This window comes from Streptomyces sp. NPDC007991 (genome assembly GCF_042958445.1).
Classification (GTDB): domain Bacteria; phylum Actinomycetota; class Actinomycetes; order Streptomycetales; family Streptomycetaceae; genus Streptomyces.
This window is the reverse complement of record NZ_JBIBJD010000007.1, coordinates 158,021-215,691: the sequence shown is the minus strand read 5'-3', so window position 1 is coordinate 215,691 and position 57,671 is coordinate 158,021. Positions and strand designations below refer to the sequence as shown.

Here is a 57,671-nt window from a genome sequence, read left to right as displayed (position 1 = left end):
TCGAACGGCTCGACACCCAGCTCGGCGAGCTGCCGCCGGTGGTCCTCCAGGCGCAGGTCGGCGAGGATGCCGGCGTGCACGCGCGGGTGCAGCGTCTTGACGCGGCCGTCCAGGCACTCGGGGAAGCCGGTGAGCTCCTCGACCTTGGTGACGGGGACGCCGGCAGCGGCGATCTTCGCAGCGGTGGAGCCGGTGGAGACGAGCTCGACCCCGGCCTCGTGGAGCCCGCGCGCGAGCTCCTCCAGCCCGGTCTTGTCGTAGACGCTGACGAGCGCCCGGCGAAGGGGCCGCTTGTTGCTCTCGGCGGTCACTGGATAACTACCTTTCGTCCCTCAATGCGATAGCCGTTGCGGGCGAGCCGCCCCACGACCTCGACGAGCAGCCTTCGCTCGACTTCCTTGATGCGCTCGTGCAGAGCGCCCTCGTCGTCCTCGTCCCGGACCTCGACCACGCCCTGGGCGATGATCGGGCCGGTGTCGACGCCGTCGTCGACGAAGTGGACGGTGCAGCCGGTGACCTTGGCGCCGTACGCGAGCGCGTCCCGCACGCCGTGGGACCCCGGGAAACTGGGCAGCAGGGCGGGGTGCGTGTTGACGAACCGCCCGCCGAACCGGGCCAGGAACTCCTTGCCGACGATCTTCATGAACCCGGCGGAGACGACGAGGTCGGGTTCGAAGGCCGCGACGGCCTCGGCGAGGGCGGCGTCCCACTCCTCGCGGCTGCCGTGGTCCCTGACCTTGCGCACGAAGGTCGGCAGTCCGGCGCGCTCGGCGCGGGCCAGCCCCTCGATGCCCTCACGGTCGGCGCCGACGGCCACGATCTCGGCCCCGTACGCCTGCGCGCCGGCGGCGTCGATCTCGTCGAGCAGCGCCTGAAGGTTGGTACCGGATCCGGAGACCAGCACGACGAGGCGCTTGGCGCGCGGGGCCACGGGCTTGGCGGCCACGGTGGGGGCCTTTCTCGAAGGGAGCGTCTGTCCAGGCGGCCGGCCTTGGCGTTTGTACATTCATACGAATGCTTCGGGCCCCCGGATACGGGGAAGCCTACGAACCGGCCGACCGTCAGCAACGATACCGGCACACCGGGCAGCCCCCACGGGACGGGGGCATGGCCGGAAGGTAGCGTCTGGGCCGAGCCGGTTCGGGAACGCCCTCCGGACCTGACGCGTTCACCAGGTGGCGGGCCCGGGTCCGACACCGTTCAGTTCTGTCCACCCTTACCTGCTCAGCCACTCGTTCCTACTCATCAACGGGAAGACGCTCACTTGATGCCGGACCGCAGCCTGCGACTCCTCACGTTCCCCCACCTGTCGGCGCAGGGAGGGGAGCGCGGCAGCGTGCTGCTGCGGGAGCGCCCCAGCTCACCGCCCGACGCGCCGTCGGACGGCGACCGCGGCGACGAGCGAGGGCGCGGGTCCCAGGAGGACAACCCCTTCGCCCCGCCGCCCGAGGGCACCCCGGACCGGCCCTGGCAGCCGCGGCGCCCCTCGGGCGACGACTCCCAGGACGACGGCGAGGACGACCGTGCGCCCTGGGGCAGCCGGTGGAGCGACCGGCAGCCCGGCCGCTCCTCCGACGGCTTCGGCGAGCGCCCCCGCGGCGGCCCCCAGGGCCCGGGCGGCCCCCAGGGCGGCCCGACCCCGCGCTGGGACCCGACGGACCCCGCCCAGCGCCGTGCGCGCTATGCCCTGCTGTCGGGCATGTGGGCCTTCTTCTTCGCCCTCTTCAGCTGGCCGTACGTGGCGCTGCTGCTCGGCGCGCTCGCCCTCTACTGGGGCATCAGCGCCCTGCGCGCCAAGCCCCGCAGGTCCGACCCGGACTCCCCGGCCCCCGAGCAGCAGGGCCGCCCCCAGACGACGGCGGCGGTGAGCGGCCTGGTCACGGCGTCCCTGGCCCTCGCCCTGGTCGCCGCGTCGTTCACGGCCCAGCTCGTCTACAGCGACTACTACACCTGCACGAACGACGCCCTCACGAACGAGGCGAAGCAGTCCTGCACGCACCTTCTGCCGAAGGAACTGCGGGGCTTCCTCGGCACGAACGGCTGACGCGCGGCCCGCCGCTTCAGGGGTTGTCGTGATCGAGGGGTGCGAAGGGGGCGTAGGGGGCGTCCGGAGCGGGGGGTGAGGTCTTCGGCTTCGCGGTCGTGTCGGCTGGGGAGGCACCGTCCTGGGCCGGTCCCGCCGCTCCGGCCGGGCCAGCGGGCCCTGCGCTTGCGGTGAGTCCGGCGACTCCGGCGATCCCGGCGATTCCGGTGCGGGTGAACCAGGCCCGGGCCGGGCGCGAGCCCAGTCGTCGGCGCATGCCCTGGCGGGTGCCCTCGGTCGGTTCTTTCCGCTGTTCGGCGATGCTCGCGCCGTCCGCCTGGGGCGCCCGGCAGTGCCAGGCCCGTACGGTCAGGGCCGTCGGTACGGCCACCAGCGCCAGCCACGCCAGTGTCGCCGCACCCACCTGCCACCACACGGGCCCGAACCGGGCCAGGACGCTGCCCCCGAGCGGGCCGCCCGCCAGCGCGGCGAGCCCCGCGAGGACGGCCGCGCACAGCACTGCCGTGAGCGCGGCGGCCCGGGCGGTGCGACCCGGCGACCAGACGGCACCGCCCCCGCTGCCCGGCCGCGTCCCGCCGCGCTCCCCGCACACCGCCCCCCGCGCCACGACCCAGCCGGCGGCCACCCCGGCGACCACCGGCACGGCCCCGGCCGCCGCCCAGTGCACCCACCGCCCCTCCCCCGCCTCCGGCACCGCCGCCAGCAGCGGAAACGGCGGCAGGAACGGAACCGGTGCGGAGGACAGCGGGCTGACGACATGGCCCGCGCCGAGAGCGAAGCCGGGGCCGAGGGCGTAGGCGGCACCCCACACCGCCGCGTTCGGCACCAGGGCCGCACACAGCAGCAGCACCGCGAACCGCCCCGACCACCCCTCGGTCAGCCGCAGCAGCGCCGTCTGGGCCGCCGCCCCGTGCCCCACCAGTGACACCGCCACCAGCAGCGCACCGCCCCCGAGAAGTACCCCCACCCCGGCCGCCGCGGCCCGGGCGGCGACACCCGGGCGCCCGTCCGGCCGGAGGACCAGCGGCCGTACCCCCGTCGGCAGGATGCCCAGCAGCCGCCGCAGCGGCCCGCCCGGACGGCCGTACGCCGACCACACACCCGCCCCGGCCGCCACGACGGCGACCAGCGGCACGCACACCCCCGTCCACACCCACGACGGCCGCAGCGCACCGCCCGCGGCGTACAGGACCGCGGGCGCGGCGACGGCGAGGTAGCCGAGGACGACGCCCGTCCAGGCGGTCCGGGCCGAGACCAGCGGCGGCCCGGCGACCACCGCGAGGCCCTCGACAGCCGCGACGCCCCCGGCGAAGCCGTCGCCCCCGTCCTCCTCCCCGCCGTCCGTGGCGTCCCGCGCCGCCCGGTGCAGCAGCCACGCCGGCAGCGCGAGCAGCAACAGCGGCGGGAGGCCCACGGGGGCCGGGACGCCGGCGAGTGTGTCGGTGCGGACCAGTTCGGCTCCGTGGGCCAGCAGCCACAGCGCCGCCGCCACATGCAGCGCGCCGCCGGGCCCGCTGTCGGGATACGGCGAGGTGATCCACAGCAGCATCACCAGTACGGCGAACGCCGCGAGCCCGAGGCCCGCCGCGACCGCACCCCCCACGAGGGCGTCGCCCAGCCCGGGCGAACGGTCGCGCAGCCGGGTGAGCAGGGACGACGGCGGACGTCGGCGAGCGGTCATCTCGATCACGCCCGCCATGCTCCCAACGACACGCGCTTTCCCGTCGTAACAGGCGAACCATCGATGTGTCGCTCAATATACGTTTATGCTCTTTTCTGTACGGAGGGGCGCCCTGTGACACAGAGCCCTGCCCTCCCGCTCCCGCCACCCAAGGAACGCCGACACCTGCGCGAGGCCGCTTCGCTGACGCGGGCTCAGCTGGCTTCCCGGGTGGGCGTCACCAGCGAGACGGTGCGCGGGTGGGAGACCGGCCGCGCCACGCCGCGCGGCCGGAAAGGGGAGAAGTACGCGCAGCTGCTGCACTCACTGGGCACGGAGGCGGGAGCGGACCTGGCACCGCCTCATGCGGAGCGCGGCACGGCAGACGCGAGCGATCGGAGCCGCCCGTCGGCCGGGGACCGCCGCCGGGCCTCCGGCCGGAACCGGGGCCGTACCTCCGTCACGGACCAGGACGGCACCACCGCCGGCCACCACAGCCGCGCCTCGGCCGGCGAGCACAGCCGTACCGCCGGCGGCGCCCTGAGCCGCGGCCCCGCCGCCGACCACCGCCACACCACCGTTGCCGATCACCGCCACCCGACCACCGCGGCCGCCGTCGCCGATCACCGCCACACCGCCGTCACGGACCGGCGCCCAGGCCCCGCCCGTGCGACGGCGGTCCCGCGGCGCCCGGACGACGCGGCCACCCTGACGCCCGACCAGGCCTTCGACGCGCTGTACGCCTTCTGCGCGCCCGCGCTCGTCCGGCAGACCTACCTGCTGACCGGCCGCCGTGAGCTGGCCCGGGAGTCGGTCGAGCGGGCGTTTCACATCGCCTGGCAGCGCTGGCCCGAGGTGGCCCGCGACCGCGACCCGGCGGGCTGGGTGCGGGCGGTGGCCTACGACTGCGCCCTCTCTCCGTGGCACCGGCTCCGCCCCCGCTACCGGCACCCCGAGCCGCCGCCTCCCGACGCCCTCGACCGCGCGCTGCTGGACACCCTGCTGAAGCTGCCGCCCTCGTACCGCCGCACGCTGCTGCTGTACGACGGTGTCGGGCTCGGCCTGCCGGAGACGGCGGCGGAGACGGAGGCGAGCAGCCGCGCGGCCGCGAACCGCCTGATGCACGCGCGGGAGGCGGTCGCCGAGCGGCTGCCGGAGCTGGCGGATCCGGAGATGCTCCACTGGCGGCTGGTCGAGCTGGCCTCCATCGAGCGGCTGCGGGCGGCCAAACCGCTGGACGTGCGCCGGGCCGCGGAGCGGCGGGCCCGTTTGTGGACCCGGGCCGCCATCGCCTTCACCGTCGCCCTGATCGGGGCCACGGCCCTCACCGCCCGCACGGCCCCCACCCACTACGAGCCGCCGGTGCCGCAGGGCGAGACCGTCCAGGGTGTGCCGCCACCGGTCGCGCCCGGGCCGCTGTCGGAGTCGGAGCGGGAGCTGCGGGCGAAGCTGCGCAAGGAGGCGCAGCGGGGGCCGGTCCGGCTGACGCCGCAGCCACGCTGACGCCTGTTCCAGGAGGTGGACGCCTGTTTCACGCAGGACGCCTGTTCCATGAAAGGACGCTGTTTCACGAAAGGACGCCGTTTCATGAAACGACAGTGGGCCCGCCCCCGTGCGGGGAGCGGGCCCACCTGTGAACTGTCGGCGCGGCTGGTCAGCCGGCGAGGATCGCGCGCGCCAGCTTCGCCGTCTCGGTCGGCGTCTTGCCGACCTTGACGCCGGCGGCCTCGAGGGCCTCCTTCTTCGCGGCGGCCGTGCCGGAGGAGCCGGAGACGATGGCGCCGGCGTGGCCCATGGTCTTGCCCTCGGGCGCGGTGAAGCCCGCGACGTAGCCGACGACCGGCTTGGTCACGTTCTCCTTGATGAAGGCCGCGGCCCGCTCCTCGGCGTCGCCGCCGATCTCACCGATCATCACGATCAGGTCGGTGTCGGGGTCGGCCTCGAACGCGGCGAGGGCGTCGATGTGGGTCGTCCCGATGACCGGGTCGCCACCGATGCCGACGGCGGAGGAGAAGCCGATGTCCCGCAGCTCGTACATCATCTGGTACGTCAGCGTGCCGGACTTCGACACCAGGCCGATGCGGCCCGGCTTGGTGATGTCGCCCGGGATGATGCCGGCGTTCGACTGGCCCGGCGTGATGAGGCCGGGGCAGTTCGGGCCGATGATGCGGGTCTTGTTGCCCTTGGACACGGCGTAGGCGTAGAACGCGGCCGAGTCGTGGACCGCGATGCCCTCGGTGATGACGACCGCGAGCGGGATCTCGGCGTCGATGGCCTCGACGACGGCGGCCTTGGCGAAGGCCGGCGGGACGAAGAGGACGGATACGTTGGCGCCCGTCTTCTCGATCGCCTCGGCGACCGTGCCGAAGACCGGGATCTCGTTGCCGTCGATGTCGACCGACGTGCCCGCCTTACGGGGGTTCACGCCACCGACGATGTTGGTGCCGTCGGCCAGCATGAGCTTGGTGTGCTTCATGCCCGTGGCACCGGTCATGCCCTGGACGATGACCTTGCTGTCCTTGTTGAGGAAGATAGCCATGGCTGTTTAGTCCCTCGTCCCTTACTTCGCAGCCGCGAGCTCGGCGGCCTTGTCGGCCGCGCCGTCCATGGTGTCCACGCGCTGCACCAGCGGGTGGTTGGCGTCGGAGAGGATCTTGCGACCCAGCTCGGCGTTGTTGCCGTCGAGACGGACGACGAGCGGCTTGGTGACGTCCTCGCCCTTGTCCTTGAGCAGCTGCAGCGCCTGCACGATGCCGTTGGCGACCTCGTCACAGGCGGTGATGCCACCGAAGACGTTGACGAAGACGGACTTGACGTCCGGGTCGCCGAGGATGATCTCCAGGCCGTTCGCCATCACGGCGGCGGAGGCGCCACCGCCGATGTCGAGGAAGTTGGCGGGCTTGACGCCACCGTGCGCCTCACCGGCGTACGCCACGACGTCCAGGGTGCTCATGACGAGACCCGCGCCGTTGCCGATGATGCCGACCTCGCCGTCGAGCTTGACGTAGTTGAGGTTCTTCTCCTTGGCGGCGGCCTCGAGCGGGTTGGCCGCCTCCTTGTCCTGGAGGGCCTCGTGCTCCGGCTGACGGAACTCGGCGTTCTCGTCCAGGGAGACCTTGCCGTCCAGGGCGATGACGTCACCGGAGGCGACCTTGGCCAGCGGGTTGACCTCGACCAGGAGGGCGTCCTCCTTGATGAAGGTGTCCCACAGCTTGACGAGGACGTTCACGACCTTGTCGGCGACCTCGGCCGGGAACTTCGCGGCCTCGACGATCTCCCGGGCCTTCGCCTCGGTGACACCCTCGTTGGCGTCGATCGGCGTCTTGGCGACGGCCTCGGGGCGGGTGGCCGCCACCTCCTCGATCTCCATGCCGCCCTCGACGGACGCGATGGAGAGGAAGGTGCGGTTGGCACGGTCCAGGAGGAAGGAGACGTAGTACTCCTCCACGATCTCCGGGGCCGTCTCGGCGATCATCACCTTGTGGACCGTGTGGCCCTTGATGTCCATGCCGAGGATGTTGGTCGCATGCTCGACGGCCTCGTCAGGGGTGGCGGCGAGCTTCACGCCACCGGCCTTGCCACGGCCGCCGACCTTCACCTGGGCCTTGACGACGGACTTGCCACCGAGGCGCTCGGTGGCTGCGCGGGCCGCCTCAGGCGTGTCGATGACTTCACCGGCCAGCACCGGTACATCGTGCTTGGCGAAGAGGTCCCTCGCCTGGTACTCGAACAGGTCCACGCGCTTCCGTCCCTATCAGTGATCTCGCGGTTCGTTGTCTGCGTGGGCGTGCCGCGAGGGCAACGTGACGTCCGCCGTCTGTCACAAGGGAGGCGCACACGGTGTCCGAGCGCGCGGCATGTCCGTCTCGCAGGTTATCGCTGCTTGCGGGGGGCCTCTAAATCGAGGGTCACACCTGAGCGGTGATACCTGTCACATGATGCCGCGCTCTCTGGCACGGCGTGCCGGGCGTGAGAGGCCTCACCGGGTTGGGGTTGACCCGGTGAGGCCCGTCGGACACCCCCGGTTCTCCGGGGTGCGGGCCGGGTGGGGACCACCCGGGTGGGACCACCCGGCCCCATCCACGAGGTTCCGGCCTCGGACGACCGATGGTTTTCGACCGCCTGCCGCGCTGACCGGGGAAGACGGGGACGTCCCGGTGACTGCCCCGGGCACCGGCGGTGCGGAATCGGGCCGCGACTCCGGCCGCCGAGCGCGGCATGCGTACGACGGCACCGGGCAGGGCTGCTGCCCAGATCAGGTGCTGACCGGATCAAGTGGGGGAGCTTCCTCCCGCGCCACGGAACAAGCGCACCGCGACGCACCGCGACGCACCGCCGAGCAGGCGCCGATCCTCGCACGGGAGTGCGTCACGCCGCATCCGGTATCGGCAGCGGACGCTTCTCGATCGCCGCCGCCATCACCTCGGGGAACAGATCGGGCGTGCAGGCGAACGCCGGTGCCCCCAGCGCGGCGAGCGCTGCCGCGTGCTCACGGTCGTACGCCGGTGCCCCCTCGTCGGAGAGCGCCAGCAGCGTCACGAACTGCACCCCCGAGGCCTTCATCGCCGCGACCCGCTTCAGCATCTCGTCCCGTATGCCTCCCTCGTACAGGTCGCTGATCAGCACGACCACCGTCTCCGCGGGCCGGGTGATCTGCGACTGGCAGTAGGCCAGTGCCCGGTTGATGTCCGTGCCGCCGCCCAGTTGTGTCCCGAACAGGACGTCGACCGGGTCGTCGAGCTGGTCCGTCAGGTCGACGACCGCCGTGTCGAAGACGACGAGTCGCGTGGAGATCGTCCGCATCGAGGCGAGCACCGCCCCGAACACCGATGCGTACACGACCGATGACGCCATGGATCCCGACTGGTCGATACAGAGGATGACCTCCTTCTTCGTGGTCTGGGACGCCCGCCCGTACCCGATGAACCGCTCCGGCACGATCGTTCGGTACTCGGGCAGGTAGTGCTTGAGGTTGGCCGCGATCGTGCGGTTCCAGTCGATGTCGTGGTGGCGGGGCCGGTTGATGCGGGCGCTGCGGTCGAGGGCGCCGGTGAGGGTGGCCCGGGTGCGCGTGGCGAGCCGCTTCTCCAGGTCCTCGACGACCTTGCGCACGACGGCCCGTGCCGTCTCCTTCGTCGTCTCGGGCATGGCCTTGTTGAGCGACAGCAGCGTGCCGACCAGGTGCACGTCGGCCTCCACCGCCTCCAGCATCTCCGGCTCCAGCAGGAGCGTGGCGAGACCGAGCCGGTCGATGGCGTCGCGCTGCATGACCTGTACGACGGAGGACGGGAAGTACGTCCTGATGTCCCCGAGCCAGCGCGCCACGGACGGCGCCGACGCCCCGAGCCCCGCCGAGCGGTCCCGGCCCCCCTGCGGTTTGTCCCCCTTTCCGTAGAGCGCGGTCAGCGCCCCGTCCATCGCCGCGTCCCGCCCGGACAGTGCGCACCCGGTGCCGTCCGCCGCGTCGCCCCCGAGCACGAGCCGCCACCGCCGCAACCGCTCCTGCGCCGGGTCCGTCACCTCGGCCGTCATCCGTGTCCTCCCTTGCGAGGCCGTTCCCACAGCGGGATCACCGGCACGGCCGTCCTCGGCCGGCCTTCCGCCCGCGTCCCGTTCCCGGCGGTGTCTTCCCCTTCCGCGCTCGGTACCGGCCGCCTCGGTCCGTCGGTCGTCATCCCGTCACCCCCACCAGGTCGTCGCCGATGTGCTCTGTCTCTTCGTCTTCGTCCAGCCCGAGCAGCAGCCGCAGGACCGGCAGCACGGCGTCCGCGCGCACCGGTTCGAGCTCTGCCGAGAAGCCGGGTATGCCGGAGCCGGCCCCGGTCGTGCTGCTCCCGGCCCCCGGCCCGCGCCGGACCAGTTCACCGAGGGTCCGCCGCACGCCGGGCTCGTACGCCGAGAACGTCCGCCGCAGCAGGGGCAGCACGTCCGTGAACGCCTCCGCCGGCACACCTGTCAGCCACGCGTCGACCAGCCCGAGCAGCCGCTCGTCGTGCACCAGGAGCATCCCGCCCCCGGAGCCTCCTCCGACGAAGCCCTCGATCCACGCGGCCGCGTCCGCCGGTGGCGTGCCCGGGGACAGGACGAGTCCCATGAGGCGCGCCGCCTCGTCCTGCGCCAACTCCCCGTCGTCCAGCAGGAGCCGCACGGCCCGTCCTCTGATCACTCCGGGTACGGTGTCCCGCCCGCACAGCACCCGCAGCACCGACTGCCAGCGGGTTCTCAAGTGACCCTGCCCCGAGGCGGGGGTGTCCCCCAGGAGCCCCACGGCCCCGTGCACGGCGTCGACATGACGCCGCATCTCCTCGGCCCCGTCCGTGTCGAGCGCGGCGCAGGCGGGGGGCAGGCCGACGAAGACCCGCTCGGCGAGACCCGCCGCGACCTCTCCCAGGGCCCCGGTGTCCGTGCCGCGCACATCGCCGTAGCGCAGGGAGCGGACCAGGGCCGGCAGCGCCTGGGCGAGCCGGCCGACATCCGCGTCGAGAGCGGCGCGGTCGGCGAGGATCCGCATCACCGTCGGCAGGGCGTCGGTCAGTTCGGCCTGCAGGCAGCACTCTGCGAGTGCGGTGACATCGGCGAGCCCCTGCGCGGTGACGGTGTCAGACTCGGCCTTGGCGGTCGCGGCGGACAGGACGGTCGTCCCCCACACCCCGGCCTCGGCGACCCTCACCGACAGCTCGGGCTCCCAGCGCAGCCGCCACGTCTCCCGGAACGTGCCCGTGCTGCCCCGCGAGGCGGCCGGTTCGCCCCAGGCGATGCCGAGCAACCGCAGCCGGTGCAGCAGCCTGCTGCGGGCGGCGTCGGTCTCCTTGCGCAGGTCGAGCTCCAACTCCCGCTCCAGCGCCTCCGGCTTCAGCCGCAGCCGGCGCTGGAGCCGGGCGAGGTCCCGCTGCAACGGAACCGCCGGGGCCGTCGCCGGCACCTCCCCCAGCACGTCCCCCACGACCAGCCGGTCCCGCACCAGCGCCAGCGGCACGTCCGAGCCCTCGCACATCACCGCCCGCACCGCGTCGGTCGTCTCGCTCAGGCCGGGCAGCGGACGGCCGCGCATCGCGGCGAGCGTCTCGGCCAGCCGCACCGCCTCGATGACGTGCGCGGACGAGACGAGCCGGTCCTCGGCGCGCAGCAGTCCCGCCACCTTCGTCATCCACCGCTCGACCGGCCGGTCCGGGGCGCTGAAGAGGTGCCCGTACCAGCCCGGCGAGTCGATGCCGGCCCCGTAGCCGCTCACCCGGGACAGCCGACGGTGGGTCCACGGCACCCACGTCATGTCCGTCTTGACCTTGGGCAGCCCCTTCAGCAGCGCCTTGTCGGCGGCGACGGTGGTCTTCCGCCGCAGGGCGGGCACATGCCACGCCCCGCACACGACGGCCACGCCGTCCTCGAACTCCCGCTGCGCGGCGCGCACCTGGAGCCGCATATACGCCTCGCGCACCAGGTCCCGGTCGTGTCCCCCGCTGCCGTAGGTCTCCCGCAGCGCCCCCATCGCCTCCTCCAGCACGGTGAACGGCGCGAGCGCGTCTCCCTTCCCCACGCCCCGGTGCTCCACGACGTCCTCCCACCACCGCTCCGGGTCGTCGTAGCCGGCGGTCTCGGCGAGCACGCCGAGCGGATCGATCCGCACGTCGGCGGGTCCGGGGACGGGTTCAGGCGCGGGTCCTGGGTCGGGTTCGGGTCGGGATTCTGATGCGGGGCCGGGTCCGGGTGCGGGCTCGGGTTCGGGTCCGAGCTCGGGTACGGAGCCGGGCTCGGGTACGGAGCCGGCTCCGGCGTCACCCTCGCTGTCCGCCGTATCGGCATCCAGGGGTGATTCCCCCTTCCCTTCGGCCTCGTCCTCCTGCGTCCCCCACGCCAGCGTGTGCGTGGCCGGCAGGTCGATGAAGCGGGCCGGGACGCCGTGTTCCAGGGCCCAGCGGATGGCGACCCACTCCGGGGAGAACTCGGCCAGCGGCCAGAACGCCGAGCGCCCGGGCTCGTCCACGGCATGGGCGAGCAGGGCGACCGGCGGCCGCATCTCCTCGTCTGCGGCGAGCGGAATCAGCGCATCGGCCTCGGGCGGTCCCTCGATCAGCACGACCCGCGGCCGGGCCTCCTCCAACGCCGCCCGCACGGCCCGCGCCGACCCCGGCCCGTGATGCCGCACCCCGAGCAGCAACGGTCCCGCCCCGGCCGCCCGGCCCACACCTTCCTTCCAGCCCGTCACTTGATCCCCTCCCATCGCATGCCCGGCCCCGGCCCCCGCCCCGCGTCGCTCACACGCTCACCTCCCGGCAGGCCCGGTAGAAGTCCTTCCAGCCGTCCCGCTCGCGGACCACCGTCTCCAGGTACTCCTGCCAGATGACCCGGTCGGCCGCCGGGTCTCGCACCACCGCGCCGAGGATGCCCGCGGCCACGTCGCCCGGGCGCAGCACGCCGTCGCCGAAGTGGGCCGCCAGTGCGAGCCCGTTGGTGACGACGGAGATCGCCTCGGCTGTGGACAGCGTGCCGCTCGGCGACTTCAGCTTCGTGCGGCCGTCGGTCGTGACCCCGTCGCGCAGCTCGCGGAAGACCGTGACCACCCGGCGGATCTCGTCGAGGCCGTCGGGCGCGGCCGGCAGGTCGAGGGAGCGGCCGATCTGGTCGACACGGCGCGAGACGATGTCGACCTCGGCCTCGGGGCTCTCCGGCAACGGCAGCACCACCGTGTTGAACCGGCGGCGCAGGGCGCTGGACAGGTCGTTGACCCCGCGGTCGCGGTCGTTGGCCGTGGCGATCAGGTTGAAGCCGCGGACCGCCTGCACCTCCTCGCCCAGCTCCGGTATGGGCAGCGTCTTCTCCGACAGGATCGTGATGAGCGTGTCCTGCACGTCGGCCGGGATACGCGTCAGTTCCTCGACGCGGGCGGTCATGCCCTCGGCCATGGCCCGCATGACCGGGCTGGGCACGAGGGCGTCGCGGCTCGGGCCGTGGGCGAGCAGCTGCGCGTAGTTCCAGCCGTACCGGATGGCCTCCTCAGGTGTGCCGGCCGTGCCCTGCACCAGCAGCGTGGAGTCGCCGCTGACCGCTGCGGCCAGGTGCTCGGAGACCCAGGTCTTCGCCGTGCCGGGCACACCGAGCAGGAGCAGGGCGCGGTCGGTGGCGAGCGTGGTGACGGCGACCTCGACGATGCGGCGCGGGCCGACGTACTTGGGTGTGATCACCGTGCCGTCCGGCAGCGTGCCGCCGAGCAGGTACGTCGCGACCGCCCACGGCGACAGCTTCCAGCGTGCCGGACGCGGACGGTCGTCCTGCGCGGCCAGCGCGGCGAGTTCACCGGCGAAGGCGTCCTCGGCGTGCGGTCGCAGTGCTTGTGCCTCAGGTACGTCCGCGGGTGCGCCCGTGCCCGCGTTCGCGGGCGCGGACCCGTTCTGGCTCGGGTCGACGGACGTCGGTTCTACGGACACAGGCATGGCTGAGTCCCCCTCCAGCTCGGCCGGTTCGGATCTGGCATCCACGTTGCACCACACCACTGACAATGCGTTCTGACCTGCGCAAACGCTTCGCCGGAGCCGCTCGCGGACCCGATTGTCAGTGGTGGGATCTACCTTCGATGGCATGACTCAGCAGGGGGTGCGCTGGACCGCGGACCAGGTGCTGGCACTGGCGCCTGACGCCGCATCACGCAAAGCGGGAAGCAAACTCGGCGCGGCGGGGCCGTGGTCCGAGGCGGGGAGTTCCGACGAGGGGACGGTGTGGGGGCTGTGCAAGGGCAGCGGAAGCAAGCCGTATCAGACGGTCGTGGACATCGCGGACGCCTCCGGGCCCGCGTACAAGTGCAGTTGTCCGAGCCGGAAGTTCCCGTGCAAGCACGCGCTCGGGCTGCTGCTGCTCTGGGCGGGCGGCGAGACAGCGGTGCCGGCCGGGGAAGCGCCGGAGTGGGCCGGGCAGTGGATAGCGGGGCGGCGCAAGCGCGCGGAGGAGAAGAAGGCCGGGGACGGCTCCGTCGCGTCGTCCGGGTCCGCTGATCCGGAGGCGGCGAGGCGCCGGGCGGAGCGCCGGGCCGAGCGGGTCACGGCGGGCGCGGTGGAGCTGGAGCAGCGCCTGACCGACCTGTTGCGCGGGGGCCTGGCCTCGGCGGAGCAGTCGGGCTACGGCCTGTGGGAGGAGACGGCGGCCCGCATGGTCGACGCCCAGGCCCAGGGCCTGGCCTCGCGCGTCAGGGAGTTGGGGGCCATACCGTCCACCGGCCCGGGCTGGCCGGTGCGTCTGCTGGAGGAGTGCGCGTTGCTGCATCTCCTCGGCCAGGGCTGGCTGCGCCGGGAGCGGCTGCCCGATGCCCTCGCCGCCACGGTCCGCTCCCGCATCGGTCTGCCGGGCTCCGCGGACGGACCGCCGGTGCGGGACCGCTGGCTGGTGCTCGCCCAGTACGACACGGCGGACACCCGCCTGACGACCCGCCGGATCTGGCTGTACGGCACCGACTCGGACCGCACCGTGCTGCTCCTCTCCTACGGCGCCGCCGGCCGCGCCCCGGAGCTGGCACTGCCGGTCGGGCTGGCCCTGGAGGCCGAGGTGTCCGCCTACCCGGGCGCCGGGCAGTCGCGGGTGGCCCTGGGCGAACAGTTCGCCCCGCCCGCGCCGACGGCGATACGCCCGCCGGGGATGACGACGTCCCAGGCTGCCGCCCGTTACGGCGACGCCCTGCGCGACGATCCCTGGCTGGAGTCCGTCCCGGTGACGCTGGACCGGGTCGTCCCCACCCCGGACGGCGGCTCCTGGCAGTTGGCGGACGCGGACGAGGACGCGGCGTTGCCGCTCACTCCGGCCGCGCGCTCCCGGCCGGGTCTGTGGCGGCTGGTCGCGCTGTCGGGCGGCGCCCCGGTCCGGGTCTTCGGCGAATGCGGTCACCAGGGTTTCACTCCGCTGACGGCCTGGCCGGAAGGCCCGGGCGAGGCGATAGCTCTGTGCTGAGCCGACACTGCCGGTGCCGGCGGCCCGGCCTTTCCGGCCCGATCCGCCGCCTTCCCCTCAACTCCACGAATCTTTCAGGCATCCCGGGACAACCGGTAAGGGTGAGCCTTCAACCACCCCTGGGCGCCCCACGGAAAGGAAGCTCATGACCAGGACCTCCGCTCCTGTGGTCGCGCCCCCGACGGGCGCCTGGGAGGGGCTCGTCACCACGGCACTGCTGGGCACGGACCGGCGCACGCCGCCGGGCACCGTTCCGGGCCCGGACGCGCCGGTGGCCCTGCTGGACGCGGCGGCCGTGGAGACGGTACGGCGACGGGCCGGTCTGCGTCCGGCGCGGGCGGCGGAGCGTCCGCGACCGGCTCCGCAGGACCCGCGTCCGCCGCTGCCGCAGGCCGCCGCCCGCAGACTCGCGATCCTGCTGGCCGACCGCCCCGGCGCGTCCGGCGGCGGCCGTCGGGGCACCGCGCCCGACCTGACGGAGCTGCTGCCCCAGTGGCTCGCGGCGGCCAACACCCTTGGTTTTGCTCCGCCTCCGCACCTGCTGCCGGCGTTGCTGGACGCGGCGCGAGGGCGTACCGACCTGCGTCCGGCGGCGCTGGAGTTCGCGGGGCCGCGGGCCCTGTGGCTGGCCCGGCTGAACCCGGACTGGCGGTTCGCCCTGCGTTCGACACCGGGCGGTGGAGCGGCCCTGCCGCATCTCGATGACGACGGCAGCGTCCGGCAGCTGTGGGAAGAGGGCCTGTTCGCCGAACGGGTCGCTCTCCTGTCCGCCCTGCGCTCCCGCGAACCGGCTGCCGCACGCGACCTGCTCGCAGCGACCTGGGCGACGGAACGGGCCGAGGACCGGCTGATGTTCCTCGACTCGCTGCGCACGGGCCTGGGGCCGGACGACGAGCCCTTCCTGGAACAGGCCCTGGCCGACCGCAGCCGCAACGTCCGGGCGACGGCGGCGGAACTGCTGTCGGCGCTGCCCGGTTCGGCGCTCGCGGCACGGATGGCGCTCAGGGCGGAGGCGTGCGTCGCGATCGACCACATGCAGCCCGCCCAGCCGGCGCAGGAGGCCACCTCAGCCACCGGGTCCCCGGTGGCCACGCCGACGATCACCGTCGAAGCGCCGCACGAGTGCGATCCGGGCATGGAGCGCGACGGCGTCGTGGCGAAGGCGCCGACCGGGCGGGGTGAACGGTCGTGGTGGTTCGGCCAGTTGGTGGAGGCGGCTCCGCTCGGGACCTGGTCGCGGCGGCTGGGCGGGCGGACACCCCGGGAGATCGTGGCACTGCCGGTCACGGACGACTGGCAGGGCGAACTGCACGCGGCGTGGTGCCGGGCCGCCGTGCGCCAGCGGGACGCCGAGTGGTCGCGCGCGCTGCTCGGAGAACCCTCGGCACCGGAAGCGGGCGGGCCGGGCGCGGTGTCCCTGGCCGAACGCGCCAAGCTGCTCGGCACGCTGGACGCCGGCGAGCGGGCCGAGTGGGTGGCCGGCTTCATCGCGACGCACGGCCTGTCCGAAGCGTTTCAGCTGCTCGGGGTGTGCGCGGTGCCTTGGGCGCCGCCGCTCGGCCGGGCGGTGGTGGACGCGCTCAACATCGCGCGGGACGCGGGGAGTTATCCATGGAGTTTCAGCGGAGTCATGGGCCTGGCCGAGCGCTGCCTGGACCCGTCCGAGGCCGGCCGCCTCGACGCCTTGCTGGCCGTGCCGGACGAGCCGGAGAACGCGTCTCCCGGCGCCGGCGGCTACTGGGCGGAGGCCTTCCAGCGCCTGGTCACGACCTTGCGCCTGCGCGCGGCGATGACGCAGGAGCTGAACATTTCCTGACGCCGCCCCGGGGCACGGAGCCCGGCTGCCTCCCACCGGCGCCGGTCCCGGTCTCGGTCCCGGCAGGCCATGACGACCCGCACACAACACCCCGGGCAGACCGTCACCACCGGCAGACAACACCCAGGGCCACCGGCACACACCCCGGCAGCCCCGGAGGAGGCCTACGCCCCGGCCGGCTGGCGTACGTTCGCCCGGACCCAGTCCACGATCGACGCCGTCGTCGCGCCGGGCGTGAAGATCTCCGCGACGCCCTTCTCCTTCAGCAGGGGAATGTCCGCCTCGGGGATGATCCCGCCGCCGAAGACCAGGATGTCCTCCGCGTCCCGCTCCTTGAGCAGGTCGATCACCGCCGCGAAGAGCGTGTTGTGCGCGCCGGAGAGGATGGACAGCCCGATCGCGTCGGCGTCCTCCTGGAGCGCGGTGTCGACGATCTGCTCGGGGGTCTGGTGGAGCCCGGTGTAGATGACCTCCATACCGGCGTCGCGCAGGGCCCGCGCGATGACCTTGGCCCCGCGATCGTGGCCGTCGAGTCCCGGCTTGGCCACCACCACGCGGATCGGACCGGCTGCCACACCCATCACTGCCTCCATGAAGCGACTACATCCATCCGTACCGACAAGTACCGCACATATCGCCCTAGCTGTATACGCCGCACCGCACGGACACCCTGCCCCGATTCGTCCGGGCAAGTGAACGAACGTTATCTCCAGGATCCCGCGACCGGCAGTTTCGGGGTGCGGACCGAGGGGGAAATCACACGATGGGACAAGCGCAAGGGGAGCCGCGACGAGGTCGCCGTACCGCCGCCCCACCCACCACGCACAGCGGCGGTACGGCACCTCGGCGAAGGCACGCGGGACACGCAGGGCACGCACAGCACGCAGGGCAGACACGGCGCAACAGCGGGGAGCCTCGTCGCCGCACCGGCAGGGGACCTCGTCGCATCACTGGCGTCACACGCGCCACAAGCCGCGCTCCTTCCCCGCGGCTCACGCCGCTCACGCAGTCATCAGCCGTCTTCGCCGCTGCTTTCCACGAGGGCATACGGGGGGCGGCCGGCCTCCCGCGTGCCGACAGGAGGTCGGCCATGAAGGTCACCAGGGCTGCTCTGCCCTTTCTTCCGTTCTGCCAGCGTCTGCTGCCGAGCCGGCTGGCGGGACTCTCGCTGGCGCTCCTGAAGGCCACTGCCCTGGAGATCGCGATTCTGGCCGGGCATCTCCTCCTCTATCCCTCCGGCATCACCCAGGAGCGCCGGGCTCCCGCCCCACTGCCCTCGGGTGGCGCCGCCCAACTGCCCACGGAGGCCAAGCCCCCGGTCGTCCTGCTGCACGGCTTCATCGACAACCGCTCGGTCTTCGTCCTGCTGCGCCGCAGCCTCGCCCAGCACGGCAGGCAGCAGATCGAGTCCCTCAACTACTCGCCGCTCACCTGCGACATACGAGCCGCGGCCGAGCTGCTCGGCCGTCACATAGAGGAGGTCTGCGAGCGCACCGGAGCCCGGCAGGTCGACGTCGTCGGACACAGCCTCGGGGGCCTGATAGCGCGTTACTACGTGCAGCGGCTCGGCGGCGACACGCGCGTGCGGACCCTCGTGACACTCGGCACCCCGCACTCGGGCACCCGGGTGGTGCCCCTGGCCAACGCGCACCCCATCGTGCGCCAGATGCGCCCCGGCTCACCGGTGCTCGAGGAGCTCACACGGCCGGCCCCGGGCTGCCGTACGCACTTCGTCAGCTTCTGGAGCGACCTGGACCACGTGATGGACCCGCTGGAGACGGCCTGCATCGACCATCCCGATCTGACGGCGCAGAACGTGCGGGTGACCGGCATCGGTCATCTCGCCCTGCCCGTGCACCCCGCCGTCGCCGACGGAATACGGCAGGTTCTCGACACGGCCCACGAGGGTGAACCGTCCGTCGGCCGGACCGGCGGTCTGACGGTGGCCTGAGACTCGTCATACCACCGGCACCCGGCGCCGAAGCACCGACCAACCTCGAACAAACTTCGAACACAGGGCCAAACCCGTGCCCGCCGTCCGCCAAAACACGGCCGAATGCCCGTTTCCTGCGCGCGCGAAACCTGCCGAAGATTGTCGTGCCCGCGTACCGCCGGGTACAGTCGCCGCACTGCTCTGGCAGCCCCTGTTGTCGAGGCGAAAGAGAAGTTGGTGAACGACCGTCACCCGTCGGGGACCATGCCCCCGGCTCCGGCTTCCGACGCCGACTCGGCGCACTACGCGTCGTACGGCACCCAGGAAGCCCAGTACGGCGACTTCACCACGTACGGCGACTACGCCGCCACCGGATTTGACACCACGGGTACGGACGGCACCGGTTTTGCGGCCACCGGCCACACCACCGCGACGTTCGCGACCGACCCCCTCTTCGGCGACATGCCGGGCAGCGGTCACGACACGGGCGCGTACGACACCGGCCACTGGCCCACCGGCACGCACGACAACCCGCACTACGACGCGTACGCGGCCCAGCACCACGCCGCCTACGACACCGGCGTCTACGACACGACGGCCTGGACGGCCGGGCAGCAGCCGCTCCCGGTCATCCCGCCGCAGGCCACCTCCCCGGACAGCACCGGGCAGTGGGACACCGGTGCCTGGATCCAGCCCGACCAGTCCGGCAATGCGGCCGACCAGACCCAGCAGTGGGAATGGGGCACGCAGGCCTTCGACACCGGCGCCTACGACGCCACGCAGTGGAACACCGACGGCGCCGGCGCCCCGGCCCCCGACGCGTACGAGCAGCACGGCGAAACCTTCGAGCAGCACGAGACCGCGACGTTCGATCAGGTCGCCTACGACGAATTCGACGGGGCCGCCTACCACGACCCCGCCCAGGACGGCGGCGAGCCGGCCGCCACCGGCGAACTGCCCACCGTCGCCCCGCTCCTGGACGGCCAGGAGGAGACCGGCCCGCGCGCCGGCTCACGGGCGGCCGCGCGCGCCGGGTCCCGTTCCCGTCGCCGTACGCCGCCCAGGCGCTCGGCGCTGCTGACCATCGCGGTGCCCTCGGCGTGCGTGATGGGCGTCGCGGGCATCGCCGCCGCCTCCGTCGGCACGTTCTCCGACGACGGCGCCGCCGAGGCGCACACGACCGCGGCGGACGCGCAGCCGGTGAAACCGGCCGCCGCCAACAACAAGCTGGACACGCAGCTCCAGAGCCTCGCCGCCGGCGCCGACGACTTCGCCGACCGGGCCAGCCGTACGCAGGAGCGCATCGACCTCAAGGCCCAGCAGGCGGCCGAGCGCAAGCGCGCCGCGCAGGAGGCGGCCCGCAAGGAGCGGCTGCGCCCCAAGTTCGCCCTGCCGGTCGCCCGGCACGGACTCAGCGCCTACTACGGCCAGTCGGGCATCAACTGGATGTCCCTGCACACCGGCATCGACTTTCCCGTCTCGTACGGCACGACCGTGATGGCCGCGACCGACGGCACCGTCCGCACGCAGTGGAACAGCGCGTACGGCAACATGATGATCGTGACCGCGAAGGACGGCACGGAGACGTGGTACTGCCACCTCTCCACCTACACGGTCCCCTCCGGTACGACCGTGAAGGCCGGCGATCCGATCGCGCGCTCCGGCAACTCCGGCAACTCGACCGGCCCTCATCTGCACTTCGAGGTGCGCCCGGCCGGCGGCTCGGCGATCGACCCGCTCCCGTGGCTGCGCAGCCACGGCATCGACCCGACGTAACGTCCCGGCAGCCCCCGCCCGTCGGGCGAACGGGGGCTGGTCTCATACGGCTACAGCTTCTCCACCGGCGCGTACCGCAGCAGCAGGCGCTTGGGCTTGGTGTCCCCGAAGTCGATGGTCGCCTCGGCGTTCCCGCCCGTGCCCTTCACCGCCACGACGGTGCCGAGTCCGAACTGGTCGTGCGTGACCCGGTCCCCGACCGCCAGGGACACGACCGGCTTCTCGGAGGTCCGGCGCGTGGCGAAACCGGACGCGCCCGACGCCGACGAGCGGGAGCGGGACGACGACAGCGAGGCCGCCACTCCGGAGACCGGGCCGGAGGACGCGGGCGCGGTGGCTCCCGTCCGCTTCCACTCCACGTAGGCCGGCGGGATCTCCTCCAGGAAGCGGGAGGGCGGGTTGTACGACGGCTGGCCCCAGGCGCTGCGCAGGGTGGACCGCGTCAGATACAGCCGCTCCCGCGCGCGTGTGATCCCGACGTACGCCAGGCGCCGCTCCTCCTCCAGCTCCTTGGTCTGGCCGAGGGCGCGCATGTGCGGGAAGACGCCGTCCTCCATGCCGGTCAGGAAGACGACCGGGAACTCCAGGCCCTTGGCGGTGTGCAGGGTCATCAACGTGATGACGCCGTCGCCGTCCTCCTCGTCGGGGATCTGGTCGGAGTCGGCGACCAGCGCGACCTGTTCGAGGAAGTCGGCCAGCGTACCCCCCGGGGCGGCAGCCCCTGGCGTCTCCGCCTCCTCGCCGCGCTCCTGCTCGAACTCCATGGCGACGGCGGCGAGTTCCTGGAGGTTCTCGATCCGCGTCTCGTCCTGCGGGTCGGTGGAGGCCTGCAACTCGGCGAGGTACCCGGTGCGCTCCAGGACGGCTTCCAGCACGGTGGCCGGTCCGGCGCCGGACTCGACGATCGTACGGAGGTCCTCCATCAGCGTGTTGAACCGCTTGACGGCGTTGGTGGAGCGCGCGGCCATGCCGTACGCCTCGTCCACGCGCTTCAGCGCCTGCGGGAAGCTGATCTTCTCCCGCTGGGCGAGGGCGTCGATCATCGCCTCGGCGCGGTCTCCGATGCCCCGCTTGGGGACGTTGAGGATCCGGCGCAGCGGCACCGAGTCCTCCGGGTTGGCCAGCACGCGCAGGTAGGCGAGGACGTCCCGGACCTCCTTGCGCTCGTAGAAGCGGACGCCGCCGACGACCTTGTAGGGCAGGCCGACGCGGATGAAGACCTCTTCGAAGACACGGGACTGGGCGTTGGTCCGGTAGAAGACGGCGACGTCGCCGGCCTTCGCCTCGCCGGCGTCCGTGAGGCGGTCTATCTCGTCGGCGACGAACTGCGCCTCGTCGTGCTCGGTGTCGGCGACATAGCCGGTGATCGTGGCTCCCGCGCCCGCGTTGGTCCACAGGTTCTTGGGGCGGCGGGACTCGTTGCGCTCGATGACCGCGTTGGCCGCGCTGAGGATCGTCTGGGTGGAGCGGTAGTTCTGCTCCAGCAGGATCGTCGTCGCGTCCGGGTAGTCCTCCTCGAACTGGAGGATGTTGCGGATCGTCGCGCCACGGAAGGCGTAGATCGACTGGTCGGCGTCACCCACGACGCACAGCTCGGCGGGCGGGACGTCCTCCGGGCCCGGCGGTACGTCGACGGGGTGTTCGCGGGTGCCGACGAGTTCCCGGACGAGGGCGTACTGGGCGTGGTTGGTGTCCTGGTACTCGTCCACCAGCACGTGGCGGAAGCGGCGGCGGTAGTGCTCGGCGACGTCCGGGAAGGCGCGCAGCAGGTTGACCGTCGTCATGATCAGGTCGTCGAAGTCGAGGGCGTTCGCCTCGCGCAGCCGCGACTGGTACATCGCGTAGGCCTGGGCGAGGGTCTTCTCGAAGCCGTCCGTGGCCTGGGCGGCGAAGTCCTCCTCGTCGATCAGCTCGTTCTTCAGGTTGCTGATCTTGGCGCTGAAGGACTTGGGCGGGAAGCGCTTGGGGTCGAGGTCCAGGTCGCGGCAGACCAGCGCCATCAGACGCTTGGAGTCGGCGGCGTCGTAGATCGAGAACGAGGAGGTGAAGCCGAGCTTCTTGCTCTCGCGCCGCAGGATGCGCACGCAGGCGCTGTGGAAGGTCATCACCCACATCGCGTTCGCCCGCGGGCCGACGAGCTGCTCGACGCGCTCCTTCATCTCGCCGGCGGCCTTGTTGGTGAAGGTGATCGCGAGGATCTGGCCCGGGTGCACGCCCCGCTCGGCGAGCAGGTGGGCGATGCGGTGCGTGAGCACGCGGGTCTTGCCGGAGCCGGCGCCGGCCACGATGAGCAGCGGGGAGCCGGAGTGGACGACGGCGGCGCGCTGGTTGTCGTTCAGCCCCTCCAGGAGGGCGGCGGTGTCCACCGGCGGGCGCGGGGCGCCGTCGCGGTAGTAGGTGTCCCGGTCCGGGGGCGCGTCGAACTTCCCGCCGAACAGATCGTCCGGAACCGGCTCCGGTACATGATCGTCCTCGGGTGGCGGCGGGGGCTCGTCCGCGGGGCCCCGCTGGGCCTGGAGGTCCGCCAGGAAGCTGTCGTCAAAGAGGCTGCTCATCGCTCTCCGAGTCTAGGGCGCCCCACTGACAGCCCGCTGCCGCCCTGAGAACATCGCCGAAAGCACCCCCTCGTCACCCTTCATCCCCGCATGGTCACGGAGCGCTACGGCCGTCACAATTATGACGAACCCGTGACCAACCCCCCTGCACCGATGACTCTCGGCGACGCTCTCAGGTAAGGTCACGAAAATGTATCGGGCATATCGCCCATCAACCTTCACAAGGGCCACACGAGTTGGCTACCGTGCGGGCAGGCCGCACGACCCCCACCGGCGAACGTCGCCGGGCCGCGCGGCCTCCGCCGAGTCCGGTGTGCCGCAGCGGCAGCCGGAGCCGGGGACCCAACCGAGAACTCTGGGGTGAATCGGCCGGACTCCCTTCGCGGAGGCGGCCGTAGGGCAACCCTTCCGATGTACCCGCCCGAACCCGACAGCTAACCCGGTAGGCGGAGCATGGAAGGAGTCGCCTCCCTTGGCGTCGCACCGCAAGTCGCGTCCCGCTGGTACGCGCGTCGCAGGCATACGGACCCCCGCCCTGGCAACGGCGGCCCTGACATCCGTCGCCCTGCTGTCCCAGTCGGCCAACGCCGCCCCCGAGGCCGACGACAAGCCGAGTCTCGAGGAAGTCGAGAAGAAGGTCGACGACCTGTACCGCCAGGCCGAGTCGGCAACCGACAAGTACAACTCGGCCAAGGAGAAGACCACCAAGCAGCGCAAGCGCGTCGACACCCTCCTCGACGACGTCGCCCAGCGCACCCAGAAGCTCAACGAGGCACGGGAGGAACTCGGTTCCTTCGCCGCCGCCCAGTACCGCACCGGCGCCTCCGCCCCGGACACGGCGACGTTCCTGCTCGCGGACACCCCGCAGGACTACTTCGACCAGACCCAGCTGATGGACCGGATGACCGGCCGTCAGAAGGTCGCGGTCGACGACTACGTCACCCAGCAGTCCGAGACGATGAAGAAGCGTCAGGAGGCCACCGAGAGCCTCGAGACGCTCACCGACACGCAGGGCGACCTGAAGACGGCCAAGGCCACCGTCCAGCGCAAACTCGCCGACGCGCGCGAACTGCTGTCGAAGCTGACCGCCGAGGAGAAGGCGCGGCTCGCGGCGATCGAGCGGGAGAAGCAGCAGGAGGCCGCCCGCAAGGCCGCCGAGCTGGCCCGGCAGCAGGCCGCGCAGCAGAAGGCGCAGGAGCAGGCCGCCCAGCAACAGGACAGCGGCTCCTCCTCGGCGGGCTCCGGCACGTCCTCCTCGACGGCCCCGGCCGACTCCTCGTACGCCACCAAGGCCGAGAAGGCGCTCGCCTTCGCCCGCGCGCAGATCGGTAAGCCGTACGTCTGGGGCGCCGTCGGCCCCGGCTCCTACGACTGCTCCGGCCTCACCCAGGCCGCCTGGAAGGCCGCGGGCGTCACCCTGCCGCGCACGACCTACGACCAGGTCAACGCCGGCACCACGGTCTCGCTGGCCGACGCCCAGCCCGGTGACCTGGTCTTCTTCTACGACGACATCAGCCACGTCGGCATCTACATCGGCAACGGCATGATGATCCACGCCCCGAAGCCCGGCGCCTATGTGCGCGAGGAGTCGATCTACTACGACGGCCAGTCGGCGATCCACAGCGTGGTGCGGCCGGCCTGAGGTCCCGCAGGCCGTTGAAGGCACGCGCGCGTGCGGGTGCTCTCGCGTTTTTGAGGCGCCCGCGCGCGTGCCCCGCTCACAACGCGCGCGGCGCCTCCTAGCATCGGGCCATGCCCGGCCCCTCCCCCTCCACCGCCTGGTGGGCGCAGCGCGCACCGTCCGCCAGCGCAGCCGTGCTGACGACCGGCACCCTGTCCGTCGGTCTGGATCTGGCGGGGTACGGCGTCCTCTCCCGTATCGCCCTCGGTGTGACCTGCGCGGCCTGGCTGATGCTCGCCGTGGACTTCACCCTGCGGCTGCCGCTGGCCGGCACGACGTTGCGGTCGTACGCGGGGGTGCCGGGCCTGGTGGACACCGTGGCGACGGCCACCCTCACCACCGTGGCGGCGACGGCGGTACTCGGCACCGGCTTCTCGGCGGTCGGCGCGCAGGGTCTGGCCGCGGCCCTGCTGGTGCTGGCCCTGCTGCCCTGGCCCGTCGCGCTGGCCCGACCTGTGCAGGACGGGGGGCGGCGCAGGCCCGGGACGGTGTTCGCGCGCTGCCTGGCCACGCAGGGGCTCGCCGTGCTCGGCGCCACGCTCGCCGCCGCCGAGTCGGTGGCCTGGCTCGCCCACGCGGCGCTCGTGCTGTTCTGGCTGGGGCTCGTGCTGTACCTCCTCGCCCTGGCCCGCTTCGATGTGCGGCAGGTGGCCGAGGGGCGCGGCGACCACTGGCTCGTGGGCGGGGCGCTCGCCCTGTCGGCGCTGGCCGGGGCGCGGCTGATCAGCTCCGACAGCGCGCGCCTGTACCTGTGGAACGTCGACGACCGCGGCATCCTGCGCCATGTGACCGTCGCGCTGCTCGTGCTCACCCTGGCCTGCTGCGCCGTCCTGCTCGCCGCCGAGTTCCTGCGGCCCCGGCCCCGCACCGACATCCGCCGCTGGGCGACCGTGTTCACCTGGGCCAAGACGGCCACGGCGAGCCTGGCCGTCGCCGCCGCCCTCGACGTCTCCTGGCTCGACGGCCTGGGGGAGGTACTGCTGTGGGTCTCGGTCGCCGGATGGCTCGGGATCGCCGCCTGGGCGGTCGCGTCGGCCCGGGCCTACGTCGTGCCGGGCCGGGTCAGGTCCAGAGCACGGCGATGAAGACGTTCGCCGTGGTCAGCGCACCGACCAGGCCGAACAGGCCCTTGTCCACCTTCTCGTCGTCCCGCTTCACGTAGACCAGGCCGAGGATCACGATCAGCAGGGCCAGCTTGACGCCGATCTTGATGTTGTTCACGGACTGGTCGTCGGCCTGGTTGAGGCCGACCAGGATCACACCGGTGACCAGCATGGTCAGCGCGCCGTGCAGCATCGCGGGGGTGTAGCGGGCGGTGCCCTCGCCCATCGCCTTCATCTGGGTGAGGAAACCGCCCAGGAGCGAGGCGATGCCGATGATGTGGAGGCCGACGAAGAGGTGGATGAGTACGTCCATGAGGCCGGAGCCTAATCAGGGGCTCCACAGCCGCCCGACACCGGCCCTTCGGATGCATATATGCGCCCTATAGCACCCGTCCGCGCCTCACACCCATGATTCGGCGTATTGATCATCACGCTGAGTTAAGTTGACGGCGGCGAGACAAGATCACGGTCGCATACGGTCACCACCGGTCCTCTCGGGACACTTCCGCGCACCCGCCACCGGGCCGCCGCGGCGCGGTTTAGCGTCCTGCCCCAGGTGCCCGGCTCCCCACCGCCGCCCGGGCCAGGGGCGGCAGTCGGACACCACCGCCGAGAAATCCGGTGCCGGTCCGCTTCCCCTGTGCGGGCCGCCGCCGGACGCGCAGGCCGCCCGTCCGCTCCCCCTGGCGGCCGTACGCACCCGTCGGCGGTCGCAGGAAAGGACGTGGCCCCAGGTGGCAGCGCACCGCAAGCCCCGCCGGCGCTCCGCGAGCGGCAACACGGCCCGTACGGCCGCCACGATCGCCCTCGCGGGCGCGGCGACCGCGACGGGCTTCGACGGCACCGGACATGCCGAACCCGAGCTCACCCCGAGCCAGGTCAAGGCCAAGGTGGACGAGCTGTACCAGGAAGCGGAGGTCGCCGCCGAGAAGTACAACGGCGCGAAGGAGAAGGCCCAGGCGGCAGGAGAGCGGCTGAAGGACCTCCAGGACCAGGCGGCACGCAAGGAGGAGCGCCTCAACTCCGCACGCGAGGCGCTGGGTTCGGTCGCCGCCGCCCAGTACCGCGGGGGCGGTCTCGACCCCGCGCTCCAGCTCGTCCTGTCCGACGACCCCGACCGGTACCTCGACAACGCCGAGTTCGCCGAACGGGCCGGAAACCGGCAGCAGGCCGACGTCGCGCGCGTCCGGCGGCAGCTCCGGGAGATCGAGCAGTTGCGCGGGGCCGCCCGCATCGAACTGACCTCCCTGAAATCCCGGCAGACGGAACTGAGACGGCACAAGAAGACGATCAGCGGCAAGCTGGGCTCCGCACGTCAGCTGCTGTCCCGGCTCACCGTGCAGGAACGTGCCCGCATCGGCGACACGAGGGGTACGGCCCGTGCCTCACGCTCCTCGACGGCTGCGCGTGACCACCTGACCGGCCCCGGGGCCGGCAGCGCGCAGGCGCCCAACTCCCGTGCGGCCGCCGCCGTGTCCTACGCCTACCAGAAGCTCGGAAGCCCCTACGTCTGGGGCGCGACCGGACCGAACGCCTTCGACTGCTCGGGCCTCGTCCAGGCCGCGTACCGCTCCGCGGGCATCTCCCTGCCCCGCACGACGTACTCCCAGATCGACGCGGGCCGCCGTGTCTCCCGCTCCGAACTGCTCCCCGGGGACCTGGTCTTCTTCTACGCCGGCATCAGTCACGTCGGCATCTATGTGGGCAACGGCCGGATGATCCACGCCCCGAACCCCTCCGCGCCGGTCCGGGTCGCGCCGCTCGACGAAATGCCGTTCACGGGCGCCACCCGAGTGGTGTGACCAGGGCGGCGCCCGGGGTCACACCAGCCGGCGGGCCGTCGCCCAGCGCGTCAGCTCGTGCCGGTTGGAGAGCTGGAGCTTGCGCAGGACCGCCGAGACATGCGACTCGACCGTCTTCACGGAGATGAACAGCTGCTTGGCGATCTCCTTGTACGCGTACCCCCGGGCGATGAGCCGCAGCACCTCGCGCTCGCGCTGGGTGAGGCGGTCCAGGTCCTCGTCGACGGGCGGCGCGTCCGTGGAGGCGAAGGCGTCGAGGACGAACCCGGCCAGCCGCGGCGAGAAGACCGCGTCGCCCTCCTGGACACGGAAGATGGAGTCCACCAGGTCCGTGCCGGTGATCGTCTTGGTGACGTACCCGCGGGCTCCGCCGCGGATCACGCCGATCACGTCCTCGGCGGCGTCCGACACGGACAGCGCGAGGAAACGGACGGGCTGCTCGGCGTCGGCCATCAACGGAGCGCAGCGGCGCAGCACTTCGACACCGCCGCCACCGGGCAGATGCACGTCGAGGAGGACCACCTCGGGCCGGGTCGCGGTGATGACCGTGACCGCCTGGTCGACGTCCGCGGCCTCGCCGACGACCTCGACACCGGTCTGCTCGGTCTGGCCGATCTCGGCCTGGACCCCCGTCCGGAACATGCGGTGGTCGTCGACGAGGACCACGCGCACGCGACGCCCTCCGGTGCCGCCGTCCGACTCCGCGGGCCCGGCCGCCTCCGCCGATCCCGCCGTTCCGTTCGCCTCGGTCGGGTCGCTCATGACGTCTTCTCCGCCCTCTCCATCTCCAGCTCGACCTCCGTGCCGCCGTCCGGCACCGCGCGCAGCCGCGCCGTACCGCCGTTGCGCTCCATGCGGCCGATGATCGATTCCCTGACACCCATCCGGTCGGCGGGTATCGAGTCGAGGTCGAAGCCGGGGCCGCGGTCCCGGACGGACACGAAGACCGTCCTCCCCTCGACCTCGGCGAAGACCTGGACGGCTCCGCCCTCGCCACCGTACTTGGCGGCGTTCACCATTGCTTCGCGCGCGGCCTGCATCTGCGCGCTGATGCTCTCGTCGAGCGGGCAGTCGCCCACGACCACGACCTCGATGGGCACGCCGTGCTGGTCCTCCACCTCGGCCGCGTTGCGCCGCACGGCGTCGGCGAGGGTGGTGGGTTCGTCGGCCTCGTCCTTGCCGGTGCCCTCCGGCCTGTACAGCCATGTGCGCAGGTCGCGCTCCTGGGCGCGGGCGAGGCGGCGCACCTCGCCGGCGTTCTCCGCGTTGCGCTGGATCAGGGTGAGGGTGTGCAGCACCGAGTCGTGCACATGGGCGGCGACCTCCGCGCGCTCCTGGGCGCGGATACGCATCAGGCGCTCCTCGGAGAGGTCCTGCGTCATGCGCACCAGATACGGCCCGGCCAGCAGCGTTATCCCGACGAGGACCGCGAGGGCAGCCTGGAGGACGGAGCCGAGGTGGGCGGCCGAGCCCTGCATGACGAAGATGCCGGAAACGCCGGCCGTCACCAGCAGCACACCGCCCACCGAGCGCAGCAGCGTGAGAGTGCGCCGGCGGCGGCCGACCTCGACCCAGCGGGCCCGACGGGCGTTGTCGGCCTGCCGCCAGACCAGGGCGACGCCCGCGCCGACGAGCACCGTCGGCCAGAGATACGCCCTGGCCCCGCCGCTGAGGTTCACATTGCCCACGAACACCATGGCCACGACGACCATGAGGAGCAGGGCGACCATCTGGCCCTTGTCGGGCCTGCGGGCGACGAGTCTGCGGCGGCCGTCGGGCGAGGTCTCCGAGGCGACCGGCGTCGGCGGCTTCTGCGCCTCGACGCCGCCGACGCCGAGCGGGACGAAGAACCAGAACGCGGCGTACAGCAGCGCACCGAGGCCGTCGGCCATGAACAGGCCGATGAAGACGAGCCGAACCCAGATAACGGGCAGCCCGAGGTGCCCGGCGAGCCCTCGCGCCACACCACCGAGCCAGCGTCCGTCACTGCTGCGGTAGAGCTTGCGCGGCGGCCGCGGTTCTGCGAGTGGCGCTGCTGCGGCTTCCGACATGCCATTGATGGTCACACGGCCGGAAGTCCGGAGCATCAGGGTCGGTCCCTAAGACTCCCCTGATCTCCGGACCCGGGCCTTCGAACGCTTCCCGGGCCGTCCCTCGGGGCCGATATCAGGGTCGGGCCAGGGTCATTCCGGCTGCCGCAGCGCCGTCGCGCCCGTCACCATGGACCCATGACCGATCACGAGCACGCCGCGACGGGTCCGGGACCCGGCTCCGGCCCGCGCCCCGCACCGGGCGCCGGGCCGCAGGATGCCGCGCCCGCCGCGGGCGCCGGCTCTCCCGCGCCCGCGGGCCCGCAGGGGCCCGCGGGCGCGGGAGATCAGAAGGGAGCCCCGCCCGACGCCGCCGGCTCCACGGGGGAAGCCGCCCCGCCCGGCCCCCCGCACCGGTTCCGGCGCGACCGCCGCCACAAGGCCCTGGCCGGGGTCTGCGCCGGGCTCGGGCGGCAGTGCGACATGGACCCGGTGATCTTCCGGATCACCCTCGCGGTGCTCTCCGCCACCGGCGGCATCGGCCTCCTCTTCTACGGCTTCGCCTGGCTCGCCGTCCCGTACGACGACGAGGACGAGAACGAGGTGCGCAAGCTGCTGACCGGCCGCGTCGACGGCCAGGCCCTGACAGCGGTGCTGTTCGCGCTGGTCGGCTGCGGTGTGTTCCTGACGATGCTGAACAACGGCGGGGTGCTGACCTTCGCCGTCGTCCTCTCCCTCCTCCTCGCGGGCGCCGGATACTGGTCGCGCCAGCGCGGCACTCCCAGCCCCGACCCGCTGGCCGCCCAGGCCGTCGCCGACGCCCCGCCCGAACCCCAGGCGCCGCCGGTGTACATCACCTACCCGTCCTGGTGGCGCGACCCCATCGTCAAGGACGGCACCCACATCGGCGGCACGGGCTATCTCTGGGGCCCGCGCGACACCCGCGACCGGGACGTCGATGCGGCCATCAACATCAGCCTCGGTCCCCTGGCCGGCGCCCGGGAGGACATACCAGTCCCGCGTACCCGGCCGCCCGAGCCGCGCGGCCCCCGCTGGATCGGCGGCTGGGTCTTCCTGCTGGCCCTGCTCGCGGGCGCCCTGGGCACGAGCCTGACCTGGGACCAGCACCCGCTCGGCACGAGTGTGCAGACGGGCCTGTCCTGCGCGCTCGCCGTTCTGGGCCTGGGCATAGCGGTCAGCGCCTTCCTGGGGCGGACCGGCGCCGGCTCGGTCCTCCTGGCGGTCATCACGGCCGGTTTGCTCGCCGGCTCGGCGGCCCTGCCCAAGGACATCGGCACGCAGTGGACCCGCACGACCTGGCAGCCCGCGGCAGTGGCGGACGTAGACCGGCAGTACCACCTGGGCACAGGCGTCGGCACCCTGGACCTGTCGAGGGTGGACCTGGACCGGAACCAGACGGTCACGACCCGCGCCGACGTCGGCGTGGGCCGGTTGAAGGTGGTGGTGCCCGAGGACGTGACCGTGCGGCTGAGCGTCGATGTGGGGATCGGAGACCTTCAACTGCCGGGCGACGACTCGAAGGACGTGGATGTGAAACCGGGCCGGCACAAGGAGATGACCCTCTCCCCCGCCCAGGGCGTCAAGAAGTCGGGCACCGTCGACCTGGATCTCCAGGTCGGCATGGGACAGGCGGAGGTGGCCCGTGCTGCGTCATGAGCTCCAGCCCGGAAAGCTGGTCGCCGGCGCCGTCCTCACCCTGGCGGGCGTCCTCTACGCCGGTGACGCGGGCGGTGCCTGGGAGACGCCGTGGTTCGTGGCGATACCCGTCGTCATGGGCGGGCTGTGCCTGGCCGGCGCGGTGGGGTTCGTGACGGGCCGGATACGCCGACGCCGGGCGTCGGGCCGTACGACCGACGAGCCCGGCCCGGACATGGCCGCCTGACGACAGGCCACGCCCGCCGCGCGGTCCCTGGCGCTACCGGTATCCCCCTGTCCTCTGCCGTCGCCGCGACCGCAAGGCGGCGTCCACGGAGAGCAGGGGAGCGCCCGCGAGCACGAGAGGGATCCAGGCCATCAGGTAGGCGAGGTCGTTGCCGTAGTAGTACGGGTCGGAGGTCCAGCTCACGGTCAGCCACAGGCTGAGGGAGATCAGCATGCCGCCGAGTGCGGCCAGCCGGGCGAGCAGGCCGAGCAGGGTGCCGATGCCGACGGCCAGTTCTCCGAGGGCGATGGCGTAGCCGAAGCCGACGGGGCTCTTCAGAGAGAGGTCCACCAGGGCGGGGATGGCGGAGGAGTCGCGAACGGCGCGCATCATGTCGCCGATCGAGCCGGAACCGGAGTCCTTCATGAAGGCGCTGTCGGTGAGTTTGTCCAGGCCGGCGTAGATGAAGGTGATGCCGAGGAAGATCCGTAGGGGAAGGAGGGCGTAGCGGACGGCGGTGTCCCGCCAGTCTCCTCCGCTGCCCAAGTGGGGGGTGTGCGTGTCCGTTCTCATGCTGTGAGTCATCGCTGCTAGCCGCCTCTCGCCCGCCGGTCCCGAGACCCCTCACCGACCATACGTACAACAAACCGGCCCCGCTCAATCCTGTGCGACGGCTTTTGTTACTGGCACCAGGCAACCAGCGCCTCCAGGTGCTCGGCGTTGCGGCCCGGGCCGGGTGGGTCCGCAGCCCGGCGGCGCGGGGTACCGCTGCGCCCACCCGTGCCGCCCTGGGGGCACCTCCCAGGCCTTTGAGGCACTGGGGGGAGGCACGACTGGCGCACGCGCAACCGTCATTCCGTCACGTCGACCGCATACCGGTTCGTCTCCACCCCCGCCGCCGTGACCACCTGGACCTCCACCCGCCCCGGCTCCACATCCGCCGGTACCGGCACGGTCAGCAGCGTGTCCGTCGGGTTGTCGAAACCCCCGGGCACCGGCACCAACGGGACGTGGACATGCACGGCACCGACGCGCACGACCATCCGGGCCAGCCGGTCCGCCCCCTGCGCACCCGGCGGCACGAAGCCGGCGCCCCGGATCTCGATGTCGTCGCCCGTGCGGATCGGCCCGTCCAGGTCACCCGCCTCCCGCGACCGCACGACAGAGAGGATGACCGGGCGGCCCCCCTCGGCGTACTTGCCGGCCAGGTACGTCGCCGCCGACACCAGGACGACCAGCGCCAGCCCCCACGGCAGATCCGGCAACTGGTCCGGCCGCCGGGCCAGCCGTACCGCCGCGAAGACCAGGGCGACGGCGCTGATCACGACGTACTGGATGTCGGCGAAGGCGCCCCGGCCCGCGTCGTCGGTCAGCAGGTCGGCGGCTCGCGGCCGGTCGGCGGGTACCTTCTGGAGCCGCTGCCCCAGCACCCTCAGCCCGACCACCCGCCGCACGAGCACGGCGATCCCGCACACCACGGCGAGCACGGTCACGACCCCCGCCCCTCGGGCGAGTTCCAGCCCGGAGAGCAGCGCGTCCCGGTCCGCGTGCCGGGAGGCGCCCGCCAGCCGCCCGGCCAGCACGAGCACCGAGTAGGCCACGAAGAGCACCCACGCCCCGGCGACCGTACGGGAGGTGGAGAGCCGGTTGTCCTCACCGATGACCGGCGCAAGCGCACCGCCCTTCGCCCGGTGGAACCACGACGCCGCGGTCAGCGCCCCGGCGACCACCAGCGCGGCGGCCAGCCCGGCCGTACGGGCCGCCGTCCAGCCCGAGCCGACCGCGGTGAGGGACTGCCCGAGCAGCAACAGCACGACCGCCGCCCACACGGCACCCGCCGTGCGGCGCCAGAGCCCGGCCAGCCAGGCCTGGCCCTCGGCCCGGCCGCGCTCGGCGACGAGTTCCGCGGACTGCGCCAGTTCCTCCGAGACCCACTGCCGGGAAGCCGAGGCGGAGTGGGCCACCGCGGCCGGCAGCCCCTGCCCGGCCGCGAACTCGTCGCGCCTGCGCAGAAACGCGGCGACGGCCCTGCGGTGCCCCTCACGGGCCCCGTGCGGACAGTCCCCACAGGCGCACCCCCCTTCGTGCACACCACCCTCGGGCACACCGCCGTACCCACCACCATGCGCACCTCCCGGCACGCCACCGTGGCCGCCCGCATGCCCAGCGGCATACGCACCGGCATACGCACCCCCGGCCCCACCGGCATACCGGCCCGCATACGCACCCGCGTCCGCACCGCCCTGTCCCGCCTCGCGCACCGTCACGCCCGACGCCCGCCTTCCCGCGACCCAACCACCGTCGGTCTTCCGGACCCCGGAAACACCGCTGCACAACTCCCGTGCGACGACAGCGGATTATCCCTTCACCACCCGGTCCGCGTCCGCCCGGCCTGGTCACCACGGGTGAAGTTCGGCGCGCCGTGTTGACCCGGCTGCGAGAATTCCCTTATGGCCGAGATCATCCAGCGTGACGGGACCTGGGCCTTCGACGGCAGTACGGTCCGGATCACGCCCGGTCTGCACCGCTCGGTGCCGCTGTTCCGGCAGACGTACGGAGAGATCGCCGTGCCGCTCGAGGCGGTCTCGGGTGTCGTCCTCGAACCGGATCGCAGACGCGGACGGCTCCGGTTGCGGCTGCGGGAGGGCGCCGACCCGCTGCTCCAGGCGACCGGCGGGCGGCTGCCGGACGCGGCCGATCCGTACCGGCTGGCGGTGGACGTCGACCGGACGGGGATCGCCGAGTACGTCGCCGAGGAGATCCGCCGCGCGCTGCTTCTCGACCAGGTCCCGAAGGAACCGGCGAAGGCCTATCTGCTGCCCGGCCCGCCGGTTCCGGTGTCGGTGCGCTCCTCCGACGGGACGGTCTCCTTCGACGGGACCCGGGTACGGATCGACTGGGCCGACACCTCCGAGCGGGTCAAACGCGCCACCGGCCCGCGCATCATCGACCTGCGCGACCTGGTGCGGGTCGAGTGGCTGCCGAACTTGGGCCACGAGGACGGCTCTGTGCGCTTCGTGACCCGCGAGACGGTGTTCTCGAAACTGCCGCCGGAGAAGGACCCGTACGCCCTGGACCTGTGGGGCAGCGTCCGCCGCGACCTGCTGACCGCGCTCGTCGCGACGGCGGTCACCGCCCGGCTGCCGCACCCGTCCGCCCGCACCGCGGCCGACCACCACGAGGACGGCGCGCCCGGCCCGCGCCCGGCCCCCGCCGTCCCGCCCGCGGCCGACCACCATGACGTCCTGCTGCGCCGCCTGCGCGAGTTGGGAGAGCTGTACCGGGACGGTGTGCTCACCGACGAGGAGTTCGCCAGGACGAAGGCAGTGGTGCTCCGCGGTTTCTGAAGCCGGTCGCTCAGTCCAGCAGATCCGGCTCGCTCCGGCTGACCTCCCGCCACATCGGCTGGTAGTTGATCCACGCCACCAGGTCGCCCCCCAACTGCTCCCGCGTCGCCACCGCCATCCGGTGGTCGATGCGGACCGGCCGCCCGGCGGCCTGGGCCGTCAGCTGCACCTGGCAGCAGCGTTCCATCGACACGAACCACCAGGCGGCGGCGTCCACCGAGTCGCCGACGGTCAGCAGCCCGTGGTTGCGCAGCACGAGCGCCTTGCGGGAGCCGAGCGCGGCCGCGATGCGCCGCCCCTCCACGGCGTCGACGGCGACGCCGGTGTAGGCGTCGTAGAGGGCGTGGTCCTCGTAGAAGGCGCAGCTCTCCTGGGTGATCGGCTCCAGGAGTTCACCGAGGGCGGCGAGTGCCCGGCCGTGCACCGAGTGGCAGTGGGCGACGGCGACCACGTCGGGGCGGGCGGCGTGGACCTGGGCGTGCACGGTGAAGGCGGCCTGGTTGACGTGGTAGCCGCCCTCGACGACCTGGCCGTCCTGGTTGGCGAGCACCAGGTCGCTCACGGTGACGTGCCGGAAGGGCATCCCGAACGGGTTGACCCAGAAGCAGTCGGTGTACTCGGGGTCGCGGGCGGTGATGTGCCCGGACACACCGTCCTCGTAGCCGAGCCGTCCGAAGATCCGCAGGGCGCCCGCGAGCCGTTCCTTGCGGTGCCGGCGTTCGTCCTCCACCGACTCGTGCATGGGCGGCATCGCGAACCGCAGCCGGTCGGTGGGCAGCGGCAGGGGCGGGGTGGGCCCGTGCATAGGTCCTCCAGCGCTGGTGCTACGTACGGGGCGGAAGCTACCGCCGGTCGGGCCGGGAAGAACAGAACCGTTTCGTGAAGATGAGGCGAGCGCCCCGGCGAACGCCTCGTGAGTACCCGTACGTACCCATGCGCACCCGCGAGCACCCCTGAGCACCGGTGCGCACCGGTGACCACCCGTGCGCACCCCCTTCGCCTCCGGTCTCCCCGACCCCACGAATAGCCGACAGAGGATGTCGGATTTCGGCGCCAGACTCTCCGTATGACAGTGAACTGGGCGGCTTTCGCCACCACCGAACCGGACATGGCCGGCACCGTCGAGAAGCGCTTCGGCGCCTACACCCACCACGTCCTCGCCACCCTCCGGAAGGACGGCTCGCCGCGCACCAGCGGCCTGGAGGTGCGGTTCCTGAACGGCGAGCTGTGGCTCGGCATGATGCCGGACTCGCTCAAGGCGCTCGATCTGCGCCGCGACCCGCGCTTCGCGCTCCAGGCGAACCCCGGGGAGGGCACGGGCATGGGCGGCGGTGACGTCCGGATCAGCGGGCGGGCGATCGAGATCGACGACGTGGAGACCAAGGCGCGCTACGTCGAAGAGGTGGAACCGCCGGAGCCGTTCCACCTCTTCCGTACCGAGCTCACGGAGGTCGTACGGACCTGCGTCGAGGACGACAAGTACCTCGTCGTCCAGATCTGGACGCCCGGCGAGCCCCTGCGCACGATCAAGCGCACGTAGGGGTCACCAGGGTCACTCCCACTCGATCGTCCCCGGCGGCTTCGAGGTGACGTCGAGGACGACGCGGTTGATGTCGCGCACCTCGTTGGTGATCCGGGTCGAGATCCTCGCGAGGACGTCGTACGGCAGCCGCGACCAGTCGGCGGTCATCGCGTCCTCGGAGGAGACGGGCCGCAGGACGATCGGGTGGCCGTACGTACGGCCGTCGCCCTGGACGCCGACGCTGCGGACGTCCGCCAGGAGGACCACCGGGCACTGCCAGATGTCCCGGTCGAGGCCGGCCGCCGTCAGCTCCTCGCGGGCGATGGCGTCGGCCTCGCGCAGCAGGTCCAGGCGCTCCTTGGTGACCTCGCCGACGATCCGGATACCGAGGCCGGGGCCGGGGAAGGGCTGGCGCTGGACGATCTCGTCCGGCAGGCCGAGCTCCTGGCCGACCATGCGGACCTCGTCCTTGAAGAGCTTGCGCAGCGGCTCGATCAGCTGGAACTCGAGGTCCTCGGGGAGGCCGCCGACGTTGTGGTGGGACTTGATGTTGGCGGTGCCGGTGCCGCCGCCGGACTCGACCACGTCGGGGTAGAGGGTGCCCTGGACGAGGAACTCCACCGCCGGGCCCTCGTCCGCGATGATCTCGGCCTGGGCCTGCTCGAAGACCCGGATGAACTCCCGGCCGATGATCTTCCGCTTCTCCTCGGGGTCGGAGACCCCGGAGAGCGCCTTGAGGAACCGCTCCTCGGCGTCCACGACCTTCAGTTGCACGCCGGTCGCGGCCACGAAGTCCTTCTCGACCTGCTCGGTCTCGCCCTTGCGCATCAGGCCGTGATCGACGTACACGCAGGTCAGCTGGGAGCCGATGGCCTTCTGGACGAGGGCCGCGGCGACCGCGGAGTCCACGCCGCCGGAAAGCCCGCAGATGGCGCGCTTGTCGCCGACCTGCTCACGGATGGCGGCGACCTGCTCCTCGATCACGCTGCCCGTGGTCCAGGACGGGGTCAGGCCCGCGCCCCGGTACAGGAAGTGCTCCAGCACCTGCTGCCCGTGCGTGGAGTGCATCACCTCGGGGTGGTACTGGACGCCGTACAGCTTCTTCTCGTCGTTCTCGAACGCGGCGACCGGCACGACGTCCGTGGAGGCCGTCACGGAGAAGCCCTCGGGGGCTGCGGAGCAGGCGTCGCCGTGCGACATCCAGACGGCCTGCTCGGCGGGGGTGCCCTCGAAGAGGGTGGAGGACGGCTTGGAGACGTGCAGGTCGGTGCGGCCGTACTCGCGGGCTCCGGTGTTGTCGACGGTGCCGCCGAGGCTCCGTGCCATGAGCTGGAAGCCGTAGCACATGCCGAAGACGGGGACGCCGGCCTCGAAGATCTCGCGGTCCAGGCTGGGCGCGCCCTCCTCGTACACCGACGAGGGGCCGCCGGAGAGGATGATCGCCGCGGGGTTCTTGGCGAGCATCTCGGCGACCGGCATGGTGCTCGGCACGATCTCGCTGTAGACCCGCGCCTCGCGGACACGACGGGCGATGAGCTGGGCGTACTGCGCGCCGAAGTCGACGACCAGGACGGTGTCGGCGGCGCTGGCAGCGGGAGTCGCTGATGACACAGGGTGCCTTCCGGCGGTGGGGCGGGGGTCTTGTGCGACCCGATTCTACCGGGGTGCAGGGGGGCGTCGTCCGGGCGCCGGGGGGTGGGGCCGTCTCAGGATGCGAACCGTGTTGGACGCCTCCGGGGAGCGGGGCATACTTGGCGCATGCTCCAGCACCAGACGTTCCTCTTTACCTATGGCATCCGGCCCGCCGGCTGCCATGGTCGTGCTGCTTGAGCAACTGACAAGCGACTTCCCAGGCGCCCCGGGCCGACAAGGTCCGGGGCGTCTGCCGTCGTCCGGGCCTTGCCGCTCCGGGGCATCCCTCGACGACAAGGAGCCCCCATGAACGCCACCGACGTGACCGGCGCCCGTACGCCCGAGGCCGCCGGCGTGATCACCGGCGCGCGTGAGCGCATCGACACGCTGGACGACCGCATCATCGGCCTGATCCAGGAACGGGCGGCCGTCTCCGCCGTCATCCAGGAGGCACGGATCTCCTCCGGGGGCCGGCGCGTGAACCTCTCCCGCGAGATGGAGGTCCTCGGCCGCTACCGAGAGGCGCTGGGCAAGCCGGGCACGGCCCTCGCGATGACCCTCCTGGAGTTGTGCCGGGGCCGGATCTGAATGCCCCTTCCCAGGACGGGGCCGCATCGGCATCCCCCTTCCCGAGACGGGAACCGGACCTGAATCCCCGTTCCCAGGACAGACGTGCGTCCCCTTCTCACCCGTACGGCGCGTGACCGGCCCGAGGGCCGCTTCGTTGGTCCCGGTGTCCGTGCCGGCCAGGCGCGGGCCCGAGAGAACCACGCGTGGCTCGCTGGAGCGATGAGACGTACGGATCGTGCCGTGCGTCGTGGGACCTCGCTCCAGGAAAGTGACCGGACGGCAGGGGACAGCAGCCCGGTCACCCAAGGGAACGGCCGGCCCCGGGGACGCCCGGGGCCGGCCGGCGGACCTTGCAAAAATGCACAGAACCGGGTCGAACGGTTGCGGGCGCCGCGTTCATCCAGCACGATGCGTAGACAGCCCAAGTCCCTTCCCCGGCATTCGCATTGCCCCATTGCCAGAGGTACAGACCAGCGGCGCACCCCCCGGCGCCGCTTCCAGGCACCGGCGCTGCCCTGACGTCGGTGCTGACGAGAAGAAGGGCCCCGCGGCTCCACCCCGCGGGGCCCTTCGCTCTGTGCCGCCAGTCGTCCCGTGCCGGCCGTCCCTCAGGGCCGTCAGGTGCGCGACACCGTCCCGCACGCGTCCGCGTCGCGGTCGATGTCCTTGCTCCGGTCGTACGGATCCGTCGTCGGGCCGCTCGGCGCCGCGCCTGAGGGATCGCTCGACGGGAACCCCGGGTGCAGATAGCCGTCGTAGACGTCGCAGGAGGAGTTGCCGATCTCCTGGTCGTACGCCATGAGCAGCAGCCGGCCCTCGGTCACCCGGTACCGCGCGGGGTCGGCGAGTTCGACGTCGAGCACCCGGCGCACGATGGTGCGGGTGACCTCGGTGGGGCCGTCGGCCCGTACGACCGGGTAGACGAAGGTGTAGTCGGCGTGCACGGCCACGCCCCCTTGCGATCCCTTCTCGAACGTCATGCGGCCGCGGGTCTTGATGACGTCGCCGACCGGGCGCACCTCGTCGGGGTCGAAGCGGCTGAACAGCGTCACCGGGTCGTGCTTCCGGCTCGGGGAGCGCAGGGCGGTGCCGAGGTTGTCCAGGACGTCCGGCTGCTTGGGATCGAGCACGGAGAGCGCGGCCCCGGGGTGTGCGCCGCGCACTGTCTTCGGGTCGAGGTTGGCGCCCACCAGCAGCTTCTTCGTCAGCTTCAGGGCCTGCTCCACGCGGTCCTTGGGGACCGGTCCGACGGCTTCGGCCTCGGGCAGCACGATGCCGGCCTCGCCGTCGGCCCAGCGCAGCGCCGGGGAACCGGCGAACGGCTTGTCCAGGGTGGGGGTTTCGGGGTCCGACGCCTCGGGCGCGGTACTGGGGGCCGCGGTCTCGTCGGGCAGCGGTGAGGCGGCGGGCGACTCGTCCGCGCCGAAGGGGTCGCCGGGCAGCAGCGACGGTTTCAGCGCCACCAACGCCACGGCGACGGCGAGGGGCACGCCGAGCACGGCCCACAGCTTGCGGCGCCGTGCGCCTGTGCCGTTCATCTCCTGCCAGGCCGGGCCCGTCCGCCACCCGGGCGGCAACTCGCCCCGGGCTTCCTGTTGCCGCAGCCGCTCGGTCACCATGCGCGCGCGTGCGGACGGCTCCTTCGGGGCGGAGGCACGGCTGTCCCGCTCGGCGTCGCGGATGAACTGTTCCCAGACGTCGTCGGGGATCTCCGAGGCCGACGGCTCGTCGTCGGACGGCTTTTCAGACACGAAGCCAAGATCTAAGCGTGTGGGAGGCGCCTTCACAAGAAGGTCTTGGCTGTGACTCAGCCCACATAAGAATTCTGTGAATGCCAGCACAACCATTCACAGGTCTCGCGGATCAAACCTGCCGAACCAAGGGCCACGCCCGCGCCCCACACGCGGAGGCCTCCCTCAACGTTCGTACCGCACCCGCGGTACGCCCGGACTCTCCGAGGTCTTCATGAAGCTTCGCCGCGCCATGGCAGCAGCGGCCGCCACGGCGGCCATAGCCCCGGTCGCACTGCTCGCGGCACCGGCCGCGTACGCGACCGGCGAAACGACACCCACGCCGAGCACGTCCGTGAGCGAGTCGGCTCCCGAGACGTCGTCCTCGCCGAGCACGTCCGCGAGCCCGTCGGCTCCCGAGACGTCGTCCTCGCCGAGCACGTCCGCGAGCCCGTCCGCTCCCGAGACGTCGTCATCGCCGAGCACGTCCGCGAGCCCGTCCTCGCCGACCCCGTCCGCCTCCGAGCCCGAGGAGTCGGAGTCCCCCGACCCCGAGCCCTCGGTCTGCGAGGACACCAAGGTCGACGTCAGCATCTCCGGCCTGCCCGGCAAGATCGCGGCGGGCAGCGGCTGGCACAAGTTCTCGCTGAACGTGCTCAACAACTCCGACTCCACGCTCAACGACCTCGACTTCTTCGCCGGGGCCTCCCCCGACAAGAACGGCGAGGAGCTGTTCTCCAGCAAGCAGGTCCAGCTCCAGGCCTGGGACCCCCAGGACAAGGTCTGGGTCGACCTCAACGAGGGCGGCTACGCGGTCGGTTACGTCGGCTACACCGACGAGCTGAAGCCCGACTACGAGGTCAACATCCCGCTGCGCCTCAACGTCAAGCCGTCCGCCCCGGTCGGCGCCGGCTTCTCGCTCGGCGCGACGATCTACGGCGACAACGACGCCGAGTGCACCGGCTTCGGCGACGTCTCGTACAAGTTCCAGATCGTCTCGGCCGGTACGGACACCGGCGGCACCAAGCCGCAGGAAGGCGGCAAGGCGCCCGTCACCGACGACAAGCCGAGCGGCGACACGCCGGAGGTCACCGGCAGCCTCGCCGAGACCGGCTCCAGCTCCGCGCTGCCGATGATCAGCCTCGTCGGCGGTGCCGCGGTCGTCGCCGGTGCCGGCGCGATCTTCGTCGTGCGTCGCCGCAAGGCCGGCGTCCAGGCGTAAGCCACAGCGGCCGCCCGGCCGTCGCACCACATGAAGAGGGACCTGCGCTCGGAGGGGGGCGCAGGTCCCTCTTCTGCTGTCCGCTGTCCGCTCAGCTCTTCGGCGGTACCGCCGGCAGGCCCAGGAACGGCAGCCGCAGCGCGCCGAACGCGTCCGCCGGGACCGCCGGGAACTTCGGCTCGACCGGCTGGAGACGCTCGTAGGCCGCGCCCTGCCGCGGTCGCGGGTCGGGTTCGCCCTTGTTGGGCCAGAACGACATGGCCCGTTCGGCCTGGGCGGTGATGGTGAGGGACGGGTTGACGCCCAGGTTGGCGGAGACCGCGGCGCCGTCGACGACCGAGATGCCGGGGTGGCCGTAGAGGCGGTGGTACGGGTCGATCACGCCGGTCTCGCGGGAGTCGCCGATCGGGCAGCCGCCCAGGAAGTGGGCCGTGAGCGGGGTGCCCATCAGTTCGCCGACGTTGGAGCCCGCGAAGCCGTTGATCTCGGCGGCGAGTGCCGACGCGCCCTCCGTGGCCGCCTTGATCTGCTTGGGGTTGGGGGCTCCGTGGCCCTGGCGGGCGGTGAGCAGGCCGCGGCCGACGCCCGACGGTTTCAGGTACGTCGTCAGGGAGTTGTCCAGCGACTGCATCACCAGGCCGATGATGGTCCGCTCCGACCAGCGGCGGTTCGACAGGGAGCGCAGGACCAGCAAGGGGTGTTTCGCCGCGTGCGCGAGGAAGCCCAGGACCCGTGAGGTACCCGAGCCGCTCCCGGCGTACGGGACCTGAAGGATCGACAGGCTGCCCATCGAGTTGGAGCCCTTGCCGTAGCGGACCGGCTCGATGTGGGTGTTCTCGTCCGGGTGGATCGAGGACGTGATGGCCACGCCCCGTGTGAAGTCGGCCTTCGGCGCGCCGTGCGCCTTGCGGTAGCGCCGGTCGTCGGTCTGGGCGCCGACCAGGGCCTCGGAGTTGGTGCGGGTCAGCCCGCCCAGCTTGTCCGAGAGGTACGGCAGCCGGCCGCCGGCCTTCATACGGTGCAGCAGCGTCTGGGTGCCGTACGTGCCGGCGGCGAGGACGACCTGGCGGGCCCGGTAGGTCCGGCCCTCGGCCTTGCGGCGGTCGTCGGTGGGCAGGGTGGCAACGGCGTAGCCGCCGCGCGAGTCGTCGGTGACCGAGACGACCGTCGTCAGGGGGTGGACGACCGCTCCGGCCTTCTCGGCGAGGTACAGGTAGTTCTCGTTGAGGGTGTTCTTCGCGCCGTGGCGGCAGCCGGTCATGCACTCGCCGCACTCCACGCAGGCCCTGCGGGCCGGGCCCGCCCCGCCGAAGTACGGGTCGGGCATCTCCTGGCCCGGTTTCGCCTTCGCCGTGCCGTCCGCGTCCTCGCCGTCGCCGAAGAAGACGCCGACCGGGGCGAGGTGGAAGGTGTCGCCGCAGCCCATGCGCTCGGCGGCGGCCCTCAGGTGCACGTCGGACGGGGTCATGGTCGGGTTGAGCCGTACGCCGAGCATGCGGCGGGCCTGGTCGTAGTACGGCTTGAGCTCCTCCTGCCAGTTGGTGATGTCCCGCCACTGGGGGTCCTCGAAGAACGGCTTGGGCGGGACGTAGAGGGTGTTGGCGTAGTTGAGGGAGCCGCCGCCGACGCCCGCTCCCGCCAGGACCATGACATTGCCCAGGAGGTGGATGCGCTGGATGCCGTACATGCCGAGCTTCGGCGCCCAGAGATAGTTCTTGAGGTCCCAGGAGTTCTTGGGGAGGGTCTCGCGGGTGAAGCGGCGGCCGGCTTCCAGGACTCCGACCTTGTAGCCCTTCTCGGTGAGGCGGAGGGCGGTCACCGAGCCGCCGAATCCGGAGCCGACGACGATGACGTCGTAGTCGTAAGCGTCCTGAGGCACGTGCTCTCCTCGCTGCGTCACCGGAACCGGAATGCCTTCATCAGGCGCAGGCTCCTGCTCATGAACTGGGCGTACTTCTCGTCGTCCATGCCCAGCGAGGGGGCCATCGGCAGGACTCGCTGGTGGGCGACCGTCTGGGCCTCGGTGTACTTGAGGATGCCCTCGGCGCCGTGGCGGCGGCCGAGGCCGGAGTCCTTCATGCCTCCCATGGGCGACTGGACGCTGCCGTAGGCGGGGGCGTAGCCCTCGTTGATGTTGACGGTGCCGGTGCGCAGCCGGGCGGCGACCTCCCGGCCGCGGCGGGCGTTCTTCGTCCAGACCGAGGAGTTGAGGCCGTACGCCGTGGCGTTGGCGCGCTCGATCGCCTCGTCCTCGTCCGTGAAGCGGTAGACCGAGACGACCGGGCCGAAGGTCTCCTCCGTGCAGACGGACATGTCGGGGGCGACCCCGTCGAGGATCGTGGGCTCGAAGAAGTACGGGCCGATGTCCGGACGGGCCACGCCGCCCGCGACCACCTTCGCGCCCTTGGCGACCGCCTCCTCCACATGCCGGGTGACGGTCTGAAGCTGGCGTTCGCCGACCAGGGAGCCCATGTCGGCGCCGTACGCCAGGGACGTGCCGAGGCGGATGGCCTTCGTGCGGGCGGCGAAGCGCTCCAGGAAGGCGTCCGCGACCGACTCGTGGACGTACAGCCGCTCGATGGAGATGCACAGCTGGCCCGCCGAGGAGAAGCAGGCGCGGACGGCGCCGGCCGCCGCCTTCTCGATGTCGGCGTCCTCCAGCACCAGCATGGCGTTCTTGCCGCCGAGTTCGAGGGAGACGCCGACCAGCCGGGCGGCGGCGCCCCGGGCGACCTCGCGGCCGGTGCGGGTGGAGCCGGTGAAGGAGACGTAGTCGGCGTGCCGTACGACCTCCGGGCCGACGACCGGGCCGTCGCCGAGGACGACCTGGAAGACATCGGCGGGCAGACCGGCCTCGATGAGCAGGTCACGCGCCCACAGGGCGGTCAGGCAGGTCTCCGTGTCGGGCTTCATGACGACCGCGTTGCCCGCGGCGAAGGCGGGGAGCGCGTCGCCGACCGACAGTTCCAGGGGGTAGTTCCAGGGGGCTATCTGACCGATGACACCGCGCGGGTGGCGCAGTTCGGTGACCTTGGTGAGGGTCGGCATGGCGCCGGCGTGCCGCTTCGGGCGGAGGTAGGCGGGGGCCCTGCGGCCGTAGTGCCGGGCGGCGACCGCGACGGCCTGGACCTCCTCGTGGGCGTGCAGCCGGGCCTTGCCCGTCTCCAGCTGGATCAGGTCGAGCACCTCGGCCTGGCGCTCCAGCACCAGGTCGTGGAAGCGCAGCAGGACGGCGGCACGCTGCCGTACCGGGGTCTGCTCCCACACGGCCTGGGCGGCGCGGGCCAGTTCGAAGGCCCGCGCCACGTCCTCGGGCGTCGACTCGGGAAGGTCGGCCAGCTTCTCGCCGGTGAACGGCGTGTGGTTGGCGGTCCGGCCGGAGCCGGCCACACCCTTGGTGAGCTGGGCGACCAGCTCGGGGGTGACCACGTCCGCGGCGGTGCGGGCGCCCTCCGGGGCGGGGGCGAGGGGGTTGGTGCCGGCCTGTGCCGTGCCGGTCTTCTCCGGGGCGTGCGCGTCCGTCATGAGGCGCAGGGTATGCCCCGGGGGAGCCTTTGGGTACCCGTCGGTAATACGGCTTCACCGAGTGCACACACCTCGCCAGTGGCTGCTGGCAATGAACGCCCTGATCAGGCCGTTGGGCAGTGATCAGTAGGTGTGATTCAGCCTTTTACGATCCCGAGCCGGTCCCGGGCGCCCTCGAACACCGAGGTGCCCTCCTGCTCCTCGGGCGTGCCCCTGGGCATGTCGACGCGCAGTTCGTACATGCGGTCGTCGTCGGTGTGGATCACCACCCGCATGATCCGCCTGGGGTGGTCGTCCAGGCGGTAGGTGGTGTCGGCGAGGGCGGCCTCGTAACCCTGGACGCTGGTGCGGGTGTACCGCGTGTCCCCCCGAACGACGGGTGCGTTGTGGAGCTGGTCCATCGGGGAGCCCGGTGCCCGGTCCCAGAGGAGGAGGCGGACCTGGACGGTGCCGCCCTGTTCGTCGCCGTAGAGCACCGTGCGGGGCTGGTCGGTCACGCTGCCGGTCCGGTCGAGTTCGCGGTAGCGGCTCGGGAGATGGAGTACGGCCGCCAGGTCCGGATCGCGGTGCGGGGTCAAGGTCTCCATCGCATCGGCGGTCTCCGCGCCGCTGGTGTCGCCGAGGTGGGCGGCGGCGCCCATGCCGCCGGCGAGCAGTGCGCTCATCAGGGCGAAGGGGCCGGGGCGGAGGAGGTTCTGGCGCTTCGGGGGTGCGGGGTGGTTCCGCGTCGCGTGGTCGTCAGCACCTGGAGAATCCCGTGCATCCGAGTATTCCCGCATGCCCGAGGGCCCCCGCATGCCCGAGGGCCCCCGTACGCCTGGGGACTCCCGTACGCCTGGGGACTCCCGTGTGTCCGCTCCACCCGAGAACTCCCGTATGTCCGCGGCCTGCTGTGTCTTCCTCGGTATCTCCTCCGCCGCCGGCCACGGCCCGGCCACCGCCTCCAGCGCCTTCGCGACCTCCTCGGCGTCCGGCCGCTCTTCGGGGTCCCGCACCAGCAGCCGTGTGATCAGCGGCCCGAGCGGTCCTGCCCGCGGCGGCGCGGGCGGCTCGGGGGCGAGGATCGCGGCGAGTGTGGCCTGCGGCGTGTCCCGGCGGAACGGGGACGTCCCCTCGACGGCCGCGTACAGCAGTACGCCCAGGGACCACAGGTCGGACGCGGGCCCGGCGATGCGGCCGGACATCCGCTCGGGCGCGACGAACTCCAGCGAGCCGACGAACTCCCCGCCGGCCGTGAGCGCTTCCTCGCCCTGCACATGGGCGGTGCCGAAATCGGTGAGGACCACCCGCTGGTCCGGGCCCAGCAGCACATTGGCCGGTTTCACGTCCCGGTGCACGATGCCGACGGAGTGCGCGGCACGCAGTGCGCCGAGGACGGCGAGGCCGATCCGGGCGGCTTCGCCCACCTCGACCGGGCCGCGCCGGAGCACCTCCTGCAGGGACTCGCCCGGCACCAACTCCATGACGATCCACGGCAGTCCGTCGAGCACCGCGTCGAGCGCGTCCAGTCCGTCGCGTCCGAGCCGGACGGGGCGAGCGGTCCGCCCGGCGCGGAGGTCCGGCCGGCGCTCCGGCTCGACGACCACGTCGTGGATGGTGACGGCGGCGGGATGGTCGACGCGGGCGGCGGCGCGGGCCTCGCGGTAGAGCCGGTGGGCGGCACGCCGGCGGCTGTCGTCCTCCGGATCGCCCGGGTCGCCCGGCAACCGGGGCTGCTTGACGGCGACTTCCCGCTGCACGAGCTCGTCGTAGGCCCGCCAGACGGTGCCCGTCCCGCCGGAGCCGATACGCTCGATCAGCCGGTACCGCCCACCGACCGGCCGGCCCTGGGCGCCCGTCCCGCCCCCGTCGTTGCTCATGCCCCATCAGTACCCCGCAGGGCGGCTCCTTGTCGACGCGAGGCAGTGCCGGGACGCCCGTTCAGGTCCCGTCGATGTCCAGGTTCGCGATCGCCGTGTCCGCCACCTCGTGCCCGCGCTTCGTGAAGTCGCCCTTGCCCGGGTAGCTGACGGTGAGCTTGTACATGTCGCCGCCGGCGGTCCGGTAGTAGAAGATCCTGAGCTCGCGGGGGCGGGGGTTCTCGGTGTCGTCGGTGTCGTACCTGACGGTGGTCTCGGCGGCCTTCTTCCCCCGGTACGTGGCCTCCTCGGGGTCCGTCTTCGGGTGCGCGGGCATGTCCAGGCTGTACTTGCCGCTGTCCTTGAACCCACCGTCGTCGTCGTACATCTCGGCCGCCGCGGAGCCGGCGATGGTGCGGCCGGTGTCCTCGGACTTCCTGTCGAGCGTCAGGCCGATCCAGATGCTGCCGCTCCAGTCGGTGTACGTGACCGAGTGCCCCTGGTCGGACTGCCGGTCGGGCACGCTCCGCTGGTAGCCGCCGGGGACGGCCAGCGACGCGGCGAGGTCCTTCTCCTGGCGTGTCGTCCAGCCCTCGGGCAGCGGCCCGGCGAACGGGTTCGCGAGCACCAGGTACGCCGTCACCGCCGCCGCGACGACCGCCGCGCCCAGTCCGGCCCACCCCTTTCGGCCGAGCCGGAGTCTTCGCCCCTCACCGCCCGTCATGGGAACGACCTGCGTGGCCTGGACGGCGGGCGGGTTCGCGGCGGCCTCCAGCAGGGCACGCACCCGGGCGGCGTCCGGGCGGCGGGCCGGGTCCTTGTCCAGCAGGCTCGTGATGGCCTCGGCGAGCGGGCCATGGGCGGAGGCGGGCGGCGCGGGGGTGGCGTTGAGGACGGACTGGAGCGTGGCGGGGGTGTTGCTGCGGCGGAACGGCGAGACGCCCTCCGTCGCCGCGTACAGCACCACGCCGAGGGACCACAGGTCGCTGGCCGGGCCCGGGCGCTGGCCCAGCACCCGCTCTGGCGCGATGTACTCGGGCGAGCCGACGAAGCCGCCGGTGTCGGTCAGGCTGGTCTCGCCCTCGATCTGCGCGATGCCGAAGTCGGTGAGGACGACCCGGTCGTAGCGGCCGAGCAGCACATTGTCCGGTTTCACATCGCGGTGCAGGATGCCCGCCGCGTGCGCGGCCTCCAACGCGCCGAGCACCTCCAGTCCGATCCGGGCCGCCTCGCGCGCCGACAGGGTGCCCTCCTGCAGCGCGTCGCCCAGCGAACGGCCCGGCACGAGCTCCATCACGATCCACGGCTGTCCCTCCACGACCGCGACGTCGTGGACGCCGACCACCGCCGGGTGGTCGAGCCGGGCCGCCGCACGTGCCTCGCGGCGCATCCGCTCGAAGGCATTGGCGCGTTCGCGTTCGGGAAGATGCTCCGGGACACGGGGCTCCTTGACGGCGACCTCCCGGTCCACCGTCTCGTCCTTGGCGCGCCACACCGTGCCCATGCCGCCGTGCCCGAGCTTGGCGATCAGCCGGTAACGCCCGGCGATGAGCCGCCCGGCTCCGGGATCCTGGCCCGCTGCCGCAGACCGGTGCGGCACGACCTGGGTGGGCGTCGCGTACGGGTTTCCCGGTACCGGTGCCGGCGGATTCGGCGGTTGCAGAGCGAAACTCGTTGGTTCGTCGGCCCCGGATCGGGCTCCCCCGTCGCTGCTCATGGGATCATGAATATCGCGCCAAGCTCTTGCGCCGCCAGCACGGACGCGTCCCGGTCACAGACCCGTGACGCACCCTGGGGCATATCTCCCCTTTATGCCGGTACGGGGCTCATCGGCCGCACGCCGTGTCAGGGCGAGGGTGTGACGGCAGCGGTGGTGGCGGTGCCGGCCGCGGGAGGGCTCGGCGTGCGCGTGCCGTGGGAGGACGGACCGGCCGAAGGCGTCCTCGGCGCCGAGCTCTTCGGAGTGCGGCCGCCGTCCCCGCCGCCCTCGTCCGTGAGCAGCGCCGCCGCCGACACACCCGCCCCGGCCATCGCGGCGACCAGCAGCGCGGCCACGAGCACCCGGCGCGTGGGCTGCCGGAGCAACTGCTCGTACCGGTGGTCCGGACCGGGCAGATCCATCGGCGGCGGTTGCTGACCGGCGCTGTCCTGCGGCCGTCCGTAGGGGACGTCCCGCACCGTCGGCTCGAACCCGGGCGGCGGAGCCTGCGGGGTACTGCCCGTCTCGCGGAACGCCCGTAGCATCCGCTGCGCCCGGTCCGCGTCCAGCCGCCGGTCCGGATCGCGCTCCAGCAGGCCCTGTACGACGGGCAGGAGCGGCCCGGCCTGTGCGGGCGGGCGGATGTCGCCGACGACGACCGCGTGCAGGACGCCGCCCAGCGAGTCGCGGTGGAACGGCGACTCGCCGCTGAGGGCCGCGCACAGCAGCGCGCCCAGCGACCACAGGTCCGACTCGGGCCCGGTCCTGACTCCGGACATCCGCTCGGGCGCGGTGTACTCGGGCGAGCCGACGAAGGACCCGTTCTCGGTGAGCGTGGGGGCGCCCGCGACCTGGGCGATGCCGAAGTCGGTGAGGACGACCCGGTCGGTACCGGCCTCCAGCAGCACGTTGTCGGGCTTGAGGTCGCGGTGCAGCACCCCGGCGGCGTGCGCGGCGCGCAGCGCGCCGAGCAGGGCGATGCCGATCCGTGCGGCCTCGGCGGCGTCGACCGGGCCTTCGGTGGCGAGCCGGTCGGCGAGCGTGCCGCCCTCGATCAACTCCATGACGATGTACGGTCGTTCGTCGTCCTCGACGACATCGTGGACGACGATGATGTGCGGATGGCTCAGCTGGGCGACGGCCCGCGCCTCGCGCAGCGTGCGGTCCCGCTGCCGGCGCGCTTCCGCCGCGGAGAGCGTCTCGTCGAAGGGGAGCTCCTTGACGGCCACGCCCCGGCCGAGCAGTTGGTCGGTCGCCCGCCAGACCACGCCCATGCCACCGCGCCCGAGCCTCGCCTCGAGCCGGTAACGGCCCGCGATGACACGCATGCTGTGTCCCTCGGTCCCCATGCGGCCATCATGCCCCAACGGAGCGACGGGCTCCGGGGCGGCGGCCCACGGGTGGCCGAAACACATGGCCCGGTGTCAGGGGGTCTTCTCGTGCCAGCCCTGCAGCAGCGCCGTGAACTGCTTGCGCGCCTTCGGCCAGTCCCGCGCGGGCGCCGATACGTAGAGCGCGTACTCGGTGCCGTCGCGGGCGACGTACGTCTCCTCGATGGCCCTGCGCGGACCGGGGAACTTGGTGTCCTTCGCCTGCGCGGTCCAGGTGTACTCCCAGAGCGCGCCGTCCCGGTCCCGGTAGACGTTGCGCTCCAGTTTCACGCGCTTGTAGTCGACCAGCCGCTGCAACTGCTGTTCCAGGTCGAGCTGATGGGCGTACGGGTCGGCGAAGTCCGGGGAGGTGTCGACGGCGATCCGGACGAAGTGCCGGCCGCCGTCGGGCGTGTAGTCGATCTGCTTGAGCTCGCCCTGCGGGCCGAAGGTCTGGCGCTTCCAGCCCTTGGGCAGGTAGAGGCTGAAACCCACGGGGTCGTCGCGGCGGGTCCAGTCGGCGGGCACCGAGCCCCCGGGCCGCTCCGCATTGGTCGTACCGGGCGAGTCCGATACGGCACCCGGCGTCTGCCGGCTCTCGTTCCACTGCTGGAGCACGACCGCGGTACCTCCGCCGATGATGGCCGCGAGAGCGACGACGAGGGCGAGGGTGCGCAACCGGCGGCGCCGGCCTGAACCGGGCGACTGCTGACCCGCCGCCGTCGGGCCGACCATGGTGGAACCGGACGTCCCGTGCCCGGTGGCAAAGGCCCCGGCCGTGGCGGTGCCGGCCGTCGGCCTCCCGTCGGCGGGCGTCCCGGCCAGCGGCGGGAGCGGCGTCCCGGTGTGCGACCCCGAGCCGGTACCGGCCTCGTGCGTGCGGGCCGTGCCCCTGCCGGGCGTGCCGGTGCCGGCCGTACCCGGACCGGACTGGTACGTACCCTGAGGATTCGCGCCGGACGCATACGTACCGGACGGGTACGTACCGGAGCGGTTCGTACCGGAGCGGTTCGTACCGGACGGGCTCGTCCCGCTGTGCGCGTCCCGGTACTGCGACGACCCTCCGTACTGCGTCGGCACATACGCCTGCGCCCCGCTCGGCCGCCGCCCCTCCGCCGCCTCGGCGAGCATCTGCTCGGCTTCGGACGCGTCGGGCCGGGTGGCCGGGTCCTTGCGCAGCAGGGCGGTGATGACCGGCGTGAGCGCGTCCGCGTGCTGAAGCTCGGCGGCTTCCTCCTCGACCACGGCCTGCATGGTGGTCAGCGGGGTGGTGCGGCGGAACGGCGAGCGGCCCTCGACCGCCGTGTAGAGCGTCGCGCCGAGTGCCCACAGGTCGGAGGACGGGCCCGGGTCGTGGCCGCGCACGCGCTCGGGCGCCAGGTAGTCGACCGAGCCGACGACCTCTCCGGTCCGGGTGATGGTGGTGTCGCCCTCGATCTGGGCGATGCCGAAGTCGGTGAGCAGGACACGCCCGTCCCGGGCGAGGAGGACGTTGCCCGGCTTGACGTCGCGGTGCAGGACGCCGGCGGTGTGCGCCGCGCGCAGGGCCCGCAGCACCCACATGCCGATACGCGCCGCCTCGCGCGGCTCGACGCGCCCCTCCTCCTTGACCGCGTCGGCCAGGGAGCGGCCCTCGACCAGCTCCATCACGATCCACGGACGGCCGTCGTGCTCCAGCACGTCGTGCACCGTGACGACCGCGGAGTGGTTGATCCGCGCGGCGGCCCTGGCCTCGGCCCGGGTGCGCGCCAGCAGGATGGCCTGCTCGCTCTCGGAGACGTAGAGGGCGGCCGTCAGCTCCTTGATGGCGACGGACCGGTGCAGCACCTCGTCATGTGCTCGCCATACCCGTCCCATGCCGCCACTGCCGATGGAGTCGGCGAGCCGGTAGCGGCCCGCGACGAGCAGGCCCTGCATCTGATTCACGTTGCCCCGCAATGGTCTTGACAGGGTCAGCGTAAGGACCCGCCCTTCCTCAGGGAACAAGCGGGGTACCACGGTGACCGCACTGTGACGGTTGTCGCCTCCTGGGACGGGAGTCAACGGTGAGGTGAACCGCAGCGCACGGCCGCCGGGTCAGAAGATCATTTCGTGGCCCGGTACGTCGCCGCCGCCTGCTCGTACAGTCGCGTCACCTCGTCCCGTTCGGATTCCGGGCCGCGCACCTGGACCACGTGGTACCGCCCGCCGACCAGCATCGCGAGATTGCGCACATACAGCTCGCCCCCGTCGTCGCCGCTCCACGTGAACTGCCCCTCGGCCATCGTCCGCCCGCCCACCTCGATCGTCTTCAGCCCTGTGGAGGTGGCCCAGCTGGAGTCGCGGTACGGCTGCAACTCGCGCTCCTTCTCCCGCTGGTAGACCATCGGATCGCTGCCGTACTCCGACGCGCTGTCCCGGCCCGGTACGACGATGAGCTGGAAGTCGCCCTTCGCGTAGACGACCTGGCCGCCGCCCCGCGTGGTGCGGTCCCAGCCCTTGGCGACGGCGACCTGGAAGCCCGCCGCGTCCTTGCGCAGGGTGAAGCCGTCGGCGACCTCGGGGCCGGTGGTCTGCGTCTGCGTGGAACCCGCCGATGTCGACGGGCTCTTCTCCGGCTCGGGCGACGTCCGCTCGGTCCGGGGCTCGCCGCTGGCCTCCGGCTCGGGTGCCGGGCCGGCCTCTCCGGCGGCACCGGTGCGGTCCGTGCCCTGCGCGCCGCCGGTCTGCGACTTGGGCATGAAGACCATGGCGTAGGCGATCGCCGCGGCCATCACGAGCAGGACGAGCAGGAGCAGGGTGCGGCCGAGGCGGTGCGGCGAGCGGGACTCCTCCTTGGCCCGCTTGTGCCGACCGTGGTGCGCGGGCAGTCCGGCCCGCCGCCTGCGCACGAGCTCCCCCCGGCGCCGTACGACGGGCAGCCGGCTCGCGTCGGCGGGCGGCGCCGCGATGACGTGCACACCGGCCTCCGGCTCGGGCGCCGAGCGCACCAGCGAGCGCAGCCAGCCGCGCAGTTCCTCGAAGTCGAGGCGCTCGGTCGGGTCCTGACGCAGCAGCGACTCCACGACCGGCCTGAGCGGCCCGCACTCCTCGGCGTAGGCGGGCGGTTCCGCGCACACCATCTGCACCAGCTCTGCCGTCGACTCCTCCGGGTAGGGCGCATGCCCCTGCACGGCCCGGAAGAGCAGCGCGCCGAGCGCCCACAGGTCGGTGGCGGGACCGATCGGCGCGGCCAACTGCCAGTTCTCGTGCACGGGTCCGGCCTGCTCCGGCGCCCAGCGCTCCGTCACGGGTCCCACCACGGCCATCCGCGCCTGCCGCGCCCGCTCGGCGGCCAGCGCCGTGGCCGGACCGCGCCGGGGCGCGGGGGTGTGGGCGACCAGGTCGTCCCACCGGGTGGGCTCGCCGGGGGCGGCGGGGTCCGGGGCCGGGGGGAGCGCCGTCTGCTCCTGCCCCTGCGGCGAGGGCGCGCCGCCCGTACCGCCGCGGGGCGTGGCGCCGTGCCAGGCGGTCGGCCGGGGGGCGCCATCCACGCCGTAGGGGTCGGCTATCTGCCCCGGCGCCGTCCCGCCGGGCCCCGTGCTCTGGCCTGGGACATACGGCGACTGCGCCGAGCCGTTGCCGTGGGGCCCGGGGCCGCCGTCCGGGGCGGGGCGGGCGCCGGGCAGCGCCGCCCGGCCGTTCTGCGTCTCCTGGACCCGGGCCGCGGCCCGGGCACCCGCCCGGTAGGCCGCGATCGCCCCGGCTCGCGCGGCTCGCGGGTCCTCACTGTCCTCCGCGCTCCTGCGGGCGGGCACGGGCGAGCTCCCACTGCCCGCGTCGGCTCCGGCCGCGGGCAGTCCCCGGGCCTCCCGAGCCTCTATGGCGGCCCGCCGCGCGGCCTCGGGATCACCCGCGCCACCGCCGCCCGGACCACCGGCAACACCCGGGCCGCCACCGCCGCCCGGGCCGCCGACAACGCCCGGGCCGCCGGTGGCTCCTGAGCCTCCGGCACCGCCCGGGCCGCCGGTGGCTTCGACCGTCCCGGCGCCACCGGTCTCCCGGCCGGGCTCACCGAAGGCCGGAACCGGAACCGGGTCGTACCCGCACAGCGCCTCTTCCGCCGCGCCCACCGCCAGTCCGGTCAGCATCACGCGGCCGTCGTCGCAGACGAGGACCGTCCGCGCGGTGATGTTCCGGTGCACCCAGCCGTGCCCGTGCAGCACCCGCAGCGCCATGAGGACGTCGGAGGCCACCTCGGCCGCCCGGTACGGCGTCAGCGGTTTCTCGGCGAGCAGCGCCGCCAGCGGACGCGCGGCCACCAGCTCACTGACGATCCACAGCGAACCGCCCTCGGCGAACACGTCGAAGACCTGGTCGAGCCGGGGATGGTCGGGGATGGCCGCCGCGGCCTGCGCGGCCTCGACCGCACGCCGTACCACCGGGTCCGTGGGCCGCCGGGTCCCCGCACGGGCGCCGGGCCTGCGCGCGCCACCGTCACGTGCCGTGAAGCCGTCGGGCAGCCCCTCCGCGTCGAGGACCTCCGCCTCGACCACTTCCGGCAACGGCACTGCCCTGACCAGGACTTCCTGGCCGCTGTAGGTGTCGAAGGCCCGGGACTCGGTGAGTTCGTACTCGTCGGACGGCGGCAGCGGCAGGCGGTAGCGGTCGGCGAGCACCCGTCCCGCATAGTCGTCCACGATGCCTCCCCCGGCAGCCTGGTCGGTCACATCCGTTCGCCTCACGGTCCGTTCCGGCTGCGCACGGTCCGCAAACATTTACGATACGTGCCGCAGGCAGCCCGCATGGGGGGATGCCAGATCTCACTCCCCAAACCCGGGGCCGCTCATGCTCAGGACTTGGGTTCGAAGGTCCTGGTCAGCGTCCGCCAGGCCTGCCTGCGCAGGTCACCGCCCCAGTCGGCCGCTTTCGCCGTGTACATCAGCGCGTAGCCCTGCCGGTCGTCGACGACGAAACCCCGGTCGATGGTCCGGTACCTGGTGCCGTTCTCCACGTAGGTGAACTCCCAGTCGGCCGTGTTCCAGTCGCGGTAGTCCACCTGCTCTATGCGGATCTTCTTGTACTGCGCGCGCACCATGTAGCGCTCCTGGTTCTTCCAGTCCGCCACCGGGTCGCCCTTGGGCGTGGACGTCCAGGCGATGAGCAGCTTCTGCCCGTCGGGCCCGGTGAACCGGTCGCCCGCGGCACCCGTGGACCGGTACTTCCACCCCTTCGGCAGCCCGATCGAGTACCCCTGACCGCCCTGGTGCGTCGACACCGCGGCGGTGCCCTTGCCACCGCCGGAGGACTCGCTCGCCTTGCCGCTGGGCGTGCCGTTCGCGGCCGGCGCCGACGAGGCGGGCTGCGACGCCGCGCTGTCGGTGCGCGTGCCGTCGCTCTTGTCGCCCTTGGTGTCGGTGCTGGTGGACGCGGTGGCGACGGCCTTGCCGCCGTTCCCGCCGGCGGCCCCCTTCGAGCCCTTGCCGTCTCCGCTGAGCGCGATGGCGAGCACCGTGCCGATCACGGCCAGCACCACGACCGCAGCGATGATCATCATGGTCCGCCGCGGCACCACATCGGTGAGCGGCGCCCGGGGAGCGGGACGCGGCGGCAGGTCCGGCCGCGGCATGACGGGCCACCCCGAGCTCTGGCCCCCGGCGGTCGCCTTCGCCCCCTGTGCACCGGCCCCGGCAGCCGCCCCCGAGGCCGGCGCCGAACCCGAGGCCGGGCCCGGCGCCGCCACGGACGCACCGGCGTCCCCGGCCCCGGCCTTCGCGCCCTCCGGTCCGGAAGAGGCCGTGCCGTCCTCGGACCCGGTCCGGGACGCGGCCGACGCCCCGGCCGTCCCCGCGGCGGCCTTGCGCACGGATCGCAGCGCCCCGCGCAGCCGCTCCCCCGGCTCCTCGCTCCGCTTGCTCCCGGAACCCGCCGAACTGCCCTTGCGCGAGGACTTGTCCGGCTGCGCCGGCAGCGGCACCACCTTCGTCGCGTCCATCGGCTCCGGCTCGGCCGGCGCGGGGGCGTGGATGACCGCGTTCAGCATCGCCCGGGCGCCCGCGTCGTCGAGCCGCTGGGCGGGGTCCTTGTTGAGCAGCCCGTGGATGACGTCCTTCAGCGGGCCGGCGTTCTTCGGCTCCTCCAACGGCTCGGTCATCACCGCCGTGAGCGTCGCTATGGCCGACCCCTTGTCGTACGGCGGTGTGCCCTCCACCGCCGCGTACAGCAGCCCGCCGAGCGACCACAGGTCGGCCGCCCGGCCCGGCTTGTGCCCGCGCGCCCGCTCCGGGGAGATGTAGGAGGGCGCGCCGACGAGCATGCCGGTCGAGGTGATGGACGGGTCGCCCTCGACCTGGGCGATGCCGAAGTCCGTGAGCACGACCCGGCCGTCCTCGGCGATCAGCACGTTCGACGGCTTCACGTCGCGGTGCAGGATGCCCTCGCGGTGCGCGGACCGCAGCACGTCCAGCACGGCGAGCCCGACCTCGGCGGCCCGCTTCGGTTCGAGGAGGCCGTCCTCCCGGATGACCTCGGCGAGCGACTTGCCCTCGACGAGCTCCATCACGATCCAGGGCCGGTCGTCCTCCTGGACCACGTCGAAGACCGTCACGGCGCTGTTGTTGCGGATCCGCGCGATCGCCTTGGCCTCGCGCAGCGTCCGCGTGATCAGCCGCCGCTTCTCCTCCTCGTCGATGTTCGACGGGAACCGCAGCTCCTTGACGGCGACCGTCCGTCCCAGGGTCTCGTCCTGGGCCCGCCACACCGTGCCCATGCCCCCGCGGCCGAGCACCTCGCCCAGCCGGTAACGCCCCGCGAGGAGACGCTCCCTGTTGTCCTGACGAGTGTCCTGACGAGATGTGCCCGCCCGCTCCGCCTCCGACATGCGTCCCCTCATACAACCCGCCCTGACAGAGCCTCCATTGTCTCTCACCCGACAAGTGCCCAGCGCCCCAGGGGCCCCCTGGTGAAACGCCCCCTCAGGCGCGCCCACCCGGGACCCGGGCGCGGCGCCCGGCGCGCCGCCTTGCATGATGGGCCCCCGACGCCCCGACCAGGGAGGAGCCCGCGTGCCGCCCTTTCGGACCTTGCTGGCCCTGCCTGTGTCCGTGGCCCTCCTCGGCCTGCTTCCGGCCGACTCGTCGGCTCTCTCGGCTCCGCCGGCGGACGCGGTGCTCCCACTGCTGGTGACCCAGGGCAGGGCACCGGCCGCGGCCCTGCTCGCCCAGGAGGGGACAACCACCCGCTATGCCCACGCCGGGCAGGGAATCGCCCGGTCGGACCACTTCCGCGCCGGCAGCGTCACGAAGACGTTCATCGCGACGGTCGTGCTGCAACTGGCCGCCGAGCACCGGCTGTCGCTGTCCGACACCGTGGAGCAGCACCTGCCGGGCCTGGTGCGGGGAGCGGGCAACGACGGCCGCGCGCTGACCCTGCGCTCCCTGCTCACCCACACCAGCGGCCTGTACGACTACACCGCGCAGACCCGCGGAACCGCACCCGTCACACCCCGTCAGGCCGTACGCATCGCACTCACCCACCCCCCGGCCGCCCGCGGCCGCTTCTCCTACTCGAACACCAACTACGTCCTGCTCGGCCTGGTCGTCCAGCAGGCCACCGGCCACTCGTACGCCACCGAGACCGAGCGCCGCATCATCACTCCCCTGCGTCTGACGGGCACCTCCTTCCCCGGATCACGCTCCTCGCTCCCCTCTCCGCACGGCCGCGCCTACGCCGCCGACGGAACCGACGTCACCGATCTCGACCCGCGGGTGGCCGGCGCCGCGGGCGAGTTGGTGACCACGCTCGACGATCTGGACCGCTTCTACTCGGCCCTGCTCGGCGGGCGGCTGCTGCCCTCGCGCTGGCTGCGCGAGATGCTCGACACCCGGGCCGCACATGGCGTGTACGGCATGGGCCTGTTTCCCGAGAAACTGCCGTGCGGCACGACGGTGTGGGGGCACAACGGGCACATATCCGGCAGCTATGTGCGCACCGCAGCCACCGTCGACGGCCGGCGTGTCCTCACCTTCCGCGTGAACACGGACGCGAT

42 protein-coding genes and 1 riboswitch (1 of these 43 cut by a window edge) are annotated in these 57,671 nt (G+C 72.6%); of the genes, 16 read left to right on the top strand and 26 right to left on the bottom strand.

What is annotated here, in order from left to right; all coding sequences use genetic code 11:
- Both purH and purN read right to left on the bottom strand, forming a co-directional pair.
- Positions 1-311: the 5' portion of a bifunctional phosphoribosylaminoimidazolecarboxamide formyltransferase/IMP cyclohydrolase gene (purH, locus tag ACFZDA_RS21615; RefSeq protein ID WP_391083760.1), read on the bottom strand. 1,252 nt of this gene lie to the left of the window's left edge; only the first 311 of its 1,563 coding nucleotides appear in the window; the start codon lies at positions 309-311; its stop codon lies off the left edge, out of view.
- Positions 308-946 carry a phosphoribosylglycinamide formyltransferase gene (purN, locus tag ACFZDA_RS21610; protein ID WP_391083757.1) on the bottom strand — a complete coding sequence of 213 codons (639 nt, stop codon included), beginning with the start codon at positions 944-946 and terminating at the stop codon, positions 308-310. Before purN ends, purH begins: the two co-directional genes overlap by 4 nt.
- Before the next feature lie 321 nt (positions 947-1,267).
- Between purN and ACFZDA_RS21605 the strand changes: the two genes are divergently transcribed.
- Positions 1,268-2,044 carry a hypothetical protein gene (locus ACFZDA_RS21605; protein WP_391083754.1) on the top strand — a complete coding sequence of 259 codons (777 nt, stop codon included), beginning with the start codon at positions 1,268-1,270 and terminating at the stop codon, positions 2,042-2,044.
- Between the two features lie 16 nt (positions 2,045-2,060).
- On the opposite strand, the gene ACFZDA_RS21600 is transcribed toward ACFZDA_RS21605, so the two are convergent.
- Positions 2,061-3,743: a DUF6350 family protein gene (locus tag ACFZDA_RS21600; RefSeq protein ID WP_391083751.1), complete on the bottom strand. Its 1,683-nt coding sequence runs from the start codon at positions 3,741-3,743 to the stop codon at positions 2,061-2,063.
- Between the two features lie 96 nt (positions 3,744-3,839).
- On the opposite strand from ACFZDA_RS21600, the gene ACFZDA_RS21595 reads away from it, so the two are divergent.
- Positions 3,840-5,207 carry a sigma factor-like helix-turn-helix DNA-binding protein gene (locus tag ACFZDA_RS21595; RefSeq protein WP_391083747.1) on the top strand — a complete coding sequence of 456 codons (1,368 nt, stop codon included), beginning with the start codon at positions 3,840-3,842 and terminating at the stop codon, positions 5,205-5,207.
- Positions 5,208-5,358: 151 nt separating this feature from the next.
- On the opposite strand, the gene sucD is transcribed toward ACFZDA_RS21595, so the two are convergent.
- From sucD to ACFZDA_RS21570, 5 genes are all read right to left on the bottom strand, one after another.
- Positions 5,359-6,243, bottom strand: a complete 885-nt coding sequence (gene sucD / locus ACFZDA_RS21590; RefSeq protein ID WP_391083744.1) for a succinate--CoA ligase subunit alpha — start codon at positions 6,241-6,243, stop codon at positions 5,359-5,361.
- 21 nt (positions 6,244-6,264) lie between these two features.
- On the bottom strand, positions 6,265-7,443 hold the full coding sequence (gene sucC, locus ACFZDA_RS21585) for an ADP-forming succinate--CoA ligase subunit beta (RefSeq protein ID WP_391083741.1): 1,179 nt from the start codon (positions 7,441-7,443) through the stop codon (positions 6,265-6,267).
- A 629-nt stretch (positions 7,444-8,072) separates the two neighbouring features.
- A complete protein-coding gene (locus ACFZDA_RS21580) occupies positions 8,073-9,236 on the bottom strand; it encodes a VWA domain-containing protein (RefSeq protein WP_391083738.1) in 1,164 nt (387 codons plus the stop codon).
- A gap of 139 nt (positions 9,237-9,375) precedes the next feature.
- Positions 9,376-11,922 carry a DUF5682 family protein gene (locus tag ACFZDA_RS21575; protein WP_391083735.1) on the bottom strand — a complete coding sequence of 849 codons (2,547 nt, stop codon included), beginning with the start codon at positions 11,920-11,922 and terminating at the stop codon, positions 9,376-9,378.
- Between the two features lie 34 nt (positions 11,923-11,956).
- Entirely contained in the window at positions 11,957-13,132 is a 1,176-nt protein-coding gene (locus ACFZDA_RS21570; protein WP_391083732.1) for an AAA family ATPase, read from the bottom strand.
- 145 nt (positions 13,133-13,277) lie between these two features.
- Here ACFZDA_RS21570 and ACFZDA_RS21565 point away from each other — a divergent pair, with 145 nt between their 5' ends.
- The gene (locus ACFZDA_RS21565; protein ID WP_391083730.1) at positions 13,278-14,633 is read left to right on the top strand and encodes an SWIM zinc finger family protein; all 1,356 of its coding nucleotides are present in this window, start codon (positions 13,278-13,280) and stop codon (positions 14,631-14,633) included.
- Between the two features lie 145 nt (positions 14,634-14,778).
- Positions 14,779-16,449, top strand: coding sequence for a DUF5691 domain-containing protein (locus ACFZDA_RS21560; RefSeq protein ID WP_391083726.1), 1,671 nt, complete (start codon positions 14,779-14,781; stop codon positions 16,447-16,449).
- A gap of 164 nt (positions 16,450-16,613) precedes the next feature.
- Here ACFZDA_RS21560 and ACFZDA_RS21555 read toward each other — a convergent pair whose 3' ends face one another.
- A complete protein-coding gene (locus tag ACFZDA_RS21555; protein ID WP_059424972.1) occupies positions 16,614-17,030 on the bottom strand; it encodes a cobalamin B12-binding domain-containing protein in 417 nt (138 codons plus the stop codon).
- Positions 17,031-17,539: 509 nt separating this feature from the next.
- Between ACFZDA_RS21555 and ACFZDA_RS21550 the strand changes: the two genes are divergently transcribed.
- Both ACFZDA_RS21550 and ACFZDA_RS21545 read left to right on the top strand, forming a co-directional pair.
- Positions 17,540-18,400, top strand: coding sequence for an alpha/beta fold hydrolase (locus tag ACFZDA_RS21550; protein ID WP_391083722.1), 861 nt, complete (start codon positions 17,540-17,542; stop codon positions 18,398-18,400).
- A gap of 105 nt (positions 18,401-18,505) precedes the next feature.
- Positions 18,506-20,158: a peptidoglycan DD-metalloendopeptidase family protein gene (locus tag ACFZDA_RS21545; protein ID WP_391083719.1), complete on the top strand. Its 1,653-nt coding sequence runs from the start codon at positions 18,506-18,508 to the stop codon at positions 20,156-20,158.
- A 50-nt stretch (positions 20,159-20,208) separates the two neighbouring features.
- Here the strand turns inward: ACFZDA_RS21545 and pcrA are convergent, their stop codons facing one another.
- Positions 20,209-22,713, bottom strand: coding sequence for a DNA helicase PcrA (gene pcrA / locus ACFZDA_RS21540; protein WP_391083717.1), 2,505 nt, complete (start codon positions 22,711-22,713; stop codon positions 20,209-20,211).
- Between the two features lie 290 nt (positions 22,714-23,003).
- Positions 23,004-23,177: riboswitch (cyclic di-AMP (ydaO/yuaA leader) on the top strand.
- Between the two features lie 8 nt (positions 23,178-23,185).
- Here pcrA and ACFZDA_RS21535 point away from each other — a divergent pair.
- Both ACFZDA_RS21535 and ACFZDA_RS21530 read left to right on the top strand, forming a co-directional pair.
- A complete protein-coding gene (locus tag ACFZDA_RS21535; RefSeq protein WP_391083714.1) occupies positions 23,186-24,355 on the top strand; it encodes an NlpC/P60 family protein in 1,170 nt (389 codons plus the stop codon).
- Positions 24,356-24,465: 110 nt separating this feature from the next.
- Complete coding sequence (locus ACFZDA_RS21530; protein WP_391083711.1) at positions 24,466-25,479, top strand: hypothetical protein; 1,014 nt, start codon at positions 24,466-24,468, stop codon at positions 25,477-25,479.
- On the opposite strand, the gene ACFZDA_RS21525 is transcribed toward ACFZDA_RS21530, so the two are convergent.
- Positions 25,457-25,810, bottom strand: coding sequence for a hypothetical protein (locus ACFZDA_RS21525; protein WP_010036449.1), 354 nt, complete (start codon positions 25,808-25,810; stop codon positions 25,457-25,459). The genes ACFZDA_RS21530 and ACFZDA_RS21525 overlap by 23 nt on opposite strands.
- A 421-nt stretch (positions 25,811-26,231) precedes the next feature.
- Between ACFZDA_RS21525 and ACFZDA_RS21520 the strand changes: the two genes are divergently transcribed.
- Positions 26,232-27,299, top strand: coding sequence for an NlpC/P60 family protein (locus tag ACFZDA_RS21520; RefSeq protein ID WP_391083707.1), 1,068 nt, complete (start codon positions 26,232-26,234; stop codon positions 27,297-27,299).
- A gap of 18 nt (positions 27,300-27,317) precedes the next feature.
- Here the strand turns inward: ACFZDA_RS21520 and ACFZDA_RS21515 are convergent, their stop codons facing one another.
- On the bottom strand, positions 27,318-28,061 hold the full coding sequence (locus ACFZDA_RS21515) for a LuxR C-terminal-related transcriptional regulator (RefSeq protein WP_391083704.1): 744 nt from the start codon (positions 28,059-28,061) through the stop codon (positions 27,318-27,320).
- On the bottom strand, positions 28,058-29,350 hold the full coding sequence (locus tag ACFZDA_RS21510; RefSeq protein ID WP_391083701.1) for a PspC domain-containing protein: 1,293 nt from the start codon (positions 29,348-29,350) through the stop codon (positions 28,058-28,060). Before ACFZDA_RS21510 ends, ACFZDA_RS21515 begins: the two co-directional genes overlap by 4 nt.
- 177 nt (positions 29,351-29,527) lie before the next feature.
- On the opposite strand from ACFZDA_RS21510, the gene ACFZDA_RS21505 reads away from it, so the two are divergent.
- Both ACFZDA_RS21505 and ACFZDA_RS21500 read left to right on the top strand, forming a co-directional pair.
- Positions 29,528-31,006, top strand: a complete 1,479-nt coding sequence (locus ACFZDA_RS21505; RefSeq protein ID WP_391083698.1) for a PspC domain-containing protein — start codon at positions 29,528-29,530, stop codon at positions 31,004-31,006.
- Complete coding sequence (locus ACFZDA_RS21500; protein ID WP_391083695.1) at positions 30,993-31,232, top strand: hypothetical protein; 240 nt, start codon at positions 30,993-30,995, stop codon at positions 31,230-31,232. Before ACFZDA_RS21505 ends, ACFZDA_RS21500 begins: the two co-directional genes overlap by 14 nt.
- Before the next feature lie 33 nt (positions 31,233-31,265).
- On the opposite strand, the gene ACFZDA_RS21495 is transcribed toward ACFZDA_RS21500, so the two are convergent.
- Complete coding sequence (locus tag ACFZDA_RS21495) at positions 31,266-31,796, bottom strand: DoxX family membrane protein (protein ID WP_391083692.1); 531 nt, start codon at positions 31,794-31,796, stop codon at positions 31,266-31,268.
- 266 nt (positions 31,797-32,062) lie between these two features.
- On the bottom strand, positions 32,063-33,352 hold the full coding sequence (locus tag ACFZDA_RS21490; protein WP_391083689.1) for a hypothetical protein: 1,290 nt from the start codon (positions 33,350-33,352) through the stop codon (positions 32,063-32,065).
- Between the two features lie 309 nt (positions 33,353-33,661).
- Here ACFZDA_RS21490 and ACFZDA_RS21485 point away from each other — a divergent pair, with 309 nt between their 5' ends.
- A complete protein-coding gene (locus ACFZDA_RS21485; protein WP_391083686.1) occupies positions 33,662-34,558 on the top strand; it encodes a DUF4429 domain-containing protein in 897 nt (298 codons plus the stop codon).
- A gap of 10 nt (positions 34,559-34,568) precedes the next feature.
- On the opposite strand, the gene ACFZDA_RS21480 is transcribed toward ACFZDA_RS21485, so the two are convergent.
- A complete protein-coding gene (locus tag ACFZDA_RS21480; protein ID WP_391083684.1) occupies positions 34,569-35,363 on the bottom strand; it encodes a class II aldolase/adducin family protein in 795 nt (264 codons plus the stop codon).
- A gap of 261 nt (positions 35,364-35,624) precedes the next feature.
- Here ACFZDA_RS21480 and ACFZDA_RS21475 point away from each other — a divergent pair, with 261 nt between their 5' ends.
- Positions 35,625-36,098 (top strand): pyridoxamine 5'-phosphate oxidase family protein, encoded by a 474-nt coding sequence (locus tag ACFZDA_RS21475; protein WP_391083680.1) that lies wholly within the window; start codon positions 35,625-35,627, stop codon positions 36,096-36,098.
- 12 nt (positions 36,099-36,110) lie between these two features.
- Here the strand turns inward: ACFZDA_RS21475 and guaA are convergent, their stop codons facing one another.
- Positions 36,111-37,691: a glutamine-hydrolyzing GMP synthase gene (gene guaA / locus ACFZDA_RS21470; RefSeq protein WP_391083677.1), complete on the bottom strand. Its 1,581-nt coding sequence runs from the start codon at positions 37,689-37,691 to the stop codon at positions 36,111-36,113.
- A gap of 327 nt (positions 37,692-38,018) precedes the next feature.
- Between guaA and ACFZDA_RS21465 the strand changes: the two genes are divergently transcribed.
- Positions 38,019-38,300 carry a chorismate mutase gene (locus tag ACFZDA_RS21465; RefSeq protein ID WP_391083674.1) on the top strand — a complete coding sequence of 94 codons (282 nt, stop codon included), beginning with the start codon at positions 38,019-38,021 and terminating at the stop codon, positions 38,298-38,300.
- A gap of 599 nt (positions 38,301-38,899) precedes the next feature.
- On the opposite strand, the gene ACFZDA_RS21460 is transcribed toward ACFZDA_RS21465, so the two are convergent.
- A complete protein-coding gene (locus ACFZDA_RS21460) occupies positions 38,900-40,033 on the bottom strand; it encodes a hypothetical protein (RefSeq protein WP_391083671.1) in 1,134 nt (377 codons plus the stop codon).
- A gap of 214 nt (positions 40,034-40,247) precedes the next feature.
- On the opposite strand from ACFZDA_RS21460, the gene ACFZDA_RS21455 reads away from it, so the two are divergent.
- Positions 40,248-41,234, top strand: coding sequence for an LAETG motif-containing sortase-dependent surface protein (locus tag ACFZDA_RS21455; protein WP_391083668.1), 987 nt, complete (start codon positions 40,248-40,250; stop codon positions 41,232-41,234).
- A gap of 91 nt (positions 41,235-41,325) precedes the next feature.
- Here the strand turns inward: ACFZDA_RS21455 and ACFZDA_RS21450 are convergent, their stop codons facing one another.
- The 8 genes from ACFZDA_RS21450 to ACFZDA_RS21415 form a co-directional block, all read right to left on the bottom strand.
- On the bottom strand, positions 41,326-43,113 hold the full coding sequence (locus tag ACFZDA_RS21450; RefSeq protein WP_391083666.1) for a GMC family oxidoreductase N-terminal domain-containing protein: 1,788 nt from the start codon (positions 43,111-43,113) through the stop codon (positions 41,326-41,328).
- A 17-nt stretch (positions 43,114-43,130) separates the two neighbouring features.
- On the bottom strand, positions 43,131-44,759 hold the full coding sequence (locus ACFZDA_RS21445) for a succinic semialdehyde dehydrogenase (RefSeq protein ID WP_391083665.1): 1,629 nt from the start codon (positions 44,757-44,759) through the stop codon (positions 43,131-43,133).
- Between the two features lie 137 nt (positions 44,760-44,896).
- Positions 44,897-46,618 (bottom strand): protein kinase, encoded by a 1,722-nt coding sequence (locus ACFZDA_RS21440; protein ID WP_391083662.1) that lies wholly within the window; start codon positions 46,616-46,618, stop codon positions 44,897-44,899.
- Between the two features lie 61 nt (positions 46,619-46,679).
- Complete coding sequence (locus ACFZDA_RS21435) at positions 46,680-48,314, bottom strand: protein kinase (RefSeq protein WP_391083659.1); 1,635 nt, start codon at positions 48,312-48,314, stop codon at positions 46,680-46,682.
- A gap of 128 nt (positions 48,315-48,442) precedes the next feature.
- Positions 48,443-49,645: a protein kinase gene (locus ACFZDA_RS21430; RefSeq protein ID WP_391083656.1), complete on the bottom strand. Its 1,203-nt coding sequence runs from the start codon at positions 49,643-49,645 to the stop codon at positions 48,443-48,445.
- Between the two features lie 75 nt (positions 49,646-49,720).
- Positions 49,721-51,583 (bottom strand): protein kinase, encoded by a 1,863-nt coding sequence (locus tag ACFZDA_RS21425; RefSeq protein ID WP_391083652.1) that lies wholly within the window; start codon positions 51,581-51,583, stop codon positions 49,721-49,723.
- Positions 51,584-51,750: 167 nt separating this feature from the next.
- The gene (locus ACFZDA_RS21420) at positions 51,751-54,324 is read right to left on the bottom strand and encodes a protein kinase (RefSeq protein ID WP_391084579.1); all 2,574 of its coding nucleotides are present in this window, start codon (positions 54,322-54,324) and stop codon (positions 51,751-51,753) included.
- A 152-nt stretch (positions 54,325-54,476) separates the two neighbouring features.
- The gene (locus ACFZDA_RS21415; RefSeq protein WP_391083649.1) at positions 54,477-56,504 is read right to left on the bottom strand and encodes a protein kinase; all 2,028 of its coding nucleotides are present in this window, start codon (positions 56,502-56,504) and stop codon (positions 54,477-54,479) included.
- Positions 56,505-56,688: 184 nt separating this feature from the next.
- Here ACFZDA_RS21415 and ACFZDA_RS21410 point away from each other — a divergent pair.
- Positions 56,689-57,671 (top strand): serine hydrolase (locus ACFZDA_RS21410; RefSeq protein WP_391083646.1); only part of this gene is annotated, 983 nt, incomplete at its 3' end.

Coding starts and splice junctions, on each gene's coding strand:
- ACFZDA_RS21495 (WP_391083692.1), bottom strand. CDS start 31,796: ATGACTCACAGCATGAGAACGGACACGCACACCCCCCACTTGGGCAGC.
- ACFZDA_RS21545 (WP_391083719.1), top strand. CDS start 18,506: ATGCCCGTTTCCTGCGCGCGCGAAACCTGCCGAAGATTGTCGTGCCCG.
- ACFZDA_RS21565 (WP_391083730.1), top strand. CDS start 13,278: ATGACTCAGCAGGGGGTGCGCTGGACCGCGGACCAGGTGCTGGCACTG.
- ACFZDA_RS21555 (WP_059424972.1), bottom strand. CDS start 17,030: ATGGGTGTGGCAGCCGGTCCGATCCGCGTGGTGGTGGCCAAGCCGGGA.
- ACFZDA_RS21580 (WP_391083738.1), bottom strand. CDS start 9,236: ATGACGGCCGAGGTGACGGACCCGGCGCAGGAGCGGTTGCGGCGGTGG.
- ACFZDA_RS21465 (WP_391083674.1), top strand. CDS start 38,019: ATGAACGCCACCGACGTGACCGGCGCCCGTACGCCCGAGGCCGCCGGC.
- ACFZDA_RS21515 (WP_391083704.1), bottom strand. CDS start 28,061: ATGAGCGACCCGACCGAGGCGAACGGAACGGCGGGATCGGCGGAGGCG.
- ACFZDA_RS21505 (WP_391083698.1), top strand. CDS start 29,528: ATGACCGATCACGAGCACGCCGCGACGGGTCCGGGACCCGGCTCCGGC.
- ACFZDA_RS21485 (WP_391083686.1), top strand. CDS start 33,662: ATGGCCGAGATCATCCAGCGTGACGGGACCTGGGCCTTCGACGGCAGT.
- sucD (WP_391083744.1), bottom strand. CDS start 6,243: ATGGCTATCTTCCTCAACAAGGACAGCAAGGTCATCGTCCAGGGCATG.
- ACFZDA_RS21560 (WP_391083726.1), top strand. CDS start 14,779: ATGACCAGGACCTCCGCTCCTGTGGTCGCGCCCCCGACGGGCGCCTGG.
- ACFZDA_RS21425 (WP_391083652.1), bottom strand. CDS start 51,583: ATGCAGGGCCTGCTCGTCGCGGGCCGCTACCGGCTCGCCGACTCCATC.
- ACFZDA_RS21510 (WP_391083701.1), bottom strand. CDS start 29,350: ATGTCGGAAGCCGCAGCAGCGCCACTCGCAGAACCGCGGCCGCCGCGC.
- ACFZDA_RS21415 (WP_391083649.1), bottom strand. CDS start 56,504: ATGTCGGAGGCGGAGCGGGCGGGCACATCTCGTCAGGACACTCGTCAG.
- ACFZDA_RS21550 (WP_391083722.1), top strand. CDS start 17,540: ATGAAGGTCACCAGGGCTGCTCTGCCCTTTCTTCCGTTCTGCCAGCGT.
- ACFZDA_RS21475 (WP_391083680.1), top strand. CDS start 35,625: ATGACAGTGAACTGGGCGGCTTTCGCCACCACCGAACCGGACATGGCC.
- ACFZDA_RS21605 (WP_391083754.1), top strand. CDS start 1,268: ATGCCGGACCGCAGCCTGCGACTCCTCACGTTCCCCCACCTGTCGGCG.
- ACFZDA_RS21570 (WP_391083732.1), bottom strand. CDS start 13,132: ATGCCTGTGTCCGTAGAACCGACGTCCGTCGACCCGAGCCAGAACGGG.
- ACFZDA_RS21575 (WP_391083735.1), bottom strand. CDS start 11,922: ATGGGAGGGGATCAAGTGACGGGCTGGAAGGAAGGTGTGGGCCGGGCG.
- ACFZDA_RS21530 (WP_391083711.1), top strand. CDS start 24,466: ATGCCCGGCCCCTCCCCCTCCACCGCCTGGTGGGCGCAGCGCGCACCG.
- ACFZDA_RS21430 (WP_391083656.1), bottom strand. CDS start 49,645: ATGGGGACCGAGGGACACAGCATGCGTGTCATCGCGGGCCGTTACCGG.
- ACFZDA_RS21440 (WP_391083662.1), bottom strand. CDS start 46,618: ATGAGCAACGACGGGGGCGGGACGGGCGCCCAGGGCCGGCCGGTCGGT.
- ACFZDA_RS21435 (WP_391083659.1), bottom strand. CDS start 48,314: ATGAGCAGCGACGGGGGAGCCCGATCCGGGGCCGACGAACCAACGAGT.
- pcrA (WP_391083717.1), bottom strand. CDS start 22,713: ATGAGCAGCCTCTTTGACGACAGCTTCCTGGCGGACCTCCAGGCCCAG.
- ACFZDA_RS21445 (WP_391083665.1), bottom strand. CDS start 44,759: ATGACGGACGCGCACGCCCCGGAGAAGACCGGCACGGCACAGGCCGGC.
- ACFZDA_RS21525 (WP_010036449.1), bottom strand. CDS start 25,810: ATGGACGTACTCATCCACCTCTTCGTCGGCCTCCACATCATCGGCATC.
- ACFZDA_RS21455 (WP_391083668.1), top strand. CDS start 40,248: ATGAAGCTTCGCCGCGCCATGGCAGCAGCGGCCGCCACGGCGGCCATA.
- ACFZDA_RS21600 (WP_391083751.1), bottom strand. CDS start 3,743: ATGGCGGGCGTGATCGAGATGACCGCTCGCCGACGTCCGCCGTCGTCC.
- ACFZDA_RS21480 (WP_391083684.1), bottom strand. CDS start 35,363: ATGCACGGGCCCACCCCGCCCCTGCCGCTGCCCACCGACCGGCTGCGG.